The organism is Rossellomorea aquimaris, assembly GCF_000935355.1.
In the GTDB taxonomy this organism is placed as follows: Bacteria; Bacillota; Bacilli; order Bacillales; family Bacillaceae_B; genus Rossellomorea; species Rossellomorea aquimaris_B.
Window position 1 is genome coordinate 1 of the sequence record NZ_JXZC01000002.1, and the last position, 57,671, is coordinate 57,671.

The following is a 57,671-nucleotide window of genomic DNA, read 5'->3' on the forward strand; positions in this document are numbered from 1 at the left end:
TTTGTTCAGTTTTCAAGGTTCAAGGCTTGTCCACTTCGTTCTGAAGCGACTTTATAAATATAACATATCTTTCGTTCTCGCGTCAACAACTTTTTACATTTACTTTTCTAAAATGTTGTTTGCTGTATCAGCGACGTTTATTAATATAACATGCTGTTAATGCTATTGCAATATATTTTTAAAGAAAACTTTAAAAACCTAATCAATCATTCTGTTGTTCTGTTTAACAATAAACCTCCATATATATTATTACTACGCATTCCTGAAAGGAGATTTAAAAATGATGCTTTCAAACGTCGCATTATCTCTATCATTCATCATGGCTGTATATCTGTTTGCGTATTCGTATGTACAAGCTCTTAAGATAAGCGAAAGTACTACACCTGTAAAAGGAATGACCTTCATCTTTTCAGTCGTCATGGCGTTTGTGTTTTCTGGTTTTACATACGTATTTTCTTAAGTGAAAATATCTTCACTAAAGGAGTAAAGGAGCGAAGTGAACGCTCCTTTACTCCTTTTTAATGCAACTTCAGCAGCAAGCCTTCTTCCTGGTGCGACTCACCACCAAGAGTTAACACCTCTTCCTTTATAAGTTCAGGTTTATACGTATAATAGAAATGTTTCGACGGGTTATCTTTCAACACCCAGATCCACATGGAGTTGTATCCTTGTTTTTTAAGACCTATGGCGGCAATTCCGAAGAGCTCCTTCCCTATGCCTTTACCTTGATATTCTTCTAGAAGATAAATGGCATACAATTCCCCTTCGTACTCTCCTGAACGCTCCTTCCCAAATGAAACAAAGCCGACGATTTCTCCATTGTCTTGTTCACATACATAGGTATGATGAGATCCGGAAAGGATTTGTACCCACTTTTGTTCTCTTTCTTCTATTGATAAAGACTGGAGGTATTCTCCCGAAACGATTCCTTCGTACGTTGTTCTCCAGCTATGGACATGGACATGCGCTAATCCTGGAGCGTCTTTTAGGTCTGCCTTTCTAAAGCGGAAGTCCTTCATTCTTTTTCACCTCGTTGACTTGTTGGATCACCCTTTTTAATTTCCTTTCTTCTATTAAGAAGTAGGTAATGCCGATCATAATGACAAAACCTCCAATCACTTGAGTGATCATCACTTTTTCGGCTAAGAGCCAATAAGCAAGGATAGATGCGCCGATAGGTTCAAAGAGAATTGCCATTGAGATGGTCGAGGTGCTTAACCATTTTAGAGACCAATTGAATAATGAATGGCCTAACAGGGTGGGGATAATAGCAAGCAATAGGAAGTAAATCCAATCCTCTTTCGGATAAGGGCCCAGGCTTTCCGACCGTATAAGTGCATATAAAAATAGAACGACTGAGCTTATGGCATATACCAAGTACGTATATGTAATGAGGGAAAGCCGCTTCCTAATCGTCTCCCCGAATAATAGATATCCTGTTACAAGAGCGCATGCCGCCAAAGCAAGAACGTCTCCCCATAGAGCACTCCCACTGATCCTAAAATCACCCCAGCTTATAATGATGCTTCCACTAACGGCCAAGAATGCTGAAATAATGGCTTTTCCTGTTAATTTTTCCTGAAAGAAAAGATATGCCCCGATAAAAGCGAATAATGGCTGCAGTGTGACGAGTACCGTGGAGCTTGCCACGGACGTATAGTTTAAGGATTCAAACCAGAGTATGAAATGAAAGGCCAGAAATACCCCGGCTAAAATCGAAAACATCCAATCTCTTAGAGTAATAACTTTCAGTTCCCTCACATACTTTAAGAAAAATACAGGGGACATTAAAAGCACTGTGAAAAACAATCGATAAAATGCTAAAACGCCTGCTGGTGCACTTGATACCTTCACTAATATTGCAGATGTAGAAACGGAGATTACCCCGATTGCTAATAAGAGATACGGATTAACCTTTGTTTCTGACATAACACACCCCCTGATAGATCACTGCTCTTATTTTATAATCAGTCAGGGTAAATTACTACTCGAATTTATAACTGTGCAGGTGGAACTGGGGGGAGCTAAATGGAACTATTAGACACGACCTTCATGATAAAGCTGGGTGTATCTGCGGTACTAGGGTTAATCATAGGGCTTGAGAGAGAATTAAAGCGAAAGCCTGTAGGTTTAAAGACCTCTCTCGTTATATGTATCGTAAGCTGTTTATTAACGATTGTCTCTATTGAGTCTGCTTATATTTCAGAGGGTTCGGATAAAGTAAATATCACGATGGACCCTTTACGGCTGGCGGCTCAGATTGTTTCAGGGATTGGTTTCTTAGGGGCAGGTGTCATTTTACGAAGAGGGAATGACAGCATTTCCGGATTAACGACAGCCGCTATGATTTGGGGAGCAGCCGGGATCGGAATTGCTGTCGGCGCCGGCTTCTACATGGAAGCTACAGCAGGTGTGATTCTTTTGATTGTATCCGTTGAAGTGGTGCCGATCATTATTACGTATTTAGGTCCGAAACGACTGCGGGAAAAAGAACTGTCCCTGCGAGCGACGATTTTGGAGAAACAAGAGATCAAATCGATTATTGAACGAATCAAAGCTGAAGAAATCTCAATCGAAAATATTCGGATCAAAGACTTGAAGAACCAGCAGCACCTTTTGGAATTGAAAATCATTGTGGACTTCAGAAAAAAGACGGTCGATATTTACTATACGATTTCAGAGATCCAAGGGATAAAAGATGTAGAAATCGAAAGCTTATAGAGTATGGAGGAATGAGGATGCGGGGACACCCTCGTTCCTTTTTTATTTTTTGTGAAGCTGGAACTTTTTCACACACTCTAAATCTTGGACAACTTCCAGTACTTCATTAAATTGCAGCGCACTTGGCGTTAATATAAGGAGGGAATATTTAAAGACATCCATTCCCTCCATTTCATCTCCTTCTTCAATCTGGTACTGAGTGATCTCGATTCCATGATCATGAAGGGCATCATTTATAGACGTGAGGTTCCCCTTTCCCTTTTGCACGACCAGACTAAGGAGCAGCAGCTTCTTATGCTTCACCTTCTCCTTGTAAAAGCTTTCCAGGTTGTTCAAAAATAATAATGTAATCACAATCACCAGGGTCGTAAAAATGGCCAGGTAGTACATGCCAATCCCTACTACCAGTCCCAATCCTGCAACAACCCAAATACTGGCGGCAGTGGTTAAACCTCTAACCGTCACGCCTCCATGAACCATGATCGTTCCTGCTCCGAGAAAGCCGATTCCGGAAATAACATAAGAGGGAATCCGGCTTGGATCAAACCCTACCAATTGGGGGTGTTCGTCTAAAAACGGTTGAAACCCATACAGGGAAACAAGCATCATCAAACAGGAACCGACACCTACGAGAATATGAGTGCGTAAACCAGCGGGGTGATTTTTAAATTCCCTCTCTATACCAATCAAGCCGCTCAGCAGAACGACTAACATAATACGAATAAGAGCAGTGTAAAACTCATCTGGAATCTCCAGCAAATCTATCATCTCCATAGCCTTTCCCCTCTCCATCATCTACCTATACTTTTTACCTGGAATGGGGCTTTTAAAACGCAAAATTCAAAAAAACCAGGTGGAGACCACCTGGTTCTTTCATGAATCATTTATTAGGCTTCTTCAATAAGCCCACCATTACAGCCGTAATAACAGAGCCAATCAGTACTGCTAACAGATATAAGAACGGATTCCCCTCTACTACCGGGAATACGAATAATCCACCGTGGGGGGCAGGTAAACCAATCCCAAAGAACATCGCTAACGCTCCTGCAACCGCAGAACCTGTCACTATTGAAGGGATGACCCGGAATGGATCGGCTGCAGCAAACGGAATCGCTCCTTCTGTAATAAAGGATGCTCCCATAAAGTAAGCCGCGATACCGGCTTTTCGTTCGTTATCATTGAACTTCTTCTTGAATAGTGTAGTTGCCAGTGCAAGCCCAAGTGGCGGCACCATACCTCCGGCCATGATGGCAGCATGGGGAGAAAGGTTCCCTCCTTCAATCATGGCAATCCCGAATGTAAAGGCCGCTTTGTTGATCGGCCCCCCCATATCGACGGCCATCATTCCACCAAGGACCAGTCCGAGTAAAATCAGGTTCCCTGTGCCTAGTCCATCCAACCAGTTTTGAATACCCGTGTTGACTGCACTTAGAGGCTCGACCAGGAACTGAAGCATGATAAATCCAGTAATGAAAATTCCCAGCAACGGATAGATCAATACCGGTTTGATCCCTTCCAATGATGGAGGGAAGTTGTTTGTTAAACGCTTGATTCCAAGAACCACATATCCCGCTAAGAAACCGGCAATAATTCCACCTAAGAAACCGCTTTGACCAGTTGCAGCGATCAATCCGCCTATCATACCAGGGGCAAAGCCAGGTCGGTCCGCGATACTCATGGCAATGAATCCCGCCAATACAGGAACCATTAAGTAGAAGGCATTATCTCCGCCGATTTTCATTAGCATCGCTGCAAACTCATTGTATTCAGGAGAATCAGGATTCGCTGACTGAATGCCGAATAAGAACGAGATTGCAATCAGGATCCCTCCCCCTACAACGAATGGAAGCATGTTGGAAACACCATTCATCAGATGCTTGTAAAAGCCTGTCTTTTGTTTTTTCTCAGGAACGGCCCCGGCCTCACCGGATCGCTCTCCACCTTTATAAAGAGGCGCATCTTGTTTCATAGCCTGATTCAATAATTCTTCAGGACGTCTAATCGCTTCTGCCACTGGAACCTCAATCACAGGCTTTCCTTTAAAACGATTCATTTCCACTTTCGTATCGGCAGCTACGATTATAGCTACAGCGTTTTCAATTTCTTCAGAAGTTAAGACGTTCTTTGCTCCACCGGAACCATTCGTCTCTACTTTTAAATTCACACCCATTTCTTTCGCTTTGGCTTTCAAAGCATCCGCTGCCATATACGTATGAGCAATCCCTGTAGGACATGCCGTTACAGCCAGGACCTTTCCGTGGTTAGTACCAGAAGTTTCAGCAGGAACCTCGTCCTCTTCCTCGTCCTCTTGATCATGAACATTAATAATCTCTAAAACTTCTTCTTTTGTAGTAGCATTCAGTAACGATTTACGGACATCTCCATCCATCAGCATAGAAGAAAGGCGGCTTAATGCTTCTAGATGAGTTTGATTGGCCCCTTCTGTTGCTGCAATCATGAAGAACAAATGAGCAGGAGCCCCATCGAGAGATTCATAGTCTACACCTTGTGCAGATTTGCCGAATGCAATGGCAGGTGCTTTGACTGCCGATGTTTTCGCGTGTGGAATGGCGATCCCTTCCCCGATACCCGTCGTACTTTGTGCTTCACGGTTAAGAATCGCTTGCTTGAATTCTTCAGGGTCCTCTAGCTTCCCACTTTTATCTAATACCGTTACCAATTCATCGATAACTCCGGTTTTTGATGTAGAAGTAATATTTATCTGAATCGTATCTTTCGTTAGTAATTCAGTAATTCTCATGTTTGTTCCCCCCTATTTTTTTGTAATCTGAATTTCTTCAAATAAGCTTTTCACTTTTTTCGATGAGCAAAGACCGATTGAATAAGCTGTGGCTGATCCAGCCGAGGTTCCCAAGCGGAAGGCATCTTCAATGCTCCATCCCCTTGATAGTCCCGCAAGGAATCCGGCAACGGTAGAATCTCCTGCACCGACCGAGCTTTGTAATTCTCCACTTGGTACGGACGAATACAATACCTCTTTACCGGTCAGTAAGAGGGCACCTTTTTCCGCCATTGAAACCATCACGTTTTCGACTCCGTAATCCTTCAACTTCTGTCCATAGTGAACCGCTTCATCTACTGACTCAATCTTTACATCAAACATCTCCCCCAGCTCATGATGATTTGGTTTAATCAGGAAGGGATTCAGGGAAAGAACCGGTTGAATCAAGTTCTTCTCGGCATCGATGATCACTTTCGTTCCTTGTTCCTTACACTGTGCAGCAATCTCCCGGTAAAATGATTTAGGCACTGATCCAGGTAGACTCCCCGCCAGAACGATCATGTCTTCTTCTGTTAATGAAGATATCTTTTGAAGTAACTGTTGTATATGTTCCTCGCGAATCAACGGTCCACTACCGTTGATTTCCGTTTCATCATCCGACTTAACCTTTACGTTAATACGGGAAGCTTCTTCTACTTCCACAAATTCAGTTTTTATCTTTTCTTTATTTAAAAATTGTTTAATGTACTCACCAGTAAACCCTCCTGCAAAACCGAGAGCAACACTTTCTACATTCAGTACATGTAATACACGGGAGACATTGATTCCTTTGCCCCCAGGGAATGCACTTTCTTTCTCACTTCGATTCAGACCGCCTTTTTGGAAGGATTCCAGTTCCATAATGTAATCGACAGAAGGGTTCAGTGTTAGAGTATATATCATGGTGTCACAACCTTTATCGTAGTTTGATTCATCATTGCCGTGTCATGTTCGTCATCAAGAGCGTTGGTAATAATCATGGCTTTATCAAGGTCCACAATTTTGCTGAAAGCAATCTCTCCAAACTTGGAGTCATCTGTTAAGAACATGGCTTCCCTCGATAATTCAATGGCCATGCGCTTTACCTGGGCCTCCTCAGGATCAGGGGTCGTGAATCCATATTGAGCATGAACCCCGTTCGCCCCCATAAATGCTTTATCGAATCGGTACTGGCGTAGGGATTCCACCGCTCCACTTCCGACCATCGCTCTTGTCACCGGCTTTACGTATCCACCGATCATGTATGTTTTAAATCCTTTTTGAATGAGTGCATCCACATGGGTCAATCCATTCGTCACCACCACAATATCCATTTGCGGTAGATGATCAATGAGACTCAAGGTCGTCGTACCTGCGTCCAAAAAGATGCAATCGCCCTCTTCTACTAGGGAAGCAGCATATTGACCGATTGACTGCTTTTCATGAAAGCTTTTGGATGATTTTTCAGAAACGCTCAGTTCCTTCAACTTCCCTTGAAGCCTTGCAGCTCCACCGTGGATACGTTTCAGAAACTTCTCTTGCTCGAGCTGTGTTAAATCCCGGCGAATCGTTGACTCAGAAGCGTTCGTAACATCTACAATCTCTTGTATTTTTATCGCATCTTTCTCCTTCAATAAATCTAAGATGATTCGATGTCGTTCCTCCGTTAACATAGCACTCTCCTACTTTCTCCGTTTCTTGATACTTTCATTATAATGAGAACGGTTTCATAAATCAATCATTTTTAATCAAAAATAATCATTTTCTATCATAAATCAATCAAAATCAACCACAGGTTTACCTGTTAAGTTTCCCGGTTTATTCTCCTGTTGAATATCACTAGCTATTCAACTGTTGAATTCCAACAATTATTTACCAGTTACATTCACCCCGATATTTGCCTGTTATATTTCAACGGTTATTTACCTGTTAAATTCAGTCCGAAATTCGCCTGGCAACTTCAGGCCCAATTTTGCCTGTTGAATTCTAACGATTATTCAACAGGCAAACCAAATTCCCAAGGAGAATCCAAAGACCCATACAACAAAAAACAAGCTCCATCCCACAAAATTCGGTGGATGGAGCTTGCTTAGATTTACTTATTTTATTCGTGATTTTCTTCATGTGAAGCTTCAGGATCTTCTGAGCTTTTTGGATTTGGATTATTATACTGATAATCTGAACGATCTATCGGTTTGTATCCTTCCGGTTTATAGAAGCGCAGTAAATCTTCATAAACCACTTTATCGGAAAGCTCTAAGCGTTTGTTTGCTTCCTTACTTGCTTCTTCACATGCCTTGTTTCCTTCTTCTACAGGTTGACCTGTTTCGTTATCGTAGCAGACTCCTTTAATTTCAGAGTACTTTTCTGTAATGACATCTCCATTACGGAAAGGTACGATTTGCTTGCGCTCTTCCGAAAGCAGGTCCTGACCAAAGCTTAGATAATCTTTTGTCTCTACTCCCAACAGGTGCATGATTGTAGGGCGAAGATCAATCTGACCGCCATACGTATGGTTAACTCCACCTTCTGCACCGGAGTTAAGAATCAATAATGGTACACGTTGCAGCTGAGCACTTTCAAAGTTACCCACTTCTTTGCCCAATACGTCGGACATCGCTTTATTATGGTTATCAGAAATACCATAGTGATCACCATAAAGAACGATCATTGTATCTTCATATAAACCTTTTTCTTTTAAATCATTCACAAAGTCTTCCAATACTTGGTCCATGTAATGGGACGTTTGGAAATATCGATCGACCACACCGTTACCTGTTTCACCCTGAGGAAAATTAGCATCTTCCTCATGGCGGTCAAACGGGAAGTGATTTGATAACGTAATGAACTTCGTGTAAAACGGCTGTTTTAAGCTTTCCAGCATAGGAATTGATTCTTCAAAGAACGGCTTATCTTTCAATCCATATGGAAGCTGTTCCTCAGGCTTGCTCATATCATAATACGTTGCATCGAAGAACTCGTCATATCCCATTGAACGATACATCTCAGAGCGGTTCCAGAATGTTTTGTAGTTACCGTGGAATACCGCTGAAGTATATCCTTCTCCCTTTAGAATCGAAGGAGCTGATTGATACGTGTTGTTCGCATGTGTCATGAATACAGCACCTTGAGGAAGCGGGAATAATGAGTTTTCAATAATGAACTCAGAATCAGATGTTTTCCCCTGACCTGTTTGATGGAAAAAGTTATCAAAGTACATCGCTTCTTTACTATCCACTAAAGAGTTCAAGAATGGTGTGACTTCCTCTCCATTTAACTCTCTGCCAATCATAAATGTTTGCAGGGATTCCATGGAGATGTAGATAACGTTTTTCCCTTTTGCTTTACCAAAGTATTCAGGATTCGGGTCGACTTTATTTGCTTTTACATAATTTTCAACTTCTGAAACTTCATTACTGTCAGCCAAAGCACGTTTAGCAGACGTTTTGGAGTTTTGAACAATATCATAGATCGTAAAGTTGTGAGTTCCAAGATACTTCACCAGATAGTTACGGTCAAAACTGCGAGTCAATAATTCAGGACGATCAATGTTTGCTAACCCTAAGTTCAATAAGAACACAAGGACTGCAGATGTCATGACCGCGAATACTGAACGGAAACGCAATTTTTCCTGAGGTTTCACTTTCTTAAGAGCCATCAATCCAATGATAATGAATAAATCCAGGAAATACAGAATATCTAATGGACTGATTAATTCAAGTGCACTGCCACCAAGACCGTTATTCGTTTTTGCCTGTAAAATAACAGGTACTGTAATAAAGTCATTAAAGAATCGGTAGTACACGACGTTCGCGTATAGAACGAAGGACATTAACAAATTAATAACGATAAACGCAATATATCTCCCTTTGCCTTTCCAGAATAATGCGAAAGCAAAGAATAATAGGGCAGAACTTAATGGGTTAAAAAATAAAAGAAAATGCTGAAGCGCATTTTGTATTCCCAGGTTAAATTCAGCTAAATATACGGCATAAGTCTTAATCCAAAATAGTATAACGACTGTAAAGAAGAACGATAACTTCCCAGTACGCATATCATCAAACTGTCTTTTTAAGAAGTTCATGCTTCATCACCTTTTTATTAGTATTTATTTAAAACATGTATGAAAAAGTTTATTAAGAATTTGTTTAGCAAATGTAAATCCATTTGAATCAACAACGAGTATTATAACAAAAAATAATTTCATGTGTATAACATTTTGTTGTGAATCGTAACAAAAATATTTCATGAAAATTCGACATTCCGTAACAAATGAGATAGGAAAGCTTGAGCTGTCAATGCTTTGTCCATTTTGAACGATTCGTGAACGCCCCATACTTTCCCAATCTTGTGGATATATATACTAGAAATGTTAAAAGAGTCTTAAGATTGTTTACTCAGTGTAAACTAATTCCCCTGAATCCATTTGATCAAACACAAAAAATCGATGAAATTTTTACCATATCAATCATTTTGCTTCCTTCACTATTATGCTCAAATCTTTTTACATTTTTACCTTTTGAAACTCATCCTGTCGCGGTTGATTTGGTTCTTTATTTAATGGACGATAAGCTGATTTGAATTTCTTCCTATAGAAGGAATGCCCGCTAGTGGCTTGGACATATCCTTCGATCATCAACGAGACCGATAACATCGTTGCCGAGAAGAAAAGAATCGGTGTCAGTGGAACCCACGGTGCTCCTTGAAGGTACCTGAAAGAGTCCCCGATCAGTCCCGACCATTCATAGGTGATGGATCTTGGAGGGTCTTTGATCATTTGATAGTCTACATCGGTACCACCAAGGAACAGGGTTAGTAATCCTAAATGAATAAAAATGATCAGGGTTTGCATGAATTGCTGACCCAACAAAATCACAAGCTTCTCTTTCATCCCGGGCAAAATGTGTTTAAAAATGATTCGCCACTTTCCTGCCCCCAGTGTTTTCGCACTCATGATAAATTCTTGTTTATAAAGCAAAGAGACTTCATTGCCAATCAGAACTGACAATATGGGCACAATAAGTAAGGTCAAGATCAGTATCTCAATGATGAAACGTTCCACAATCGAATTAGGAAAACCTTCAAACGGCTCCCAAAGAATCGGTTCCAACAAAAAATACGCGAGGATCGTCAAGGGGATGTAATGGAAGGAATCAATCCAGCCATTAATGTATTTCTTATACTTCACAAGAAATGTCCCTAGGACCAACCCGAGTGGGATTGCTAAAAACACACGTAAAGAGGCGATCACTAATGCCGTTAGAATCGTATACTTGGCACCAATAATGATTTTCCCGAGCATGTCAAGCCCCAGGGGGTCCGTTCCAAATGGGAAAGACCATTTTGGTGAAATCGGAGAAGATTCCACTACAACACCATCAACAGTAATAAAATACAATGTCCGCACTTCATTTCCCCACATAAATGAATAAACAAAACTGGAGGCAAGCATGAAGGCGATAAATGTAAATCCAATAAGAAAGAGCGGGTTCTTCCAAACATTTTTCTTCATATTATATTTCCTCCCCCTTATTGGCTTTTTTAGAAAGGACCATTTCTCCCAACGTGTAAAAGACAAACAGAGGAATGAAAATAGAAAGAATGGCTATTGTAAACATTTTCGGCTGCAGCGTCGACATTAAGAAACGAGTTATCCCCGTTATATTAAATAGGAGCTCCAACACAAATAAATTGGAGAGCATAAACCAAACGGTCTTCTTTGATTGAAAGAACACGGAAATGACAGCGTTTCTTAAAATATGAAACGTCAATATCACCAGTTTCCCCAGTCCAATGGATCGAGCCAGGGTCACATAGTCTTTTCTTTCTTCAATTTCAAATGAAAGAATTGAAATCCTGAACAGCTGAACTGTAGGTAAAATCGCCAATACAAGCACAGGAAGTAGAAATGCGCGTTCAGTGGCGACTGATGCAATTTCAAAAAACAGGATGCCAGTTTGCTTATACAGGGAGAGTACTAATAACTGCGAAAGCAAAATAACCAGAACATCCGGCATCGATTCGAACAAATAAAAGGTGAACTTGATTCGGTCTCTGTTTTTTTGAGAAAACAACATGGTGAGGATCGTGAGGAGAATACTTAAGAAGCCTGCCAGAAGAAAAGCAGAAAGCAAAACGAGTAACGAATAGGTGATCGGGTCCCATATATAAGGAAATAAATCGCGTTCCTGCTGCCCCCCGATAATGATATAGGTTAAATCCCCCGGATGAAACAAGGCATAAACGATTTCTTTAACGGATTGCAAATATTCCTGTAACCTCAATTCACGATGACCTAATCCTGAAAGGAGCACGGGCAGTCCGCCTATAAAAATAATGCCTATGATTGATAAGAAGAATTTGAGTAAAATACCACCGATCACTCTCAATGGATTGTCCTCCTGTAAGATTGATTAGTTTTAATAGTATCATAGGATGGTGATTATTATACATTATTTTCCTGTTTTTTTCGCATGGCCTACACTTCTCAAAAAAATGACCGAAATCCCCTAAAAGGACTTCGGTCATTCCTCTCCTTTATACTCTCGAAAGTTCATTTAACACAAATTTTTCAACAACTTCCGCTACTCCGTCCTCCATATTAGAGGCTGCAACGTAGTCCGCTTTTTCTTTTATATCTTGAGGAGCGTTGCCCATGGCGACACCCAGCCCGGCAAATTCGATCATGGCAAGGTCGTTATAGCTATCTCCGATGGCAATGACCTCTTTTGCCTTAATGCCCATCGGCTTGATCAGATAATCGAGGCTTGCGCCTTTAGTCACGCCAAGCTGTGTAAACTCCAGAAAGAACGGTTTGGAGCGCATCACACTCAGTTCACCTTCCAGTTCGGTTTGAAGTTTTTTCTCGACTTCCACCAATCGATCGGCTTCTTTTAACATAAGTGCCTTCACAACAGGCTCCTTAATCGTTTCTTTAAAGTTCGGCACGACCTTTACAGGAAGCCCTGTCAGTTCACTTTCAATAGAAGCATATTCACTCGTTTCTTCTACAATAATCGCATCTTCAGCATACGTCAGAATCCCAACGTCTTCCCGTTTACTCAAATCATATAAGCGATGAGCCGTTTCAGCTGATAGTGTTCGACTGTATTTCTCTTCGTTTGTCTTGCAATCTATTATTTTCGATCCATTGAAAGAAAGAATATAGCTTCCGTATTGGTCCAGCTTCAGTTCTTTTGCAACCCATCTCATTCCAAACGTTGGGCGGCCGGATGCGAGAACAACTTTCACTCCTGCTTCCTGTGCTTGAAGTAATGCATCTTTTGTACGCTCTGAAATCGTTTGGTCATCTCGTAATAATGTATCATCTAAATCAAGTACAATCATTTTATAAGTCATCATGAAAAATCCTTTCAGGAAATCCGATTTATATTATCTTACTATAACATCTATCTTTTATTTAGAAAAAGAAAATAGACCGCCGAATCGGCAGTCTATTTCAAGTTTACATGGTCCAGGTCCCATTTTCTAATGGTAAAACTAGCCTGATTTGAAGCTCCGAATCCCACTGTATCGTTGTTTGGTGATGGATAGAATCGGGATGTAAAGGTTTCTTCTCCTTCATTTATAAATACTTCAATGGAAGAAGTGTCGACGTACACTCTTAGTGAATTCAATTTCTCCACTTTACATTGCCGCTTCTCTACCACTCCATTTACATAGCTTTTGCGCTCAAGAGTCACCATCTGTTCCCCGATAGAATAAACGAGTCTGCCTCCGTCTCCAATGGAAAGATCAAACCACCCTTCAGATAAGGACAAATCCTCGATCTCCAATTCAAACGCTTTTCCGTTTACACCATTGAGCACGCGGCTTTCTTTATCCAATTCAACCTTGTGTTCTATCGCTTCTCCGGCCCTTAAATCCCTCAATTCTTCAAGAGGAACCTGTCTCACCTTACCGTTCACAAGCTTCAGCTCACGTGGCAGGGTCATCGTATGAAGCCATTTATGTTCAATGGTGGGATGATCCTGTTCATTTTGATCCGGTACACTCATCCATGCAAAAAGGATACGGCGGCCCTTATCGTCGACTGTCGTTTGCGGTGCATAGAAATCGAATCCCCGGTCCAATTCTTCGAAGGCTCCATGTTCAAACGTTCCTGTAGCTGAATCAAATTGTCCGGCGACATAGCCTGCCTGATACACATTCTGATACTTCATTCCAGAAGCTTCAATTCCTTGGGGAGAGAAAACAAGGATGTCTTGATCTCCCAGCTTAAATAGGTCAGGACATTCAAACATATAACCGAAGTCAGCAAGCTTTCCCACGCCTCCACCTGCAAGGACTCCCTGATACTCCCAATCCATTAGATCTTCTGATCGCATCAAAGCGACTGCGCCTTTTAACTCTGTCGTCTGTGCACCGACTACCATGAAAAACGCTCCATCCTGTTTCCATACCTTTGGATCGCGGAAATGAGCGGTAAATCCTTCCGGTAAGTGAACGACGGGACCTTTTTTGTCAAAGTGAAGGCTGTCTTCAGAAAGAGCCAAGCACTGATAGGATTCCCGATTGCCTTCCTCGTCCTTCACATTCCCAGTATAGTATGCATAGATTTTTCCGTCATGCTCGATGGCACTTCCGGAATAACAGCCGTTTTTCTCATACCATTCTGCAGGCGTGAGGGCGATGTCTTCATGCGTCCAGTTCACTAGGTCCCTTGACGAATAATGCCCCCAAAACTTCGCACCATGACCTGTTTTAAAAGGCATCCACTGGTAATATAAATGATAGACCCCTTTGAATTGGATAAATCCGTTCGGGTCGTTCAACAGCCCAACAGGTGGCATTAGGTGATAATGAAGACGGTATGGATCCTGATCAACAATACCCTTATGCTTATCGATTTCTTCATAGGCTTCTTTTCGCAGTTGTTCATCTCTCGTCATCGCTCATTCCCCCTGTTCAAATGAAGGTTTACTTCTTCCAGGGAAGGGAGAGCCGTCATAGCTCCTTTAGTTGAGGCAGCAAGTGCACCGGATACGGCTGCAAATCGGGCCATGCGGGCTGCTTCCTCGATTGATAAGGATTGAATATTTCCTTTGTATTCATGGATGGAATGAAGGATCCCGGAAACGAACGCATCCCCGGCCCCCGTTGTGTCCACTGCTTTCACCTTCATGGCAGGTACATACTGACGAGCATCGCCAACGTACACATAGCTTCCTTCTGACCCCATCGTGATAATCAAGAAAGGAATAGAGTATGATTTCAGTTTCGCTACCCCTGCTTCAATCTCTTTTTCACCAGTGATAAATTCAAGTTCTTCCTCAGAGATTTTCAAAACATCCGCTTCAGAAAGCATGCTCTTTATCGTTTCCCGGGCATTTTCCTCAGAATTCCATAACCCTAATCGTAAATTGGGATCATAGGAAACCAATAAACCATTCTCTTTCGCTACTTTCACAGCATGAAGCGTCGCTTCCTTCGCCGGAGAGCTGATCATGGAGATGGAACCAAAGTGAAGGATTTTATGGGAAACGAAATCCTCTTCATCAATATCATCCATTTGGAGGAATCGGTCGGCGCTCGGATCGATATAAAAGTCAAAGCTGCGCTCTCCGTCTTCTCCGTTGGTTACAAATACCACACCGGTGCGGACATCAGGAGTCAATAGCATTTGATTTATTCTTACACCATAATCTTTAAGGGTATCCTGAAGGAATCTGCCTAATACATCCTCTCCCACCTTCCCTAAAAAGGTAGACCTCGCGCCTAATCTGGCCAGTCCAACAGCCACATTGGCAGGAGCTCCTCCTGGACTTTTTTGATAGGTAGTATTTTGTTCATCTAAAGGGATGAAGTCTATCAGTGCTTCACCCAGTGAGATAATCCCCTGTTTCATATTGAGTTCCTCCTCGTTACATTCGGTTCTACTTTAAATATAGCAAATCCTTACCAGCCAGGTGACTAGTAAGGATAATAATTCTATTTTGCTTCTTCTTTCCATCCCAATAATAAGGTTGCTGCAAATGCGCCTGCTACGGCGATGACAAATCCGATCCCATAATTTAGCGGATCTTGAGCGATCGCAAACATCGGGATACCCGTCAATCCAATTCCGTTGGCCATCACTTGTGTGAATACCACGTATGCTCCTCCAAGAGCTCCACCGATGGCTGCTCCGATAAATGGGCGGCGATGCTTTAAGTTAACCCCGAAGATCGCCGGTTCTGTGATTCCGAGGAAAGCAGAGAAAGCTGCCGGCACAGCGATTTCCTTCGTTTTCTTGTTTTTCGTTTTAAAGAAGACGGCGAGTGTTGCCCCACCTTGCGCGACGTTTGCCATTGCCCAAATTGGCAGCAAATAGTTTCCTCCGATGTTTGATAAAAGCTCAGCCTCGATGGCATGGAAGCTGTGGTGAACACCGGTTAAAACGATCGTTGAATACAATCCACCGAAGATCAATCCAGCAATAGGTCCGGCGGTGTTGTAGACAACATCCAGAACCGTTGTGATTCCGTTACCGAGGACTCTTCCAAGTGGTCCAACGATAAGCAGGGCGGTAAACCCTGTGAAGATGACCGTCAAGAACGGTGTCACCAGTAAATCAATGGCGTTCGGGACAATTTTGCGTAAGCCTTTTTCAATCTTTGCCATTAAATAAACGGTTAACAGTACTGGAATAACCGTTCCTTGGTAACCAAGCATTTCAACGCCAAATCCGAAGAAATCGAGAGTTTCCGGCTGGGCATCGGCAAGACCCCATGGATTCAGTAATGCGGGGTGGGTCATGATCCCTCCGATGACAGCACCTAAGTATCCATTTGCTCCAAATTCCTTCGCTGCACTCATCCCGATCAAAATCGGTAAAATGATAAAGGCAGCAGAAGAGAACATGTCCAGCATCACGAATAGACCGCTATCTGGATCGACCCAATTATAGGTCTTCATCAAGCCAAGCAGCCCCATCAACATCCCTGCCGCTACGATTGCCGGAATGATCGGTACAAAGATATTTGAGAGTGTACGTGCAAAACGGGCAAACGGGTTCATCTTCCGTTTTGCTGCATCACTGTGAGACTCACCTGTTGGGGACTTCTCTTCCATAGACGCGCCAACAAGAGGGCCGAAATGTTCAAATACTTTATTTACATTCCCTGTCCCAAAAATGATCTGGAACTGACCGGAGCTTGAGAATGCCCCTTTCACACCATCCAATTCCTCGATGGCGCTCTTATCTACCTGACTTTCGTCCTCAATCACGAGACGCAGACGCGTCGCACAATGTGTTGCACTTACAACATTATTCTTGCCGCCCAATAACGGGACAAGCTGTTCTGCTACTTCACGATGGTTCATCATGAATCCCTCCTGTTTCTCTTTAAAATCAATAAAAAAAGACCTAGTACCCTTAAGAGGATAGAGGTAGGTCAAAGAGTGACGCTTACCATTATCGTCTTAAAGATTCTAGGTCTTGCCTGCATAAATCAGTAACAATCCTACTGTATGAAATTGATGAGTTCATTCTACAATATGAAAACGGTACCGTCAACCCATTTACTTTAAGAGGCGCGCTATATGCAGGGCAATATACGCAACCTCTGAAGGCGGGAATCGGATGCTGTATTCTTCCTGCAGATATTTTGTGATTTCCTTTGAGCACTCGTAAGCCCTTTTGTATTTCATCTGGATGAGTTCGAGCATGTCTTCATCAATGGGATCAAACTGGTCACCCTGCTCAATCCGATTCAACGCAAACCGGAGATGGGTGATCAATCGTTGATAGTTGATGCTCGACTCTTCTACTTCTATGGAAAGAATCGACTCCACCTGCTCGACGAAATCCCTCAGGATCGTTGCATGCTTCAAGGATTGGCTCATAGAAGGGGCATCCATCTTCGCCGTATGAATATGAAGGGCAATATGAGCCGCCTCATCATCAGGGATTTCGATCCCGAGTTTCTGCCTGATCTCTTCTTTTGCCCACACCCCGACCTCATATTCCTTTTTGTAAAGTAGCTTGATTTCATTTAAGAGCTTATTTTGGATGGGGATCCCTTGCTGCAGTCTTTCAAGGGCAAAGGAAAGATGATCCGTAAGTGCGATATGAATATGGTCGCTGAGAGGGGCATTTAAATGTCCCTCTGCATAACTGATGATGTTCTCAGCGATTTCAATATGTTCCTCCGGCAAGGTAGCCAGCAGCTGCTGGAATTTCTCGGAGGATTGCTCATGAAGGACAAAAATCTTTTCAATTTTGTTCTTAGGGACGATATCATTCCGCTTCTTTTGAAAAGCGATCCCGCTCCCCATAACAATTTTTTCCTGCGGCCCGTCCACCACTACAACAGCATTGTTGTTTAAAATTCTAAAAATACGCATAGATGTCCTCCGTACAGTTCATTACTCCTTATGTTACCACGATTCAGCGTAAAGATAACATGTAAAGTGTGTAGACCAAAGATTTTCATGAGAAATATGATATGCTGAAAGAAAAAATGAAAGCGGGAAAATAATGATTTCTACATATTTTGAAAAAATACAGGAAAAGTTACATATTGTTCAATCCAATGAAGCTGACAAAATGACTGTGCTTGCTGGGAAGATTTCTTCTGCCATTCAACAAGATGGCATCATCCATCTCTTCGGATGCGGTCACTCTCATATCCTCTCTGAAGAGGTATTTTACAGAGCAGGTGGACTGGTTCCGATCAATCCGATTTTGATCGAACCACTCATGCTTCATGAAGGAGCCGTACGATCTTCGCAATTAGAAAGAGCGGAAGGGTATGCAGTTGATTTTATGAATGCCCAGGATATTCAGTCCCATGATGTGGTGATTGTCCTCTCCACTTCGGGAAAAAATCCCGTTCCCATCGATGTTGCTCTTCTCGCGAAGGAAAAGGGTGCATTTGTTGTATCCATCAGTGCCTTTGACTACGTAGAGAAAGAAACATCCAGACACCCCAGCGGAAAGTTTCTTAGTGAAGTAGTGGATCTTGCCATTAACAATCACTCTGTCGTAGGGGATGCAGTCTTGGCGGATGAACGAGTGGCAGTCCCATTCTCTCCTTCTTCGACCGTCATCGGGTCTGCGATTTTGAATGGAGTCATGGCTGGTGCCATTCAAAATATGCTGGAAGAAGGATTTGAGCCGCCTATCTTCATCAGCGGAAACGTGGACGGTGCAGATGATCATAACGTAGGGTTGATTGAGAAGTATCGCAAGCGGATTCCCCTGTTAACGAAAGGACTATAGATAAAAAGAGTAGGAGCCCGTTAAGGCACCTACTCTTTTTTTTACAGTCTGTCCAAGTTGATTTTAAACTTATATTTATCAGCTCGATAAATGGATCGCACCAATTCAAACGGGGTACCGTCTTCCAGAAATGAATCCCGTTGGATGAGCAGCACCGGCTCCCCGCTCTTCACCTTAAGATGCTTCGTATCCGCTTCGGTCACAATCGCCGCTTCCACTGATTGAGTGGCATGACTGATGTGAAGGTTCAGCTCGCTTTCAATATAATGATACAGCGATTTCTCCAGTATTTCCTGATTCAATCCAGGAAGCAGCCTGACTGGGATATAACTTGTTTCCAGTGCCATCGGTTCACCGTTCGCTAGACGGATTCGCTTCATAGTATACACAAGCTCTTCTTCCTCTAAAGAAAGGAGTTCCTGAATATCCTCTCTTGCCGGAGAAATTTCGAAATGCAATAATTTGTTCCCAGGCTCGAGTCCCCGACTCTTCATGTCTTCGCTGAAGCTAGTCAATCCCTGAAGGCTTTGTTCAATCTTCCGATGGGAGACGAATGTCCCCCGTCCTTTTTCTCTATATAAAACATTCTTATTCACAAGATTGGTAATCGCCTGTCTCACGGTCATCCTGCTGATTTTAAACGATTCTGCAAGCTCCCTTTCAGACGGCAGGGCATCCCCTGGTTTTAGCTCTTCAGACTGTATTAAATGTTTAAGGTGTTCTTCTAACTGATAATACAAAGGAAGAGGAGAATTTTTATTAACCACGAACTGTTCTCCTTTCGATATAGCGGTTCTATGTTCTATTTTATTACATACACCATGTTTATAACAGACAATTATCCGTCTATAGAAAAGAGCAGACGGGACTTTAGCCACATTCGACAAGCCAGACTGCCCTCTCCTTTTATTTTAACTTTTTCAGCTCGTCCGCGACAAACTCTACATCCGTTCCTACAATGACTTGAAGGTTTTTATTATTCACCTTCATCACACCCTTCGCCCCATGAGCTTTCAACGCTTTTTCGTCTACTAGTGTGACATCATTGATTTCGAGACGTAATCGTGTGGCGCAGTTATCCACAACAACCAGGTTTTCTTTTCCACCCAGATCTTGCAGAAAATGCGAGGCCATTATTTCATATTTACTATTTCCTCCTGAGTTTTCATCTGCTACGACCACATCTTCATCATCTTCACGCCAAGGAGTCTTCAAATTGAACTTCTTGATCAAGAAAGTGAATACGAGGAAGTAGATGATTCCGTAAAGAATGCCTACCCCCAATAATAACCAAGGCTTTTGACCGATATTGAAATTTAAGATGTAATCAAAGGCACCTGCTGAGAAACCGAAGCCATGATGAATGCCCAGTACGTATGTGATGACCATTGAACTGGCCGTTAATACTGCATGAATTCCATAAAGAACAGGAGATAAGAACATGAAACTGAATTCAATCGGCTCTGTGATCCCCGTTAAGAATGAAGTAACGGCTAATCCGATTAACATTCCCGATACATTTGCACGCAGAGGTTTTTTGGCCGTCACAATCATTGCCAGACAAGCTGCCGGAAGACCGAACATCATGATAGGGAAGAAACCGGTTTGGAACGTCCCGGCTGTTGGATCCTTCGCAAAGAATCGTGGTATATCCCCCTTCACGATTTCTCCTGCAGCATCTTTAAATGTTCCAAATTCAAACCATACGAGTGTATTCAATACGTGATGCAATCCAACCGGGATCAAGAGTCGATTCAACAGGCCAAACACACCGACCCCCGTTGCTCCGGCACCGATGATCCATTCGCCGATGGAATTGATCCCGCTTTGTATTGGCGGCCAGACAATTCCAAATATCCCTGCGAGTGCAACCATGGACGCAGCGGTTATGATTGGAACGAAACGTCTGCCTCCGAAGAATCCCAGCCAAGCCGGAAGTTTAATATCATTGAAACGGTTATATAATAACCCTGCCACGACCCCGGAGATGATCCCTCCGAAAATCGCCATATTGGAATCCGGATCAAGGGCTTTTAACCCGCCCGTTAATACCAGATAACCAATGGCACCCGCCAGACCAGCTGTACCATTTCCATCTTTCGAAAATCCGATTGCTACCCCGATGGCAAAGATTAGAGCTAAATTTTTAAATATGGCATCTCCTGCTTCAGACATGAACGCGATCCCTAATAGATCATCCTGACCCAAGCGCAGCAATAGTGCAGCTGCAGGTAGGACCGCGATTGGAAGCATGAGCGATTTACCGATTCGTTGTAAGAAACCTAACATACTATTCTCTCCTTTTGTTTCAAGTGAAAGCGTTTAAGCAAAACACATCATATCATTAAAAAGGAATAGATGTCTATACCAATTTAAAGAATAAGTTTAGCAATATAATACGCTTATAAAGTTCCATAAAAATCTGAATTGATAAATATCTATCTTCATCCCCTAACTGGTATAGACAACTATACTTTCTGGTGGTATTGTAGAATTGTAAAGTACTCAAGGAGTGATTTCAGTGACCTCAAATACAGAAAAACTACTTATTATGGATGGCAACATCTATGCAGAAGATACAATTTATGAAAAAGGGTTTATCAAAATAGAGAATGGTGTGATCACCGGAATGGGTGATCGCTCCCAGTTAACCGATTCAGAAGAGTATAAAGTGATTACTCTTCCCCACGGGTATAGTGTTGTCCCAGGAATGATAGATATTCATATTCATGGAGTAAATGGCGCAGACACAATGGATGCAAAGCGAGAAGCCCTTGATACGATGACCGGGACACTCCCGAAAGAAGGAACCACGAGCTTCCTTGCAACAACCATGACAGAAGGGTCCGATGCAATTGAAAAAGCACTGAAGGCAACCGCAGACTATATGTCAAAGCATCAAAGAGATGGTCAGGCAGAAATTCTCGGCATCCATTTAGAAGGACCGTTCATCAATCCGGACAAAGCAGGGGCCCAGCCTCTCAATCGAATCCAAAAGCCAAGTGTCGACACATTTAAACACTGGCAGGCCCTATCTCAAAACCATATAAAATTAGTCACTCTCGCTCCAGAGCTTGACGATGACTACGAATTGATCCGTTACTTAAAAGAAAATGGGATTGTTGCTTCAGTGGGCCATTCCGGTGCAACCTTCGATCAGGTAGGGGAAGCCATCGATGCCGGCTTATCCCATGTGACTCACTTGTTTAATCAAATGTCTGGCCTTCATCATCGTGAGCCCGGGATTGTCGGTGCCTCCTTCTTACGACAGGAATTAATGGTGGAATTGATTTCAGACGGAATTCACGTTCGACCAGAAGTGATTCAATTAGCATTCAATCAGATTACAGATGAGCGCTTAATCCTCATCACTGATTCCATGAGAGCCAAATGCTTGAAGAATGGTCAATATGACCTTGGCGGACAGATGGTGACAGTTAAGGACGGCAAGGCTTTATTGGATGAGGACACATTGGCGGGAAGCGTCCTGAAAATGAAAGATGCTTTTACAAACATTCAAACATTCACAACAAGTGATATGAGAAGTGCTGTTAAAATGACTGCTGAAAATCCGGCAAAACAATTAAATGTGTTTGATCGAAAAGGAAGCCTCGCTCCCCTGAAAGATGCAGACATCGTCATATTAGACGAAAACAACGACGTATACACAACCATATGTAAAGGGAAAATAGCCTATATTCGAGAGGATGATACTCATGAAACTAATTGAAGTGAAAGACTACCAGGAAATGAGTCAAGTGGCTGCAGACTATCTATTATCCAAGGTAAAAAAAACTAAAAACGTCACACTGGGTTTAGCCACAGGCGGAACACCACAAGGGCTTTACAAGGTATTGATTCATGATCATCAACAAAACGGAACGTCTTATCAACATGTATCTTCCTTCAACCTTGACGAATACATCGGACTTTCCGGTAAACACCCTAACAGCTACTACCATTACATGAATGAAAACCTTTTTAAACACATTGATATAGATTCAGATAACACCCATATCCCTTCAGGAAAAGCAGCCGACCCCGAAAAAGAATGCGAAGCGTATGATGAAAAAATCCGCGCCCACGGGGGGATCGACCTTCAAATACTGGGGATCGGAAGCAACGGACATATCGGGTTTAACGAACCAGGGACATCGTTTGAATCCAACACTCATATTGTCGAGCTTACCGAGTCTACACGTGAGGCTAATGCCCGTTACTTTGATTCAATCGATGACGTTCCCACACACGCCATTACCATGGGTATCTCATCGATCATGAAGAGTAAAGAAATTCTTTTACTAGTTTCAGGCGAGGCCAAACAAGAGGCGATGATAAAGTTAGTAGAAGGGAAAATCTCAGAGGACTTTCCTGCTTCTATTCTGAATCACCATGACCATGTAACGGTGATCGCCGATGAAGAAGCCCTGGCACTGGTGAAAGGGTTAGAGTTGTCGAATAGATGAAAGGATGAAGATATGGAGTGATTAAGTTTGGTCCATGTCTCAAGAGCGGCGAACAATGGTTCGTCGCTTTTATTATTATTGGGATATTTCTAAAATAAAACGAAGAATATTATAAAAAAATGATTGACTAACAGTATGAATATTTCTTATAATAAATCTTGACCGATCACGGGGCATTAGCTCAGCTGGGAGAGCGTTTGGCTGGCAGCCAAAAGGTCAGCGGTTCGATCCCGCTATGCTCCATACACCCGAAACCCTTATACATCTAGGGTTTCTTTTTTTTTTTTTATTTTCTTTCTAGTTATCTATATTTATGATATTGCACAATAGTTGCACAAGTTTTCAATTCATTCTCTCTCTCCAAAGAAGGTTTTTTCAAGACGAAGGGCTGCGGAATTCTGTATATCTGGTGTAACGTGAGAATAAGTATCTAATGTGATTCCCACATCATTATGCCCTAGTCTTTCCGACACTACTTTAGGATTTTCTCCGTTTTTAAGTAGCATTGTGGCGTGTAAATGTCTTAAATCGTGTATCGTAATCTTGGGGATCGAGGCATTTCTAGTGATACGCTTAAATTCACGGAGTACATTATTAGGATCTTTATTATTTCCTGTAGATGAAATAAGAACCATTCCCTTGGTATTTAACTTTCCCATTCTTGTGATCTTATCTTTATGTTCTTGTAATTTTGAAATGACGAAAGGAGAAATTGAAATTTGTCTACGAGATTTTCTAGTTTTAACATCTCTTAAAACTAACCCCCTTTCTTTCACACGAACTAATCCCCTGGAAACGTAAATCTTCCCTTGAATAAAGTCTATGTCATCCCACATCAGACCTAATATCTCACCTCTTCTCATTCCAGTGAAAATTGCAAGTATATAAAACACTTCATTTTCTGTCCCTTCGACTACTTTCAAGAACTTCTCAGTTTGTTCTTTAGTCCATAGGGAATGCTCCTTATGTTGTAGCTTTGGAGGAGTAGCTTCACTCACAGGGTTTTGTTGCAATACCCCCCATTTCACCCCTTGACCAAATGCCCGATTGAGAAGATTATGTATTTCTCTCACGGTTTTGGGCGACAGACCTTGATCCTGCTTTTTCGCATAAAATTCATCTATCATCAGGGTCGTAATTTCATCAAAAAATATTGAAGTGAAATACGGTAGTATATGATTTTTAATTAATGACCAACTTGAATACGCTGTTGTCTCAGCCACACTACGGGTATAAGAAGTTTGAAACCATCTCTCTACGTAGTCGTTAAACATTTCTTTTGTTTTATTTATCTCTCTGTTATCGGGTGGGGTTAAATACTCTATTTTTTTTTGAGCGAAATGAGCTATCGCTTCACTTTGTTTAGCAAAACCACTAAAATACTTTTGAAACTTATCTCCTTTATAATCACTGAATCTAGCTCGATAGCAATATCCGCTCTTTATTTTTCTCAATCTTGGTCCTGCCATATTTCATCCTCCATTCTCTGTGCGGGGTAAGGAGGTGGTTATTTTTAGTATAACCACCATTGAAGATTACTCAATAAACTAATTGAATAAAATTAAAACAATAAGAGTTATGATACATTAGATTGTAATTTTGAAAGCCAATCAAAGAATTCCGCTTTAAATACACGTTTGCATCGGCCAAACTTTATTAATGGAAAATCACTTTGATTCATTAATTCATAAGCTGTTGGTTTTGAAACACTCAAAATTTCTGCAATGTCGCTTGCTTTCAAAATCATTGGATAATCTTCTATTTTTTTATTCATTTAAACCTCTCCTCTTCAATACATATTTATTATTCTGATTGATTATATTTTTAGTGTTTTGGGTTTTCCAATGGAAGAAATGAAAAAGTTTAATTTTTTTTAGGAAATTCTAAAGATGTGAAATAGAACATTACTTAAAACTGTACAATGCAAATGTTTGAAACTAATCAAAAAAAGATCAAGGCTTGTTGTACCAGTAGCCTTGATCTTTTTTTGTTCTAAGTCAGGGAATATTGACAATTGTCTTTAAAAATCGCTTGGCCATTTCTATGTCAATAACCTTAATATAAATTATTAGACTTTGTTCTCTCACTGTATTTTCATCTTCTCCTAAAGATATTACAGTCTCAAATGCAGTTCTATTTATTTCACCTTCTATATATGTTCCTTCATCAGAAAAGAACTTTAATACCGTTCTGCATTCCTTCATATGAAAGAATTGATTGATATCTTTAAACTCTTGCTGGTGAAACAAGATAGGAAATCCCTCTATACAAAATTGAACTAACATTCCGCCACTTCCTTTTTACTAATTTAGTACCAAGCGTATATAACATTTAAATATCTTATCAACAAATACCTTACTTTCTCACCTTTATCTATCTGTTACTATTATCTTCGTTTTTATCCAAAAACATATACTGAGAATATGTCCGGCACCTAATTTAGTAATATTCTTAGCTATATGTAATTCTTATAGGACTCCGGTTGAGATATTCATCTTTCCAGCGTTCGAGAATCGCTCTTCAAAAAATAAAGAAAAGTGAACCATTCATATTTTTTAGTTCCAAGGTTCCGGATTATTAGATAAAAAATAATTATTTTTTTATTTTTATCTTTTTTAATAAACCTTAATCTTAAATTAAATTAGAACCTTGGAACCTAGACTAAATAAATGAACAATAATTACTAATTACCTATTTCAACAAGGGTTCCACTTTAGTTCCGATTCCATTAATTAGTTCTAACTCATAATTTTTTTCGTGATTTTTTGCTCAAAGATCTAACTACCTAATATTTAAAGTTATTCCTTGCTTGGAACTAGAAACTATTTAGGAATAAGTTTGGAACCTTTTTATACAAATGTAGCGATAATGATTGGAAAAGCCCTCCGAGTGTTTTTATGATGGTATTATTTTACTGTTTTATTGTGGTAAAATAAATATATGTTACCTAAATATACTATTTTAGTAAGTTCTAATTATAGAACTTTTGTTTTTAGGAATTTTAATATATAAGGAGGTTTTATAGGATGAGCCTATGGAAAAAAATCCTTGGTCAAACTGATTTAAGTCCGGAAGAGTTGGCCAAAAGAGAGAAAGAACAGGCTGAAAAGAAAAAAAGGAAAGAGGAAGAAGCTAAACGTTTCCAAGAAGAACAGGATAGGAAAAGGGAAGCGAGGCGTATTGAAAAGGAAAGAAGAAAAGCAGAAGAGTTAAAATCTATGGAGCGATTCTTTGGGCCATCTCCTGGTATGGGGAAGAAAATCACTTACTCGGCTCATAAAGAGGTGTTTCAGTATGTTGAACGTCATTTATTACGAGAAGATGAACAGGTCTTAGGAGTTATTCAAGCTGAGTATGACAAGACAAAGAAAAGGGAAATCAAAGGACTCTTGTTTGCTGCTGAAGAAAAAATGATCTTCGCATTTGTACGGGGGAATAACCAATACATCGAAGAATTTGAGTATTCCAAGATGAAGGGGATTTCGCTCGCAAGGGACGGCTTTGCTTCAAAAGAGCTTTTTATTGATTATGGGCGCGGAAGAAAGAAGTTTGATGACATTATCGACGATGATACTTTTAAATCATTCTTGAGTGCCGTCAACGGTAAAATCGCAGAATACAGAATCAAACCAGTTCAGAAAGCAAAAACAAAGCCATCTGCGAAGGCTGCTTCGAGTGAGCAGGGTGAAGATAAATATAAACAACTTGAACGGATTGCTGAACTTAAAGAAAAAGGGATTTTAACTGAAGAAGAATTCCAGGCTGAGAAAAAGAAAATATTAAATTAATGAGGTGTAAAGGATGAAAGTATTGCGTTGGATTTTAGCTATTGTGGCTATTCTATTTACTTTGCTAATGGCGGCCTCCACTCCTCTGGCGTGGTTGGCGCTTGTTGTATTGACTTTTGGGTTGTATCAAAGTGCTCAAAAAAGAAAAGGGAAAATGACTTTTTCGAAACCAGGATGGTTTATAGCTATTGGGTTGTTGTTACCGATTGTTGGTGTGATCGTAGCCCCATCTGAGACTTATGAAACAAATATGAAAGTAGCGAGTGAGCAGACAGAGAAGGAAGAGAAGGAAGAGAAAGAAAAGGAAAAGGCTGAAGCTGAAGCAAAAGCTAAAGCAGAGGAAAAAGAAAAGGCTGAAAAGAAAGCAGAGGAAGAGAAAAAGTTAGCTGAAGAGAAGGCTAAAAAGCAAGAAGAAGAACAGGCTAAAAAAGAAGCTGCTGAAAAGAAAAGGCAAAATCTAGTCGGACAATTTGGTTTAGAGGAAGTAATGGTTGCTCGTGCAGTTGATGGCGACACTCTTGAATTAGAAGATGGGAGAAAAATCAGGCTCGTAGGAGTGAACACGCCGGAATCAACAACGAGAACTGAAGAGTATGGGAAAGAGGCTAGTCAGTATACAGCCACTGAATTGGAAGGCAAAAAGGTTTGGGTTCAGAAGGATGTATCTGATATAGACCGTTACGATCGATACTTACGAATAGTATGGTTAGACGTTCCTCAAGATGATATGGATGAAGAAGAAATCCGCACTAAAATGTTTAATGCTCAGTTGGTGTTGAATGGTTATGCCGAACCTTCTACCTACTCACCTGACGTTAAATACAGTGATTTTTTTGTGAAATTTGCTCGTGAGGCAAGGGAAGATAATACAGGGCTTTGGGCGTTTGGTGAAAACGGAACAACCAAAGGGGATTTGGATCCTAAAGAGGAAAAGAAAACCACAACAGCTTCCACCAATAGTTCGAGCTCAAGTTCAACTACGCCTGCTGAGCCAGAAGCAGCACCTGCTGCAACCGCTCAACCGGAGTACTTCCAAAACTGTACAGAACTTAGAAAGAAATATCCAAACGGGGTAGCATCTGATCACCCAGCATATGCTTCTAAGCACGACCGAGATAAAGATAACTACGCGTGTGAAAGGTAACATTAAGAGACCCTTTCTCAATATTTCTAAGGGGTTCCGTTCAGGGAGAGAAAATAGCAAATAGCATTATGAATAGCAGGCTAATTTAAGAAATTAAATAGAAAGCTCTGAGTCTAGAAAAGGACTCAGAGCTTTCTATATTCAAAACATTAAGTTCATTTTGCTATTCCCTCGCTAAAAACGAACCAGAAATTTTTAACCTGCATTTTTCTATCTTATATTTACCGGTACTACTTTCTGGGCTACTACCCTTCCTCCTTCATACACTTTGCAAGTCATCGTATGATTCCCTCTATATTTGGTGTGTTCAACTACTGTTCGACCTTCTTTTTTATGGTAGAGATCACCTTCCGCTTCATCCCCATAATTGTGAACAATCCACTCCACTTTAGTATAAGGAACGAGCGGGTCTACCTGGAAGTATATACTACAACCCTTTGGCAACCTACCTTCAAACTCCTCTAAAGAATAAGAATCACCTGTTCCCATATTCACCAATGCAGTTAATCGTAATAATTCCTCATTTCTGGCTTCCAACATAGCATTTTCAGAAAATGATTTTTGAATATCCTCTCCCCAGAATTTATGATTAAAGAAGTTCTTCCAGGCATTCATTGCATCATCTTCAGTGCAAATATCATCAAATAAAACTGCTAGTTTTTCAATACCATTGCTAAGCCGTGTACAAAGATTTTTGACCTTCTGCTCATCTTTCTTGTTATAAAGAATTGATTGGCCGGTTACAGGGTTGAGAATTTCTTTGTTATAATCCAATCTTTCTTTTATTGACTTGATTGTTTCATAGAACATTTCATCAAGCCGGTCCCTAATTTGAATTCGCTCTGCCACCAATATTGATTGCACTAGGCCTCCAGGCATTAGCCATCCGGGATTTGATTTGCAGAACATTTTCAGCAACCTAACTACTCTTCTAATATTTTTATCTGAAGCATCATTAACCTCTTTGAACCAATTATTGATGGCCTTGGGATCCCTGCTTCTCCATTCGCTACCACAATGCTCATACTCAAAATTTCTATCATAAAAATTCATTGTTCTTCTGTAAATGGCAAAGTCTATATGATAACCAGAAGCATATTCTAAAGTGACAGCATTCGTTTTTGCTTTAGGAGATGCCTTAAATTGCTTACACTTCCTTTGTAATGCGTCTTCTATGATAGATTTAACTTTCTTGGTGTCATCTGGAATATTACTTGAATTAAACACCACGGCCACATCAATGTCATACTCCTTCTTATCGTGCTGTGTTACGGTCCTCATCGCAACGCTGCCCTGCTCGATAACATCCATTATCTTATACTCTGTATCATTTTCATCGTTATATTCCGACAGACCCTCTTTCAGCCGGTCAATGTTTTTTCTTTTTTTCTCTCTAAGCGAATTGATTTCTTGATCAGACAATTTTACGCAGTCGGTGTAAAATGAAGTAAATTTCTTTTCTAAATCAAACATTGTCAGTAAGCTCATTTTCTATCCCCCCATTAAAACACTGGATATATCTAGTCCCTTGGTTATTAAAAGAAATTCCCCAGTTGTAGCAAGGGCCTGTAGAAACTGAATTATTAACATAGTTGTAATTTATGATTTCAACCATATAGGTATCTGTTGTCAGGATCTTCCCGATTTCAAAAACCAAACTACTTTGACACGACAACAACAAATGAATCTTTTTTATGCTCGAATAACCGCTCAGCTCTACGAATAAATCAAAGATGAGTTTTTTATAATCGTGCAGCTGGTCTTCATACATAATCGAGTTCTGTTTAGGGGTTTCAATCGATACATCAATAAAAGGAGCATTAAATTGCTGAACTTGCTCCTCCTGAATCTGAATTGTCGTACTAACACCCACTACTACTTCTTCTGCATCTTCAAGATTCAAAGTACCCAAAGGATGGCTTAGTTGTAAGTCCGGATATGTCCTTTTCGATGAAAAAAAGTTTTTCTTCGATTTATCCAACTTCATATATTTCCTGTCAAGTTTGTGATACTCAAAGAATTCAACAGTTGGAGCACCTTGATCACAGTACCCCGCAAACATTGTGAGTGGGATAGGTGCAGTTCCGGTGTATCCCTTTTTCACATCCTTATTTTCCGAATAAAATGACTTCATTTTTATTTCTATCATATTAGTTGCCTCTTCATATCGCTCTAAGTTCATTTTTCTTGCATATATACCTAAATCCACTTCCCTCTCCTTGAACTCAAAACGATTTAAACCAACATCTTTCCTGTGTTCTTCTATCCTTCTTTCTTTCATTCCAAGTAAATTAAGAATGCTAAGTTTATTCTTGGTGTACATCCACATCCAGATGCCAATTCCAATAATGATAAATCCAGTTACCAACTGTACGATATTATTTGTTGCTTCATCGCCTGATAACAAAGCAAAAGCTTTATCTGAAAAAGTCCCGAAGGACTCTGTTACCAGTGCTAATCCCGTTGTTACAAAATTTACTGAAAAACCAGTTTCTATCTGTTTGTTTATAGTTTTAACAACAAGAAATATGAATCCTATGATACCTATTATTATTGATAGAAGTAACCAGCTCATTTTTCTTCAACCTTTCAAATATAGTATTCTATTGCAAAACCATTGGAAAAATTACAATATGATTATATATTCTACCATATAGTTTATAGCAGTTCACCCATATACTTCCATATGAGCGATGTTGATGCCGGCAAGCTTCTTCCCCTCTTGGTTTCTTTGATCGGTTTTAGGGAAGAACTTAACTCTCGAAAAACAAATGGAACCATATCCTTGTTAAAAACAACAATCTTTGTGAAAACAGCCTATAGTTAGGAGGTGTATATTCTGCGAAATGATTTTCACTTCAAATCCTTACTTTAGGTGCTATTGGAATATTGATGGCGGTAATAGAATTATAAGCTCTTCTGCAAATTGGACCCCAGCAAACAACATTTACATCACATTTTTTATTGAAACAGTATCTTCCATTAGCGGGAGCTTTAATGGAACAAGAAGATAATATAGACATAAAAAACCAGAGTCTGTAGCTCTGGGTTTTTTACTGATAAATATGGTGTTATTTACGTTACTTTTTCTGCTGCTAATTTGGGTGTGATTTAAGATTTTCCCTCCGTTAACGGAACCCCTTACAATATTTCAGAAAGGGTCTCTTTTCATTTTGGATAGGATGCGGAGCTGCTGTTTGAAGTACAATTCCTAATCTTAACCGTGCATTTAGGGGAATGGACAGGTAGATATATCCGTTTTCAATGTTGATCGGAAGTCTTGTTATAGATAGATTTATTTTCTTGAGGGGAGCGAATTACAAAATACCGCGAGGCTTATGAAAGTTTGATATAAATTTAAACAGATAATAAAAGCTTCAAATACTGACTAATATTTCAACCTTACCCCAAAGATTGCTTGAAAACTGGTTCCATCCGTAAGCTTTTTTTTCTTTTTATAATACCCTTTGTTTGAAAGCTCTTTATAAAATTTTATCTTAGAGATTTTATCAATCTTTGAATTTGATCGATAGTTATTAAAATAATAAAATAAATCATCTCCTTTAGTGTATAAACTGTTATTTTCTAAATCACATTCGCATTTTTCAATCAAAAATTGTTGTATAATATCGCTCTCCTCAAACCAATTATTTACGGCGCTTTCCATTTGAGATGTTGTGCTAAACCATTTGTTTTTATTTAAACGTTTTATACCTTCTATGGCTCTATTAAATAGACCTGATATTTCCTCTTTATTATTTAAATCATTTATAATATCCGCTTTTTGCTTTTCTAATTTTATCTTATTTGTAATAGGTAATATTAATGTTCTCCGTTTCATTCCATCTGATGTATCTGTTAAAGTTGGTAAACTATTCATAGAGAATGTGATTTTCGCATAATTTTTAAAAGTTATGGGATTTAGATATTTTCTATTAGCTGTTACTAAGTCATCGCCAGTCAGATTCTTTAGTAGTCCTGGTTTGTCCATATATTTCGGATCAATATCAGCGCATAAATTTGACGATTTTGTATGCAATTCTGCTATTGAAAACTTATCATTCATTAATGTTTCTAAAGAAACACTAGAAACATTATCCCCTCCCACGAAAATAGTTAATAATTCAATAAGTTTGGATTTACCGGCACCCCCTACCCCATTTATTAGTAAAAAGCATTGAGGCCAATAGGCTCTTACTAGTTGAAAACCAAACCATTCATATATAAAATCCAGGTGCTCCTTTCCTACTACTTGCATAAGAAACTTCTCTATTTGCGGGCATTCTGAATTAGGGTCAAACACTATATTAATGTGCTTTGTTTGAATATAATCATTAGAATTGTAAGAAGGGGTAAAATTATTTGTTTGAAGGTTATAAGTTCCGTTTTGAATTGCTATAAGGAAGGGATTAGAGTTTTCAAAAGGGTCAAAATGTTCATTATTATGATATTTATTTTCTAAATGGAAAAGAACCTCTTTAACTATGGACTTATTTGAATACTTACCTAGTTTATTTACAATATAAGTTTGAAGATACTGATGGGCGTTATCTCTCCATATACCTAAATTACTATCAAAGTATTTATAGTGTTTGTTATTTTTAAATAATTTTACTTCACTGGCTATTTCCTCCGCCAATATTACGTGTTTGATCTTAGGTCTTCCATTATCCGAAAAGGATAACCAGCTACTATTTTTACTTATTTCCAATGTGTTCCCTCACTTTATATCAGTATTTAGTTAAAAGAATGTTAAAAGAATCTTTAAAATATATACTAATTAACACCTCTTCTCTGATATATTTCTTAAAAACTTTTAATTCCCTTGTTTAATACTACAAACTTTCATCTTAATTCTACTTTTTCAAATACTCTTGTACTTCTTTAAAAGAAGTGTAATAAGATAATATAACATCATTTCTGAAATGACCTAGATCGATAGATGTAAAAAATATTGCATACTCCTCCCTATTTAGATCTCGTTTTCTGTTTCGATTCTTATTAATCCGAAATCGCAAACTATCCAATTTTTCTTTTATTTTGTTGTTTTCAGCGATTTTTGCTCGTACATAGTTATCTATACTTTGTTTAGTTGAAAACCTTTCATAATATTCACCAGCCCTTGTTAACGCAAATGATTTTCTAAACGAATGAGGGGTAAACTTTCTATTAACTAAAATTTCTTTATAATTTCCTTCATTATTTTTCACCCTCACCAGTTCAGATCGATCCAAATGCTTAGCTGCATTTCTAATTAACTTTTCTATTTCTTTTGCTGTCTGTCGCATTGACTTAAAAGTACCATCCCTTTTTTTACTTACAAATAACCTTTCTTCATCCTTCTTTCCTTCTGTAATATTTTTGAGGTACTCTTTTGTTTCATCAGATATTTCTATTGTTCTTGATAGTCCTCCTTTATCTTTCCAAAAGGTCAACTTATTGTCGTCTATTGAAATGTTTTTTTTCTTCAGCCTTAACACACTATTAATTCTACCTCCAGTCCTATACATAACTTCAGCAACTGTTAATGTCATTTCTCTATTAATTGTTTGATGTCCAATAGTTTTCAGTTCACTTAGTACAGATTTACATTCTTCTGGAGTCGCTCTAAGAGTTTGTGAAGTTTTGGAAATTCTTTTTATATTCTGTTCTTTTACTATATCCCTAAATTTCGAGGGATCTCCCAATGAAAATTTTCTTTTAAATACATTAGTTTGTTCAATTCCGTGATTTAAAGCTACAAGTGCTGAAATTGACTTTTTTAAGGAGTAAGCAGAATATCTTTGCTTATGTACAGAATTAATTTTTTCATAAAAAATCGACTCTATCATATAGCCTTTAATTTTAGTTACGTCACTAACTCCATATTCACTATATACCTTTCGTAATATTGAATATACTTCATCCCTATAAGTATCGAGTGTAGTTTCACTCCAGGAACCTTTGTCCCTACTTTTTAAGGTAATCTTATTTCGATACATTTTTTGAAATACATTATCAACTTTTTTTAAAGATGCTTCTAGTTTCCTACTCAAACTCACCACCCCCATCGGCAATATATACTAAACGTGAATTGTAGTCTTACTAAGGTTCTGGTCCGCCTATTCCCCATTCAGAATCCCTGGGGAATGCGGCGACCCAGAACCTAAGTAAGACTATATTTTGAGTCAACTTGCGTTGGACTCAAAAAACACCAGTTTTCAACAACTGGTTATGTCTCAATTTTCCACAAAAATTTGAAACATAACCGTTGTTCTCCCTGTCCCCATCTTGAGTACATAGTTAAAAGGTGTACTAATCCTTCCTAAGGAAAGCTGATCTATCTTCGTTCCCTCTTGTTGGAGTTGTTCTCTTTATAAATTTGATTAAGAGATACTGTGTTTCTTAATTCTCGATTTTGGATGGGGTCCAAGGTTCGAGAGTGCCAGCTTGGACACCATATACCTTAATTCTAATACGAATTCAATTTTTTTTACTAATCAACTTTATTTAAACGGTTTCTACATTAGCAGAACTCCTTTCATATATTAGGCATTAACTTTCTTTACAAGGCTTTACCTTGACTCCATTTAAAGAGATTTTGTTTTCACTGAAATTATATACCCAAAACTGAAAAGTATAAGAAAAAATTCTTATTTACAAAACAAGTAAAGGAATCGATTTTTTTATTGTGGGAACAAAGGTAATTTTTAGAATTACTTTTTATTTTTTTTCGTTCTTTTTTTTCTTGGCTATTTTCCGAATTTAAATTCACACTGTTGTATAAAAGTTTTTGTTTCCCTTTTTATATTTTTTATATTTTTTTTTTTAGAAACTATAAATATAAAAGCAAAAAAGTTTTATATTTAAGCAATTTACAACATCTATTTTGAACTATATAATCCAAATTATCAGGGGATATTCTTAAAAATATATTAGAACTATCAAAAGTACCTTTGTATATTAATTCATCGTTTGGAAATCTCATTAAATAAGGAGCTGGAAAAGTAATGACACTAATCAAAGAAGAACTTCACTCTTATACTTTAGAGGCTGTATCTGTTAATGAAACAGTTGTCGATAATCGAAAAGTCGTTTTTATGGTTGTAAATACTAAGTCCTTCTTGAAAACAAAACTCCCCAATAATGCTAATACTAGAAAATTTACCGGAAAGAAAAATAAAGCAGTTAATGCAATGATTCAGACATTAAGAAAAGAACCTGAAAATTTTCGTTTAAAGAATTTAGGTATACGTGTTGTAGCCTCCGAAATTATAAGAAACGGCAATTTAGTAACTCTATTATGCACTGAAGAAGAAGGAAATTTTAATGGAGGGCACACCAACGAAGTATTAAGTATATACGGAAACGAAAATGCTTATGTATATGTTACTGTTGATGTTAATTTACCTAGAGAACAACTAGTTGATATTTCTGTAGCTTTAAATATGTCAAAAAGAGTAGAAGAGTATTCAATAGGGGAAAAGATTGGTGCTCACGAATGGATTAAAAAAGTGCTTCCCTCTGAATCAATAGCCTGGCAAGAAGGGGATGAAGGGGATCATCACGTAACAGATGTATTGAAGGTGGCAAATTTATTTAGAGTTGAAAAAAATAAAAAATATAATGATAGTTCACTTCGTCAATCTTTGACAAGAAAGAAAGAGGTTGTTAAAAAAAATAATGAAAATCAACCCCTAACATATACAGGATATCTTTTACCTGATCTTTGGTATTTGTATAAAGAACTTACTGAAAACACAATTATTCAAAGTAATTTACCAAATAGATTTACCTCTGATAATAAGTTATTACAAGGTATCGTTCTTGCTTTTATTTACGGAATTCAATGTATGACAGAAATAAATAAAAATAATATACCGATGTGGAAAAAAGAATATTCAGTAATGACAGCCTTAAATACTTGTGAAAAAGTTTCAAAAAAAATCGGAAAAACTATTAATAAACAACCGTTTAAAAGGATGACTGCAGAAATGATTTATAAAGATTCAATGTTCCAAGAAAAAATCAAACGTGTATTTGCAGAGGAATTATTATAGCTAAATGTTGTCTTATTAGCCTCAATTCCCACAATTCATACAGGTTTAAAGTAATTATAATGTATTATTACTTTATTTATTTAAAGCTTTCTTCACTTCATAAACCAAGTAGTATTTAATATTTATATAATTAGGTTTCATCCCTTTACAAATAAGAAGAGAGGACCAAATCAATGTGATTCGGTCCTCCTTTTTTATAATCAAATTATTTATTGATACTTTTTAAGTAACCACCCAGCCCCACATTCCTATTGCACAGGAATTGCACAGAATTATTTTATTTATTTTTTTCATCTTCAAAACTTAGTAATATTCATATAAATATATTACTCTTTTGATCTATTTTTTTTATTTTATTTTAGACCTGTCTCTGGCAGCCAAAAGGTCAGCGGTTCGATCCCGCTATGCTCCATACCAAAAAAAGATGGGGAAATCCTATATACAGGATTTCCCCATCTTTTTTAGTAATAGCTTTGATCTCAAACTTACTATACCATTAGGTAGCAAATGGTATAAACTCAAACTTGGTTATCACGATTTCCGCTTCCTTTTGATTCAACGGAGCCTTTCCCCCAAACAACCATAAGTTGATATCTACTTTTTCGTTTTTAGTATTGGGGATATCTCCCCCTCTATATGTCTATTCCTTGATTCGATACCATTCTATTGGACTTGGTAGTTTTGAATAGTGTCCATGCAGGGAAAGAAATTTAATGGATGATGGAGTCCATAAAAAACTATGGGTCGAATAGTTTCCACTTAGGGACGTTTGAAATTGAATCATATTTCCCGCCTTTGTATAGGGCTGAACCACGTATTGTGAATTTGGTCCTTTTGGATATCCCCATTTTGCAAATTCAATGTCAATTTCCCGATAATTATTGGCAGCAGCATCCGCAGAAGTACCATCATATGTGAATAATCCCAGCGTTATATTTGGATCCAATAAATCCGGTCGGCCATCCACAAAAAAACGGTACGTTCCATAACCGAGGGTCTTCGTGTTATATACTTCAGCACAGTACCACTTATTGTTTCGTTTTGTTATTTTTAAATGCAATCTTCCTCTACTGTCTACCCATACATTTTCGCTGCTACCTGAAAAAAAATTCGGTCCCGGACCCCATTTGTTAGTAGAAGAATCTTTCACATTCCAAGTATATCCACTCCATTTGATTGTTCTATTATTCAATACTATTCCTCCGATATATTAATATTTTTAATATATCGTATGTACTAGCTTTCACAATGACTGTCAGTTTGTCCATATAATAGAGTAAACTTTGTAATGCGCCTCTACTAGCTATTCATTCATCATTGCCCTACCAAAAAAACCCTTCTTCAATTCCTCATCTTCTACAAACAAATGCACCGCCAAAAATTGTTCTATAATCCCGTTGGAGGAGTCCAATATCGTCTCAAAGGAAGTCTTAATAATACGTGCTTCCATAAAACAAGAACCCTCATGTTCAGTTGAAAATTTCATAATGGTCCCTGCCTCCTTCATCAACAGGAGGGGAGAAATATCATCAAATTTTTGTTTATGAAACACGTACGGTAGTCCTTCTACACAAAAATGTACGTCCATCTGTCTATCCCCTTATACATTTTAATAACCATCTTTTACCCACTATAAATATGTGCAAAACCTCACAAAAATGCTGACTCCCCCTAACGAAATCAGCAAATCATGAAGAAATGTAGAAGTGACTATGAAACGTCACTCAACCGGACACTTCAATGTTATACTTTCATGTACAAAGGGGTTGAAAATAATGGAAAAATATCCAGTATTAGAAACAGAAACATTAACACTAAGGCAACTCACAATGAAAGATGTTGATTTTCTTTATGAGCTATACACGTCTGAGGATGTTCTCCGCTATTTCGGCATGAGTCCGATCGAATCGAAAGAAGTGGCTGTCAGTATGGTGGAAAACTACGAAAAGCACCTTGAAACAGGCGGACCAATGCGCTGGGCGATTGTGGAGAAGACCACTGAAAACATAATCGGTACATGCGGATTCCACGCCATTTCCAAAGCCTATAAACGCTGCGAAATAGGCTATGATTTGAGTCCCGGACATTGGGGTAAGGGCATCATGGTTGAGGCACTCTTCCCGTTACTCAGCTACCTGTTTAAAGATAAAGGAATGAATCGTGTCGGGGCAGTGATCGTCCCTTACAATAAAGCTTCTTCAAGAGTGGTTGAAAAGCTTGGTTTCAAGCAAGAAGGGTTACTCAGAGAGTATATTCTTCAAGATGACCATAGATATGATGCGCATATGTACAGTTTGTTGAAGAAAGAATGGCTTTCTGAGTTTTAGAAGAACCTGAATAGGCAATAATGGTCAGTGCAGATGAAAAGGAGCTGGTAGAATGGTACAGCAGATGTTTCAGGGGTTTTTGCGCTGGCCTTTAGTTGTTAGGATATTTATGATTGCGATTACGCTCATGCTCTCGTTTGGAACGATCATTCATTTCATAGAGCCCGATACCTTCCCTTCCTTATTCGACGGGATCTGGTGGGCGATTATTACGACTTCCACTGTGGGGTATGGGGATTTTGTTCCCTCATCGTTTGAAGGCAGACTGATTGGGATCATTCTTATCTTGGTAGGTGCGGGTTTTCTTTCTACTTATTTTGTCATGCTCGCAGCAGAAACGGTCATGACACAAAATGCTTATTTGGAAGGCAGAGCAACGTTCAAGGGGAAAGATCATGTTGTGATCGTAGGGTGGAATGAGCGGACGCGGGAAGTGATCAACCAATTAACTTCCCTGCAGTCCCGATGCGATATCATTCTGGTCGATGAAACCCTCCAAAAGAATCCATATAATAATAACCACATCCATTTTGTGAGGGGAACCCCATTTAGAGATGCCATTTTGAAAAAAGTAAATCTTCATGAAGCATCAATCGCCATCATCACCGCCGATCAAAATAAAGATGAGATAACGGCGGACATGAATTCTGTCTTGACTCTTCTTGCCATTAAAGGGAATCACCCTGATTTATATACAGTAGTGGAAATCCTTCAGAAGGATCAAGTAGCGAATGCCAAGCGGGCAGGGGCCGATGAAGTGATTCAAACGAATATGCAGACAAGCTATGTGATGATGAACAGTATCATTTCTCAAGGGATGTCCAAGACCATCTTAAAATTATTGAATCATTTAAAAGGAAACAATCTAAAGCTGATACCTGTTTCAGAAGAACACATCAATGAAAGCTTCCATTCTTTAAGTGCAAATCTTTTAAAGGGCAATGTCATCCTTTTAGGCATAAAAAAAGGAGAAATCACGACTGTGAATCCTCCTTTGACGACTATGATTGAAGAAACGGATGAACTTCTTGTGATCTCTAACTAGAGAAAAGAACGTTCTCCAGCTCTTTTACAAGTTCTTTTCCGACTTCAATGTATTCTTCCGGGAAGCTTGCATCAGGATCTTGTGGTTCTGAAAATTGATTGACAGAGCCTGAAAAGGTTCCTGTGGATGCGTAGTCGTCCAAGCCACGCTGGTATTTATGAGAAAGAAGAAACGGTTTCCCGAATTCAACCGTGGCCCCCCTTGAATCCAATTGCCCGTCAACAGACGTAAATGGTACTCTCAAATACTGGTAGCCCACTTCGTCATCAATTTTATAATCGAAATAGCCGTGATCATAATCCCAATTTCCGCCTATTGAATACCCAAGCGGCTTTAATAGCTGTTCAAGCTTATACAGTTGGTAATGCTGTCCTTCAATGCTAGATGAAAGCTCAATCACATCGATCCATCCCCTTTCTTTTAGGGATAGTTTCTCCTAAAGCGAAAGAAAAATGTAAAAAGAGCACTGAGATTTCCCTCAGTGCTCTTTTCCTTATTTAAGACGTTTTTCAAGTTCGGCTTTCTTCTCTTCAAAGCCTGGTTTTCCAAGAAGGGCAAACATATTCACTTTGTATGCTTCCACGCCCGGCTGGTCGAATGGATTCACACCAAGCAGGTATCCACTCATCGCACATGCTTTCTCGAAGAAGTACACCAGGTAACCGAATGTGTAAGCATCCATCGCAGGAATTTCCACGATCAGGTTTGGCACTCCCCCATCTGTATGTGCAAGCAATGTCCCTTCAAACGCTTTGTTGTTTACAAAGTCCACTGTTTCACCGGCTAAGTAATTCAAGCCGTCCAGATCACTGTCAGCTTTCTCGATTTTAAGCTCATGACGAGGCTCTGAAACCTTGATGACTGTTTCAAAAATGTCACGTCGTCCTTCCTGGACATATTGTCCAAGAGAGTGAAGGTCAGTCGAGAAGTTAGCTGAAGAAGGATAAATTCCTTTTTGGTCTTTCCCTTCACTTTCCCCAAACAGCTGCTTCCACCATTCAGCAAAGTACTGTAAACCAGGCTCATAGTTAATGAGCATTTCGATGGTTTTTCCTTTATTGTAAAGTGCGTTACGAACCGCAGCATATTGATAAGCAGGGTTCTCTGTCAGCTCGGATTTACTGAAATCTTCACGGGCCTGTGCAGCACCGTTCATCATCGTCTCGATTTCCACTCCGCTTACAGCAATCGGAAGCAGTCCAACAGCTGTCAGGACAGAGTAACGTCCACCGATATCATCTGGCACGACGAATGTTTCATAACCTTCGTCTGTCGCCAGCGTCTTCAGTGCACCTTTCGATTTATCCGTAGTGGCATAAATACGTTTACGTGCTTCTTCCACTCCGTACTTTTCTTCAAGCATATTGCGGAAGATACGGAAGGCTAGGGCGGGTTCAGTCGTCGTACCGGACTTTGAAATTACATTGATGGAGAAGTCCTTTCCATCAAGAAGATCCATTAAGTCTCTCATGTATGTGGAACTGATGTTTTGTCCAACGAATAACACTTGAGGTGTGGAACGCTTGTCTTTCGGAAGAGCGTTATAAAAGCTGTGGTTCAGCATTTCAATCGCTGCACGTGCTCCCAAGTACGATCCACCAATTCCGATTACTAACAGGACATCGGAATCATTTTTAATTTTCTCAGCTGATTTCTGAATGCGGGAAAATTCTTCTTTGTCGTAATCTACAGGAAGGTCGATCCATCCAAGGAAGTCGTTTCCTGCACCTGTTTGTTCATGTAGTGAATGATGAGCGACCTTCACGGCATCACTTAAGTATGTAAGTTCGTGTTCTCCAAAAAACGATAACGCTTTTGAATAATCAAAACGAATGTGTGTCATAACCATCCTCCGATTAAAATATTTTCTTCTATCTCACTTTATCGAAAGCTGACCCGAGAATCAAGAAAGCTCCCTTTATGTAAGCGTGTGCATAGCAAACTTTTTTCAACAACTATTCTCACCAGCTTATAATTCCCTAATTATGGTTCAGTAACCCCATAAAAAAGAGGGACGGACCTTCAAAAGGTCCGTCCCTTCCCATTTAAGCGAGGGTAATCAAAGGTGTTTCCTTACCTGAATGGATGATCATGATCAGGGACGCTACGTTTGGGCAAAAAAGTATCGATTATGGGGGTGAAAATAGCCAGTTGGAAAGTGAATGCTATAAAAAAGAAAGGATTTATTTGGGGAAGTATGGTAAATCCGTCCCAAACCGAATGGAATCCGGCCGTTTTGTGGAAAAATCCAGCCGAAATGATTCAGAATCCAGCCGTTTCATTACAGAATTCAGCCGAAATCACAAAAAAACCAGCCGTTTTACTATATTTACCAATTTCGACCAAAAAAGAGGGACGGACCTTCGTAAGGTCCGTCCCTCCCAGGATCGATTAAAGAGAGGCTCTCAGAATCGCAAGAACGTCGTCTTTGTTCAGTTTATTGAAGTTACCGAATTCCCCGTTGACCATGGCTTTGTCTGCCATCAGGTCTAGCTGACTGTCGTCGATATCATAGTCTGCCAATCGGGACGGAGCACCGATGCTCGTCCAGAATTCACGAAGCTTTTCGATTCCTTCCAGTGCCACTTCCTCCTCTGACTTTCCGGAAGGGTCGACATTGAATACTCGTTCTGCCAGTTGAGCAAACCGCGCAGGATTCACCTTCAGGTTATGCTTCATCCAGTTCGGAAATAGAATCGCGAGTCCACCTGCATGCGGGATGTCGTATACGGCTGACACGGCATGTTCAATGTTATGGCTTGCCCAGTCACCGTTGTAACCCATTTGCAGCATGCCATTCAGGGCGATTGTCCCGGAGTACAGAATCGTCTCACGAAGCTCGTAGTTTTCAAGATCATTGATTAACTTCGGAGCTGTTTCAATAACCGTAGTCAGAACCGACTCACACATACGGTCTTGAAGTGGTGTGTTTGTTGCGTTATTGAAATACTGTTCAAACACGTGACTCATCATATCCACCATACCGTAGATTGTATGGTCTTTCGGTACTGTGAACGTATTTTCCGGATCCAGTATAGAGAATTGCGGGAATGTCACAGGGCTGCCCCAGCCATATTTCTCATTCGTTTCCCAATTCGTGATAACTGACCCTGCATTCATTTCAGAACCTGTCGCTGCAAGAGTCAAGACTGTTCCGAATGGAAGAGCTTCTTTCGCAAAAGCTTTCTTCGTTACAAGATCCCATGCATCACCATCATATTTTGCACCTGCAGCGATTGCTTTGGTACAGTCGATGACACTTCCTCCACCAACAGCTAAAATAAACTCAATATCATTTTCTTTACTTATTTCTACCCCTCGTCTGACTGTGGAAAGACGTGGATTGGGTTCTACTCCGGAAAGCTCGAATACTTCACTGTCAATCTCTTTCAATACTGACATCACCTGATCGTATAAGCCATTACGCTTTATGCTTCCCCCACCAAATACTACAAGAACTTTTTTACCGTATTGAGGTACCAATTCTTTCAGTTGTTCAACTTGTCCTTTTCCAAAAATCAATTTGGTTGGATTGTAAAAAGTAAAGTCATTCATTTGTTGTTACCTCCTTGTATTCTTTAAGGGTCAAATCATTTCGTTACCCAAAATATTTTCAACACATTTCCTATTATCGAATATATCATCCCCAAAATGCAAAGAACTTGCACATGGAAATTTTGCTACGCTTGATTTGAATAGGAATTGGGGACATGGGAAACGTTATAAATGATTCATTCAATAAGGAGGAATACATCATGAGTGCAATTCAACGCATTGCTTTAGTTCTTACCATCATTGGTGCTGTGAACTGGGGACTTATCGGCTTCTTTCAATTCGATCTTGTTGCAGCAATCTTTGGTGGTCAAGATGCAGCTCTATCCCGTATCATTTACGGCTTAGTCGGTATTGCTGGTCTCATTAACCTTGGACTGTTATTCAAACCGACGGAAGAGCTTGAGAGAGAACCTCATACTGAGCCGACGCGCTAAAAACGGGATCTCCCGTACAATTTAAAAAAGGTGACCCATTCTCTGGGTCGCCTTTCTTATTTCAGTAACTTCTTAATAATCTGCATACCAAACCTTCCACTTGGATAACGGAAGCTTAGGTCAAATTTCGTCGTCTGCTTCAGGATGCTTTTATAATGTGAGAAGGTCGAGAAGCTTGATTCTCCGTGGTAATTTCCAATTCCACTCTCCCCTACTCCTCCGAAAGGAAGATATGGTGTAACGATGTGCATGAGTGTATCATTCACACAACCGCCACCGTAGGAAATCGATCCGTTAATTCGCTCTTCGGTGATCGGATTGCTCGTGAACAAATAAAGAGCCAGGGGTTTTGGTCGCTCAGTCACAAATTCAATGACATCGTCAAGATCCTCATATTCAATGACCGGGAAAATCGGTCCGAATATTTCGTCCTGCATCACCGGTACTGAAAAGTCTCTGGGCTCCATTAAGGTCGGTTCGATTTTTAAACTTGAGGGATCAGTGTTCCCCCCTAAGAGGATTTCACCATCTTCCAAATAGCTTGTTAAACGGTTGAAATGACGTTCGTTGACGACCCGCCCGAACTTATCACTTTTAAGCGGTTCGGTTCCATAAAATTCAATAACCGTTTTCTTAAATTCAGTGATAAATTCATCTTTCTTGCTTTTATGAATAAAAAGGTAATCAGGTGCAATACACGTTTGCCCGGCATTTGTCACTTTACCAAATGCGATACGTTTGGCAGCCAGAGGGATATCCGCCGTTTCATCCACTATACAAGGACTTTTCCCACCAAGTTCAAGAGTGACGGGTATCAATTGTTTTGCCGCTGCTTCCATCACCACTTTTCCAACCGGAACGCTTCCGGTAAAGAAAATATAATCAAATGGTTGTTTTAGGAGATGCTGCGTCGTTTCCACTCCACCTTCAATCACGAAAAGCTGTCTTGGGTCAAAATGAGTATTGATCATTTCCGCTAATAATGCCGATGTAGCAGGAGTTAATTCTGATGGTTTAATGATGGCTGTATTCCCTGCTGCTATCGCTCCAATGACAGGTGCCAGGGCAAGCTGAATCGGATAATTCCAAGGAGCAATGATCAATGTGACCCCATAGGGCTCCGGGACCGTGTAAGCTTTCGAGCCAATATGGGTCTTTGCTGTTTTCACTTTTTTGGGCTCTGCCCATTCGTCGATATGCTTTAGTACGAATCGGATTTCTTCAAGCAGGATGCCTATTTCCGTCGCATACGTTTCCATCTCGGATTTATTTAAATCCAATTTTAACGCATTTATGATTTCTGCTTCATGATTTTTAATGACGGCCGAGAATTTCTCTAACAAGTCTTTTCTATATTGAATTGGCCGGGTAACCCCTGACTTAAAAAATTGCTTATGCTGTTGAAGTGTTGATTCAACCTTTTCAAGAGAAGCTTCCTCTATCATCATTTCAGTTGACACATGAATCCCTCCGAATCATTAATGTTTAATAGTTTAAACATAAGAACGTTTTTATCGTACGACGATTTCTGTTGATTGTCAATTTCAATGATTTTACCCAGAATCGATGCTCTCTAATCATTTCGATACCAAAGAGAAATTTCCTTTCCAAACCTAAAAAGAACGTATCCCCAATAAATTGAGGATACGTTCTTTATTTTATGCGATCGTTACACCCAACCTCTGAATCTTGAGGCTTCAGCCATTTTGCGTGCGCCGACCATGTATGCGGCTAGTCGCATATTCACTCGACGATTCTGAGATGTTTCGTATACATTGTTGAAAGCTTCGACAAGTTTAGCATGAAGCTTCTCGTTTACTTCTTCTTCCGACCAATAATACCCTTGGTTATTCTGAACCCATTCGAAGTATGAAACCGTTACTCCACCCGCACTTGCAAGTACGTCGGGTACAAGCAGGATTCCTCTTTCAGAAAGAATCCGAGTTGCTTCAAAGGTTGTCGGACCGTTTGCAGCTTCTACCACAATGGATGCTTTAATATCATAGACATTCTCTTCAGTGATTTGGTTTGAAATCGCTGCGGGAACAAGGATGTCACACTCCAGCTCCAATAATTCCTTATTCGAAATCGTGTTTTCAAATAGAGTCGTTACTGTACCGAAGCTATCGCGACGATCCAATAGATAATCAATATCCAAACCTGCCGGATCATGGAGGGCACCATGGGCATCAGAAATGGCGATGACCTTTGCACCCGCATCGTGCATGAACTTCGCCAAGAAACTTCCGGCGTTTCCAAAACCTTGGATCACGACGCGTGCACCTTTGATGTCAATACCACGTTTCTTTGCAGCTTGGTCAATACAGATTGTAACACCTTGAGCTGTAGCCTTTTCACGACCTTGAGATCCGCCAAGAACAATCGGTTTCCCTGTGATGAATCCTGGTGAATCATTTTCACGAAGACGGCTGTATTCATCCATCATCCATGCCATGATCTGAGAGTTTGTGTACACATCAGGTGCCGGAATATCCTTTGTAGGGCCGACAATCTGACTGATGGCACGGACATAACCGCGGCTTAACTTTTCAAGTTCAGTGAAAGACATCGTTCTTGGATCACAGATGATTCCGCCTTTTCCTCCACCGTATGGTAAATCAACAATTCCGCATTTCAAGCTCATCCACATGGATAAAGCCTTTACTTCCTCTTCATCCACTTCAGGATGGAAACGTACCCCGCCCTTGGTAGGCCCGACTGCGTCGTTATGTTGTGCACGGTAGCCAGTGAATACTTTGATACTGCCATCGTCCATTCGGACCGGGATACGAACGGTCAACATACGAATCGGCTCTTTCAGAAGTTCATACATTTCTTCCGTATATCCTAGCTTAGATAAAGCATCATTGATGACATGCTGTGTAGAAGTAAACAGATTAAGGTTTTCTCCCATTGTAAACATTCGCCTCTTTATTATGTGATCTGAAACGTTGTAATTGTAACATATTACCGTATCTTAAACCATTGACTTGGAAAAGAAATAATTTTTATTTTCACGCCTTATTACGCTCAGTTCAAGAAAAAATCTTCTTGGTGAATCTTGAACCACCACGGGCATTATGATAATACTTTTTTGATTCTTTCGATTGCCCAATCCAGGTCTTCTTGTGAGATGACAAGTGGTGGGGCAAAACGAATGACAGTATCATGCGTTTCTTTACAAAGCAGTCCTTCTTCTTTCAGCTGTTCACAGTATTTACGGGCTGGTTCGTTAAGTTCAACTCCAATAAATAAACCACTACCACGAACTTCCTTAATCATAGGATTATCTATCTCGCGAAGTTTACTCATAAAGTATTCTCCCATTTGAAGAGAACGCTCTGCCAGATTCTCATCGATCAGTACATCCAGTGATGCAACGGAAACCGCACATGCCATTGGATTCCCTCCAAAAGTAGAACCATGGGATCCTGGGTTGAAAACACCTAATACTTCTTCATTCGCCACAACACATGAAATTGGGAATACCCCTCCTCCAAGTGCTTTTCCAAGGATGTACATATCAGGGTCAACATCTTCCCACTCGCAAGCAAACATTTTCCCGGAGCGGGCTAGACCTGCCTGAATTTCATCTGCAATGAATAGGACGTTGTTTTCTTTACATAATTCATATGCCGCTTTCATGAAGCCTTTAGGAGGGAATACGATCCCTGCTTCTCCTTGGATAGGTTCGATCAGGAAAGCTGCTGTATTTGGTGTAATGGCGGATTTCAATGCTTCCAAGTCACCGTAAGGAATCAAGTTGATTCCCGGAAGCATCGGACCGAAGCCACGCTTGTATTCTTCTTCTGAAGAAAGGGAAACAGCTGTCATCGTTCTTCCGTGGAAGTTACCGTTACATGCGATGATTTCTGCACTGTTTTCGGCTACACCCTTCACATCATAAGCCCAGCGGCGAGCTGTCTTGATCGCTGTCTCCACTGCTTCAGCACCAGTGTTCATTGGAAGCGCCATGTCCTTACCCGTCATCTTACAAATCTTCTCATACCAAGGAGCCAATTGATCGTTGTGGAATGCACGTGAAGTCAATGTCACACGATCCGCTTGATCTTTTAATGCCTGGATGATCTTTGGATGACGATGTCCCTGGTTTACAGCTGAATAGGCGCTTAGCATATCCATGTACTTATTCCCTTCAGGATCCTTTACCCATACACCCTCTGCTTCTGAAATAACGATTGGTAGGGGATGATAGTTTTTCGCACCATACTTTTCCGTTTGTTCAATAATCGAATGAGTACTTACTGTCATGAAAGTTCCTCCTTGCTTAAAAGCATTTTATTTTTAAAGCCATATGACAAGGCTAGTTAACAGATATGCAAAAAAAATTTGCATTTAGAAAACCCTTACACTTATAATAATGCAAAAGATAGTTGCATTTTTCAAGAGTTTTTTAAAATTTTTTATAATTCCGCTCTTTTTGCCGATTCAATTCCTTAAGAGTCTTAAATACAGCAACGGACGGATGGAATATTTTGCGCAAAATAATGATTTATTGACGATACGTTTTGCAGTAAACCTATTGGAAAAGAAGAGGAGAGAGACAGCATGCTGGAATCCGAAAAACGTTTGTATATGTACGAAAAAGTGGCTGAACATCTCGAATCAGGCGTTCATGTCATCGATTCTACGGGAAGAACCATCATCTACAATCGTAAAATGAGAGAAATAGAAGGGATGGAAATTGAAGACGTCCTTGATAAAAATTTGCTTGATGTTTTCCAATTTCATTCTGAAGAAGAAAGCACCCTTCTTAAAGTTTTGAACACAAAGGAACCAACCCTCAATGTGAAGCAAACTTATTTTAATATAAACGGAATCGAAATCACGACGATGAACGACACCTTCCCGATCTTTCACGATGGTGTCTTGATAGGGGCGATTGAAATTGCCCGTGACATAACGAAGCTTGAAAAGGTTATGAGAGATCATAAACAGAAGCGTCCGAGCAGTTTGATTACCTTTGACAGCATCATCGGTAAGCATCACCGCCTGCAGGACGCCGTGGAAACCGGGAAGCGGGCGACGAGGACGCCTTCCCCTGTGTTGATTTGTGGGGAAATCGGTACCGGGAAGGAGCTTTTTGCACAAAGCATCCACAACGACAGCGCCCGTGCCAATGGGCCTTTCATCACCCAGAATTGCTCATCATTACGTGATGATATGCTTGAAGAAATCCTATTTCACGATGAGGTAAAAGACAGCAATCCGGAAGACCACCGTCCCTCCCTCTTCCAACAAGCACAGGGAGGCACACTGCTACTGGACGAGATCAACTCATTAACCCCTTCCCTTCAAGAGAAACTGCTAAACTTCTTTTCACGAGGGACGGACCTTCCATACGATGTGCGGGTGATGGCGACTGTGAACGAGGATCCCATCGACGCCATCGCAGAAGGACGGTTATTAAAGGACCTCTATTACAGGCTGAGCATTGTTTCAATCTTCATCCCCTCTCTTCGTTCGAGGAAAGAAGATTTACCGGAGATTGTGAATTATTTCATTGATCGGTTCAACCACCATTTCGCCATGAGTATTAAGGGGGTTTCGAATGAAGTAAGTGAAATCTTCCAGCAGTATGACTGGCCTGGCAATGTGAGGGAGCTTGAGCATGTCATTGAGGGAGCCTTTAATCTTGTCGGCTTTGAAGAGGAGATTGGCTTCAACCACCTTCCATTCGGATTCAGGCAGAGGATTCATCATATGGCGACTGGAGAAGAAAGTCAGGATGAATCGGAGTTCCTCTACCAATCCGGAACCGAAATCAAGCCATTGGAAATTTTCATGGAAGAAGCGGAAACCTATTATATTCAAAAAGCGTTGAAATACCATGACTTTAATATCACTAAAACGGCGAAGTCCCTTGGGATGAGCAGGCAGAATCTGCAGTATCGGATACGGAAGTACGGGATTGAGCGGAATGCATTTTGATGTTGGTTCAGGGCCACTTTCTTTTTTGGGGAGTGGCTTTTTTGGTGGGGTGTAGATGTGATGAGGGGGCGGTTGGTGTGTTGCGAAATTTGTCGTATTGCTTAATTCTCCCCAACTATAGAAAAAGAGCACCAGCCCCTTCATCAGCACAACTTCACTGATAAAAAGTCCAGTACTCACCCCTTTTTATTTCACATGCTGCAAATAAGGTGTCAGATCCACCCCGATACTCTTCGCCAATTCCTTTCCAAGCCCTTCATCCGCCCGGAAGAAATTACACACTGCTCGCAGGGCAATTCTTTCGTTGATTCCTGATAATTCACTTGAAATATTTTTCACGACTTGCTTCTTCACTTCTTCGGGGTAGCTTCTGAAAATACGACCGGCCTGACCAAAATCGTCCGTTTTCTGGATTTTCTGCCTTCCCCTTTCTCCTGTCACCGGCTGTTGAACCTCTGTATACCCCGCCACTTCTTTCGGCGTATCATCAAAGCTGTTGGGCTCATAATTTACAGGGCTCATTTGCTGCTTGAATGGCATATGTCCGTCCCTTTGGTTATTCGCCACTTGAGCAAATGGGCAGTTGATCGGGAGCTGCATGTAGTTGGCACCGATCCAGTAACGCTGTGTATCTGAATAGGAAAATAGTCTTCCTTGCAGTAACTTATCTTCGGATGGAAGCATTCCGTTCACCAGCACTCCTGGATTGAAGCCCACTGATTCCGTTTCCGCAAAGATATTTTCTGGGTTTTTATTTAAGATCATCGTACCCACAAAATGAGATGGGATGTCATCCTCCGACCAGTCCTTCGTAGCATCAAGCGGATCGAAATCAAAGGAATCCATATCCATTGGGTCGAGAACCTGAACATACAGATCCCATTCCGGAAAATCTCCTTTTTCAATTGATTCATATAGGTCACGACTTGCATGGTTAAAATCTTCCCCTTGAATCTTAGCCGCATTTTCAACTGTTAGATTCTGGGTGCCTTGTTTAGGCTTCCAACGAAGCTTTACATACACTGTATTGCCAGCTGCATTCACCCATTTATACGCATGAACACTGGATCCGCGCATTTGCCTATAGTTCGCAGGAATCCCTTCATCTGTGTAGAGATGGAGCAGCATATTCGTTGATTCCGGGGTCAGGGACATAAAATCCCAATATCTCTCAGGTTCTTGGATATTCGTTTGGGGATTCGGCTTTAAAGAATGAACCATATCAGGGAATTTCATGGCATCACGGATAAAGAAGACAGGAAGGTTATTCCCCACAAAATCCCAGTTCCCTTCTTCTGTATAAAATTTCACGGCAAATCCACGGGGATCACGCAGTGTCTCCGGTGAATGCTGGCCATGGACGACGGTGGAAAATCGGGCAAATACAGGTGTTTCTTTTCCAGCTTCTTGAAAAAGTGCGGCTTTTGTATATTTTTTCATGCTGTTTTTTGTAATGAAAACACCATGCGCTCCCGCTCCTCTGGCGTGAACGACTCTTTCAGGAACTCGTTCACGATCGAAATGAGCAAGTTTCTCAATTAGTTGATAATCTTCAAGCAGCGCAGGTCCTCTTTCTCCAGCTGTAATTGAGTTCTGGTTATCGCCGATCGGGGCACCTTGATTCGTTGTTAGTTTTCTTTTATCCACTTCCGACACTCCTTTAGATTATAATAATTATTAAGTAATTATAGTTTTATTTTAACTATTTGAGAATGAAAGTCAATTACAAATTATAATTATTTTAAATTAGTAATCATTAAAATTAGTGAGTTGAGCCTCCGATAGTCACTCAATCAATCGTTCTCAAGGTAATAAAAAAATGCTCTTTTCGCCAAGTTTGTTGCTATTGTAGAGAAGAAAGTACTAGTTGATTTCCGCTCCAGGATGCTCGCTTTCCGCGGGGCTGGCGGTGAGCCTCCTCGGCTGCGCCTCCGGGGTCTCACCTGTCCAGCTATTCCCGCAGGAGTCGAGCATCCTTCCGCTCCAATCAACTTTCTGAGCATGAATCCTTAATTGAAAACAATTAAAGCAAGCTTTCTAGCAAACAATCTCATTTAAGCTAAGTAAAGATTGCTTGGCTCAAGTAAAAAGAATTATTTTTTTCTAGTTATTTTGTTTTCTGGTCCACCTTGAAGCTCTGTCACAAAATCCCGTTAGAGATGGTGAGGGGGAACTGCGCAGACTCCTGCGAAAGTACGGGCGTGCCGAACGCTAGCTGCAAGCGGAGCAGTTCCCCTCACCATCCAGCACACCCTAATCGACAGAGCCTTGCAGAACGTATGTCAAGAACAACAATCTTTGCGAAAAGAGCGTAAAAAAAGAGACAACCTATAAAAAAGTTGTCTCTAAAAATTATTATTGCGAGTAGAAGGGTAGAACCATAAAATGTACATTTATGCCTTGATCAGTTTGGAATCCGTGATAAAGCGGACGCCTTCCGTTGATTCCAAAGAGAACACTCCTCCCCTTCCTTCCCTTACATCCAATATGATCCGGAAGTGTTTCCAGTACTCATATTGCTGTTCGTTCATATAAAAAGGACAGTCGGCTACAGTACCTACCAATACATCACTGTCACCGATGATCAGGTCATCTTGACTTAAACACATAGGAGAACTGCCATCACAACATCCTCCAGACTGATGAAAGAGAAGAGCCCCATGCTTGCTCTTTAAGGTTTCAATCAGCTGGAGGGCTTGTTCAGTTGCCTCTAGTCGCTGTTCCATTTTAGAAGAATCCTAACGCTTTAGGACTATAGCTGACTAGTAAATTCTTCGTTTGTTGGTAGTGTGATAGCATCATTTTATGATTCTCACGACCGATACCGGACATTTTGTATCCACCGAATGCCGCATGAGCCGGGTATTGGTGATAACAGTTCGTCCATACGCGTCCTGCTTGAACCTCTCTGCCGAAACGGTAAGCCGTGTTCATGTCACGTGTCCATACACCTGCTCCAAGTCCATAAAGAGTATCATTGGCGATTTCAAGGGCTTCTTCTTTCGTTTTGAACGTTGTAACGGAAACGACTGGCCCAAAGATCTCTTCCTGGAAAATACGCATTTTGTTGTTGCCTTTGAAGACTGTAGGTTTCACATAGAAACCTGCTTCCTGATCTCCATCCAGCGTATTTTGCTCACCACCGATGAGTAATTCCGCTCCTTCTTCTTTCCCAATTTCAATATAAGATAGAATCTTATCCAATTGTTCTTGTGAGGCTTGGGCACCCAGCATTGTATCTGAATCCAACGGGTTCCCCTGTTTGATTTGTTTCACGCGTTCAATCGCACGCTCCATGAACTTATCGTAAATCGATTCCTGGATTAGGGCTCTTGAAGGACATGTACACACTTCTCCTTGATTCAGTGCAAACATGACAAAACCTTCGACTGCTTTATCAAGGAAATCATCATCCTGATCCATTACATCTTCAAAAAAGATATTAGGTGATTTACCACCAAGCTCCAACGTGACAGGGATAATGTTCTGAGAAGCATATTGCATGATCAGTCGGCCAGTTGTCGTTTCACCAGTGAAGGCTACCTTACCGACACGCTTGCTCTGTGCAAGAGGTTTTCCTGCTTCCACTCCAAATCCTTGAACCACATTCAGTACACCTTTAGGCAGCAAATCTTCAATCAGTTCAATCAAAACCATGATCGAGGCAGGTGTCTGCTCAGCAGGTTTCAAGACTACACAATTACCCGCAGCAAGTGCAGGGGCAATCTTCCATACACCCATCAGAATCGGGAAGTTCCAAGGAATGATCTGGGCAACCACCCCGATCGGCTCATGGAAATGATATGAGACCGTATCATTATCGATCTCACCAAGAGATCCTTCCTGTCCTCTGATACACCCGGCGAAATAACGGAAGTGGTCAATCGCCAGTGGTAGGTCAGCAGCTAATGTTTCACGAACCGGCTTACCATTATCCCACGTTTCGGCTACAGCAAGCATTTCTAAGTTTTCTTCCATTCGATCAGCGATTTTATTTAAGATAATGGATCTTTCCGTAGCAGAGGTTTTACCCCATGCGTCTTTCGCTGCATGTGCTGCATCCAATGCCTTTTCTACATCCTCTTTGTTTGAACGGGCAATTTTCGTGAAAACCTTCCCCGTGACAGGTGATACATTTTCAAAGTATTCTCCACTTGCCGGGGGCACATATTCTCCACCAATAAAGTTTTCATACTGGTCTTTAAATTGTACCAATGAACCTTCAGTATTCGGATTATTATAAAGCATCTAAGATCCTCCTGTATTTATGTATTTTTAAATTAAAGCGCTTTCATTTTCATTATATGCCATCAAGGAGGTACGGACAAGTATATTGTAAAAAGATTCTTTATTTTTCGTTAATTTAAGATGATTTATCCCACGGATTGTCAAACTTCGTCATAAAAAAAGATGATCCTCCTTATGGGGATCATCGCTATATTCACTGACTAATTGGCTTACTGTATACTTTCGAGGATAGTATATTTTCATCCGACATGAGATGTCCATGATTCTTCTTTAGGGCATCTTCCAGGTGATCCGGCATTTTCACTGAATCGTACGCACAGACGACAGTCAGGTTATGCTCATGAACCACCCGGTCTGTTTCTGTCTCGAACCAATCGATGATGGAGCACGGATCTTCTAATGTACCCCATTCGACATTTGTCCACGATCGAAAAGAGGCTTTTTTTTCTAAGTAAGGAGTAATTGTCTTCATTAAATTTTCATAAATGGCTGGAGGGTGATAACTTCCACTTGATTGATAAAAGTCAAAATTACTTATAGAGTGGACCTTTTCCAACTCATCACTTGTTAAATGGCTGTTTAGCTGTTTTTGCAGGACATTCATATTCCTCTCGTTCTCAATTAAAATGACGGTTTCCCCCATTTCAATCCCTTCGAGAATATACGTTAGGGCATTTTTTAAATATTTCTCTCTATCCTGATAGGCATAAAGAACATGCGTGCATTCATTGTCTGCCAAAAGATCGCTTATCTTCTCTTTCAAGTCGTGCCACCTCCCCATTTCACTTTCTTTAGTACTTATTCAATACTATATTGGTAAAATCCTCTTTTATATGAGGAATTCATTAGAATGCAAGGAGTTTGTAATAAAACAAAAGAGACTGCACATCAGATGAGCAGTCTCTTTATTATAGTATTATTTTTTGATTAGATCTTCACGTTCTGATTGCTCGATCCACTCTTCAAGTTTGTCTTTAAGAGTGTTAAAGCCAGCTGGTGTTGTTTCTTCGTTTGCTTGCTTTACACTTCCTTGACCTTGACGGCGAGGTTTTTTCGCTGCTGCAGGTTTTGCTTGTGGTGCTGCAGGAGCTTCTTCTGTAGCACGGATAGAAAGGCTGATTTTACCAGCTGCTTCGTCCACTGATAATACTTTAACCTTTACTTCGTCGCCTACTGAAAGGTGCTCGCTTACGTCTTTAACAAAGCCGTGAGTGATTTCAGAGATATGAACTAATCCTTGAGTTTCTTCGTCAAGTGCAACGAATGCACCGTATGGTTGAATGCCTGTAACTTTACCTGTTACAACAGTTCCTGTTTCGAATTTTGTAGTCATGGTAACACTCCTAGTATATATATTATTTTTCGTCTTTACACGCAATTGTAGATTATATCATAGAATCCGTGATTCGGCAAAGGTTTATTCTATCGGACCTCTGCAACCAAATCCATTTCCTTCGATTTCCCACCTATAATTGCTTTCTCACTAGTTATGCTTCCCAATTATTGAAATTATTAAAACAGTGTAAAACTTAGCTCTCTTTATATAGTTCTTCGGTCTCTGAAGACAAAATGACCGGTGTCGAATGAACCCAACGATCTGGCTTAACGAAATTTAAACGTTTCAACTCCTCATATACTTCTTTCAGATGAAGAGACGTTGTGTAATCTGGGTACTCTTTCAGAATATAACGGTAGGTTTTTTCTACATTTGATTTCATTTTATCATTTTCGTCGAAGATGGGTTGATACACATTTCCATCAGTAAAGTATTGATAGAGGGTATCGTACTCATGCTTCACCTCTACCCTGAATCTCGAGTTATCCGGTAATTCCTTTAAAATCTTTTCATAGTCCATCAAGCGATCAGCTGCTTCTTTCCATGTTCCTGTCAATTCACCTGCTTTAATCACTGGGTCAAACCGGGTAATCATATATAATTCATACCCTTCCGGTAAGGCTTTATGATTTGTGATCATCCTGAAGTACTCCACATCCAATGTCGTTTCAAGCCGGTCCGTCTCATTGTTATACGATAGCTTGACAGCATTATTGAATATTCCATCCCGTAACAACCATAGTTTTGGGGGATAGTCGTTTTTCATATGGTTGAACTCCTTCATATTGAGCTCTCCATTCTCAACATGAGTCATCCAATAGTCCCTATACTCATTCAACTCATCCTCGTATAGGGGGAGGATATCCTGTTCCTTATTAATAAAATCATCAACCCATACTTCTGCTTCTTCCTTTGTTAAAGGAGCTTTCAGATTTTTCATCATTACCTCAGGAGTAGCCAGGATTTGATCCAACTCCTCCCTCGCTCTCTGAACCCACTCCACTTTTCTTTCATTTGAAAAGTCCCTCATTGGAATGGACTCGATATATGTGAGGTGCCTCCCTGCATCCCGGGCGATCACTGTCGAATTAAATATGCCTTCTGTAAACCCCAGCCGCTCCATTGCCTGAGTTTTCCTGACATCATATTGGGCCTTCGCATCTTCTATTTCCCTTTGAAGTCCTTGTTCTGACTCACCGGCAAAATCAGTTTGATTCCCATTCTTTCTTCCCGGTTCATCCATCGTAAGCTGCAGGATGAGAACCGCACTGATCAGAAGGACACCAATGAAACTTGCGACGTATGGCCAATGAATAAGTGCTCGTTTCTTTTGGGATTTCCCTTCTTGTTTTATGGCTTGTATGATGTCTGAGGGATTGGTCTGATCTGGAATTTTCTTATACGATTGATTCAATAATTCCATGCGTTTTTCAAGCATCTTGTCATCCATTCAATCTCCCCTCCCTTTTTTCAGCTTCTTCCAGTTCTTTTTTCAAGAGGTTTTTTCCTCTTAAAAGTCTTGTTTTGACAGTAGATAAATTGATTGACAGGATTTCAGCCATTTCTTCATACTTCTTTTCATGAAAATAATAGAGGATGATTGGTAGTTGATATTTACCATCCAGCCTTTGAATGCATTCGTGGAGCATCCGATCCTCTTCCTGCCTCAGGATACGGTCTTGAGGAGTAGTGACGTTTTCTGAAGGTTCGCTCCCGATTTTTTTCACTCGATTGGTATGCTGATTTTCTTTTCGTTTAAAGTCCCTCGACACATTTAAAGTGATTTTATAAAGCCAGGTTGTAAATTTCGCATAAGAGAACCCATCCAGAAATCGGTATACACGAATGAACACTTCCTGTGTGATATCTGGTATATCGGCGATGGAATTCCCCATCTGATAGGCAAACCGTTCAACAATGGGAGAATAATATGTGATTAAAAGGCTATATGCCTGCAAGTCTCCTTTTTTTGCACGCTCGATCAAGTGCTCATTTTCCAATGCTTTTCCCCCTTTTCCTTTGATGCTTTCATTAATGTAACGATTGCGAAGTGGATTTTGTTTCATTTAATTACAAATGGATCCATTCTTTTAAAATTGACCAAAAAAAAAGCCTGACCCGATGAACATCGGATCAAACTATAGATTTTTGATGGTGATGGCTTTTTTCTTTTTCTGCTTTTGAATAAATGGCAGGGCATAAAGCATGAAGGCTGCAATATGGGCGAATGCAAGATTGGCCACAAACAGGCTCCAAAGCGTCACATGTCCCCATCCTCCAAGTTCCGGAACCGCTACGTAATAAATAAACACTGCCCATAAGGCTATAACAAATGGGATATGAAGAACCGCCCATTTACGATGTTCAATCCAAAGAAATAGCGGAGTAGCCGTTGCGATAAATAGATACACAAGAAATACATCCATAGTAAATTCCTCCAATCATATAGTAAACGCTTTCAATTATGGCGAAAAAAAGAATAATTTGTGAACGTTTTGTTACAATTAGTATACTACATCTCGGAGAAATTTCCAGCCCATTCAGCATGTTTTTGACTACTTTTCTAGAAATTAGGTTAAATGTAATGATTTCAAACGTTTTCACACATAATAAATGGAAATGAATGTGTT

Annotated in this window: 52 protein-coding genes and 1 tRNA gene; 14 read left to right on the forward strand and 39 right to left on the reverse strand. The window is 40.2% G+C overall.

The window, feature by feature from the left end; all coding sequences use genetic code 11:
- Window positions 1-280 precede the first annotated feature (280 nt).
- Complete coding sequence (locus TV75_RS07160) at window positions 281-460, forward strand: hypothetical protein (protein ID WP_044338065.1); 180 nt, start codon at window positions 281-283, stop codon at window positions 458-460.
- A 58-nt stretch (window positions 461-518) separates the two neighbouring features.
- Here TV75_RS07160 and TV75_RS07165 read toward each other — a convergent pair whose 3' ends face one another.
- Both TV75_RS07165 and TV75_RS07170 read right to left on the reverse strand, forming a co-directional pair.
- Complete coding sequence (locus tag TV75_RS07165; RefSeq protein WP_044338066.1) at window positions 519-1,019, reverse strand: GNAT family N-acetyltransferase; 501 nt, start codon at window positions 1,017-1,019, stop codon at window positions 519-521.
- A complete protein-coding gene (locus TV75_RS07170; RefSeq protein WP_044338067.1) occupies window positions 1,000-1,929 on the reverse strand; it encodes a DMT family transporter in 930 nt (309 codons plus the stop codon). The genes TV75_RS07165 and TV75_RS07170 overlap by 20 nt, the downstream gene beginning before the upstream one ends.
- A gap of 99 nt (window positions 1,930-2,028) precedes the next feature.
- On the opposite strand from TV75_RS07170, the gene TV75_RS07175 reads away from it, so the two are divergent.
- Window positions 2,029-2,721 (forward strand): MgtC/SapB family protein, encoded by a 693-nt coding sequence (locus TV75_RS07175; RefSeq protein WP_044338068.1) that lies wholly within the window; start codon window positions 2,029-2,031, stop codon window positions 2,719-2,721.
- A 42-nt stretch (window positions 2,722-2,763) separates the two neighbouring features.
- Here TV75_RS07175 and TV75_RS07180 read toward each other — a convergent pair whose 3' ends face one another.
- The 12 genes from TV75_RS07180 to TV75_RS07235 all read right to left on the reverse strand — a co-directional run bounded on the left by TV75_RS07180 (window position 2,764) and on the right by TV75_RS07235 (window position 17,830).
- The gene (locus TV75_RS07180; protein ID WP_044338468.1) at window positions 2,764-3,489 is read right to left on the reverse strand and encodes an MgtC/SapB family protein; all 726 of its coding nucleotides are present in this window, start codon (window positions 3,487-3,489) and stop codon (window positions 2,764-2,766) included.
- A 112-nt stretch (window positions 3,490-3,601) separates the two neighbouring features.
- The gene (locus TV75_RS07185; RefSeq protein WP_044338069.1) at window positions 3,602-5,482 is read right to left on the reverse strand and encodes a PTS fructose transporter subunit IIABC; all 1,881 of its coding nucleotides are present in this window, start codon (window positions 5,480-5,482) and stop codon (window positions 3,602-3,604) included.
- 12 nt (window positions 5,483-5,494) lie between these two features.
- Window positions 5,495-6,406: a 1-phosphofructokinase gene (gene pfkB / locus TV75_RS07190; RefSeq protein WP_044338070.1), complete on the reverse strand. Its 912-nt coding sequence runs from the start codon at window positions 6,404-6,406 to the stop codon at window positions 5,495-5,497.
- Window positions 6,403-7,155, reverse strand: a complete 753-nt coding sequence (locus TV75_RS07195; RefSeq protein WP_044338071.1) for a DeoR/GlpR family DNA-binding transcription regulator — start codon at window positions 7,153-7,155, stop codon at window positions 6,403-6,405. The genes pfkB and TV75_RS07195 overlap by 4 nt, the downstream gene beginning before the upstream one ends.
- 431 nt (window positions 7,156-7,586) lie before the next feature.
- Window positions 7,587-9,566, reverse strand: coding sequence for an LTA synthase family protein (locus TV75_RS07200; protein ID WP_044338072.1), 1,980 nt, complete (start codon window positions 9,564-9,566; stop codon window positions 7,587-7,589).
- Between the two features lie 420 nt (window positions 9,567-9,986).
- Complete coding sequence (locus TV75_RS07205; protein WP_044338073.1) at window positions 9,987-10,994, reverse strand: ABC transporter permease subunit; 1,008 nt, start codon at window positions 10,992-10,994, stop codon at window positions 9,987-9,989.
- Window position 10,995: 1 nt separating this feature from the next.
- Window positions 10,996-11,865 (reverse strand): ABC transporter permease subunit, encoded by an 870-nt coding sequence (locus TV75_RS07210; RefSeq protein WP_253275504.1) that lies wholly within the window; start codon window positions 11,863-11,865, stop codon window positions 10,996-10,998.
- 154 nt (window positions 11,866-12,019) lie between these two features.
- Entirely contained in the window at window positions 12,020-12,841 is an 822-nt protein-coding gene (locus TV75_RS07215) for a Cof-type HAD-IIB family hydrolase (RefSeq protein ID WP_044338075.1), read from the reverse strand.
- A gap of 95 nt (window positions 12,842-12,936) precedes the next feature.
- The gene (locus tag TV75_RS07220; protein WP_044338076.1) at window positions 12,937-14,394 is read right to left on the reverse strand and encodes a glycoside hydrolase family 32 protein; all 1,458 of its coding nucleotides are present in this window, start codon (window positions 14,392-14,394) and stop codon (window positions 12,937-12,939) included.
- Complete coding sequence (locus TV75_RS07225) at window positions 14,391-15,350, reverse strand: aminoimidazole riboside kinase (RefSeq protein WP_044338077.1); 960 nt, start codon at window positions 15,348-15,350, stop codon at window positions 14,391-14,393. The genes TV75_RS07220 and TV75_RS07225 overlap by 4 nt, the downstream gene beginning before the upstream one ends.
- Before the next feature lie 83 nt (window positions 15,351-15,433).
- Window positions 15,434-16,807 carry a sucrose-specific PTS transporter subunit IIBC gene (locus tag TV75_RS07230; RefSeq protein ID WP_044338078.1) on the reverse strand — a complete coding sequence of 458 codons (1,374 nt, stop codon included), beginning with the start codon at window positions 16,805-16,807 and terminating at the stop codon, window positions 15,434-15,436.
- A gap of 198 nt (window positions 16,808-17,005) precedes the next feature.
- Window positions 17,006-17,830: a PRD domain-containing protein gene (locus TV75_RS07235; protein WP_044338079.1), complete on the reverse strand. Its 825-nt coding sequence runs from the start codon at window positions 17,828-17,830 to the stop codon at window positions 17,006-17,008.
- Between the two features lie 133 nt (window positions 17,831-17,963).
- Between TV75_RS07235 and TV75_RS07240 the strand changes: the two genes are divergently transcribed.
- Window positions 17,964-18,707, forward strand: a complete 744-nt coding sequence (locus TV75_RS07240) for an SIS domain-containing protein (RefSeq protein WP_044338080.1) — start codon at window positions 17,964-17,966, stop codon at window positions 18,705-18,707.
- Window positions 18,708-18,748: 41 nt separating this feature from the next.
- Here TV75_RS07240 and TV75_RS07245 read toward each other — a convergent pair whose 3' ends face one another.
- Window positions 18,749-19,474 (reverse strand): GntR family transcriptional regulator, encoded by a 726-nt coding sequence (locus TV75_RS07245; protein ID WP_044338081.1) that lies wholly within the window; start codon window positions 19,472-19,474, stop codon window positions 18,749-18,751.
- Between the two features lie 139 nt (window positions 19,475-19,613).
- Complete coding sequence (nagE, locus tag TV75_RS07250; protein ID WP_044338082.1) at window positions 19,614-20,996, reverse strand: N-acetylglucosamine-specific PTS transporter subunit IIBC; 1,383 nt, start codon at window positions 20,994-20,996, stop codon at window positions 19,614-19,616.
- Window positions 20,997-21,228: 232 nt separating this feature from the next.
- Between nagE and nagA the strand changes: the two genes are divergently transcribed.
- From nagA to TV75_RS07265, 3 genes are all read left to right on the forward strand, one after another.
- Window positions 21,229-22,437 (forward strand): N-acetylglucosamine-6-phosphate deacetylase, encoded by a 1,209-nt coding sequence (gene nagA, locus TV75_RS07255; RefSeq protein WP_301280419.1) that lies wholly within the window; start codon window positions 21,229-21,231, stop codon window positions 22,435-22,437.
- Window positions 22,424-23,173 carry a glucosamine-6-phosphate deaminase gene (gene nagB / locus TV75_RS07260; protein WP_044338083.1) on the forward strand — a complete coding sequence of 250 codons (750 nt, stop codon included), beginning with the start codon at window positions 22,424-22,426 and terminating at the stop codon, window positions 23,171-23,173. Before nagA ends, nagB begins: the two co-directional genes overlap by 14 nt.
- 170 nt (window positions 23,174-23,343) lie before the next feature.
- Window positions 23,344-23,416: transfer RNA gene (locus tag TV75_RS07265), tRNA-Ala, on the forward strand.
- Window positions 23,417-23,520: 104 nt separating this feature from the next.
- Here the strand turns inward: TV75_RS07265 and TV75_RS07270 are convergent.
- The 3 genes from TV75_RS07270 to TV75_RS07280 all read right to left on the reverse strand — a co-directional run bounded on the left by TV75_RS07270 (window position 23,521) and on the right by TV75_RS07280 (window position 25,458).
- A complete protein-coding gene (locus TV75_RS07270) occupies window positions 23,521-24,642 on the reverse strand; it encodes a tyrosine-type recombinase/integrase (RefSeq protein ID WP_052504458.1) in 1,122 nt (373 codons plus the stop codon).
- Between the two features lie 107 nt (window positions 24,643-24,749).
- The gene (locus TV75_RS07275; RefSeq protein ID WP_044338084.1) at window positions 24,750-24,947 is read right to left on the reverse strand and encodes a helix-turn-helix domain-containing protein; all 198 of its coding nucleotides are present in this window, start codon (window positions 24,945-24,947) and stop codon (window positions 24,750-24,752) included.
- Window positions 24,948-25,170: 223 nt separating this feature from the next.
- Entirely contained in the window at window positions 25,171-25,458 is a 288-nt protein-coding gene (locus tag TV75_RS07280; protein ID WP_044338085.1) for a hypothetical protein, read from the reverse strand.
- A 741-nt stretch (window positions 25,459-26,199) separates the two neighbouring features.
- Here TV75_RS07280 and TV75_RS07285 point away from each other — a divergent pair.
- Window positions 26,200-26,961: an SHOCT domain-containing protein gene (locus TV75_RS07285; protein WP_044338086.1), complete on the forward strand. Its 762-nt coding sequence runs from the start codon at window positions 26,200-26,202 to the stop codon at window positions 26,959-26,961.
- 13 nt (window positions 26,962-26,974) lie between these two features.
- The gene (locus TV75_RS07290; RefSeq protein ID WP_044338087.1) at window positions 26,975-28,105 is read left to right on the forward strand and encodes a thermonuclease family protein; all 1,131 of its coding nucleotides are present in this window, start codon (window positions 26,975-26,977) and stop codon (window positions 28,103-28,105) included.
- 210 nt (window positions 28,106-28,315) lie between these two features.
- On the opposite strand, the gene TV75_RS07295 is transcribed toward TV75_RS07290, so the two are convergent.
- The 4 genes from TV75_RS07295 to TV75_RS07310 form a co-directional block, all read right to left on the reverse strand.
- On the reverse strand, window positions 28,316-29,593 hold the full coding sequence (locus TV75_RS07295; RefSeq protein ID WP_253275490.1) for a nucleotidyltransferase: 1,278 nt from the start codon (window positions 29,591-29,593) through the stop codon (window positions 28,316-28,318).
- A complete protein-coding gene (locus TV75_RS07300) occupies window positions 29,571-30,680 on the reverse strand; it encodes an SAVED domain-containing protein (RefSeq protein WP_044338088.1) in 1,110 nt (369 codons plus the stop codon). Before TV75_RS07300 ends, TV75_RS07295 begins: the two co-directional genes overlap by 23 nt.
- An 813-nt stretch (window positions 30,681-31,493) precedes the next feature.
- Window positions 31,494-32,816 carry a DNA primase family protein gene (locus TV75_RS07305; RefSeq protein WP_044338089.1) on the reverse strand — a complete coding sequence of 441 codons (1,323 nt, stop codon included), beginning with the start codon at window positions 32,814-32,816 and terminating at the stop codon, window positions 31,494-31,496.
- 145 nt (window positions 32,817-32,961) lie between these two features.
- Complete coding sequence (locus TV75_RS07310; RefSeq protein WP_044338090.1) at window positions 32,962-34,140, reverse strand: site-specific integrase; 1,179 nt, start codon at window positions 34,138-34,140, stop codon at window positions 32,962-32,964.
- A 954-nt stretch (window positions 34,141-35,094) separates the two neighbouring features.
- On the opposite strand from TV75_RS07310, the gene TV75_RS07315 reads away from it, so the two are divergent.
- Window positions 35,095-36,144 carry an AIPR family protein gene (locus TV75_RS07315; protein WP_044338091.1) on the forward strand — a complete coding sequence of 350 codons (1,050 nt, stop codon included), beginning with the start codon at window positions 35,095-35,097 and terminating at the stop codon, window positions 36,142-36,144.
- A gap of 640 nt (window positions 36,145-36,784) precedes the next feature.
- Here TV75_RS07315 and TV75_RS07320 read toward each other — a convergent pair.
- Entirely contained in the window at window positions 36,785-37,336 is a 552-nt protein-coding gene (locus TV75_RS07320) for a hypothetical protein (RefSeq protein ID WP_052504459.1), read from the reverse strand.
- 111 nt (window positions 37,337-37,447) lie between these two features.
- A complete protein-coding gene (locus TV75_RS07325; RefSeq protein ID WP_044338092.1) occupies window positions 37,448-37,732 on the reverse strand; it encodes a hypothetical protein in 285 nt (94 codons plus the stop codon).
- Between the two features lie 187 nt (window positions 37,733-37,919).
- Between TV75_RS07325 and TV75_RS07330 the strand changes: the two genes are divergently transcribed.
- Window positions 37,920-38,471, forward strand: a complete 552-nt coding sequence (locus TV75_RS07330) for a GNAT family N-acetyltransferase (RefSeq protein WP_044338093.1) — start codon at window positions 37,920-37,922, stop codon at window positions 38,469-38,471.
- A 52-nt stretch (window positions 38,472-38,523) separates the two neighbouring features.
- Window positions 38,524-39,516: a potassium channel family protein gene (locus TV75_RS07335; protein ID WP_044338094.1), complete on the forward strand. Its 993-nt coding sequence runs from the start codon at window positions 38,524-38,526 to the stop codon at window positions 39,514-39,516.
- On the opposite strand, the gene TV75_RS07340 is transcribed toward TV75_RS07335, so the two are convergent.
- Together TV75_RS07340 and TV75_RS07345 are read right to left on the reverse strand one after the other, a co-directional pair.
- On the reverse strand, window positions 39,509-39,916 hold the full coding sequence (locus tag TV75_RS07340; protein WP_044338095.1) for a YugN-like family protein: 408 nt from the start codon (window positions 39,914-39,916) through the stop codon (window positions 39,509-39,511). The genes TV75_RS07335 and TV75_RS07340 overlap by 8 nt on opposite strands.
- Window positions 39,917-40,009: 93 nt before the next feature.
- Complete coding sequence (locus TV75_RS07345; protein ID WP_044338096.1) at window positions 40,010-41,359, reverse strand: glucose-6-phosphate isomerase; 1,350 nt, start codon at window positions 41,357-41,359, stop codon at window positions 40,010-40,012.
- A 267-nt stretch (window positions 41,360-41,626) separates the two neighbouring features.
- Here TV75_RS07345 and TV75_RS07350 point away from each other — a divergent pair, with 267 nt between their 5' ends.
- Window positions 41,627-41,911, forward strand: a complete 285-nt coding sequence (locus TV75_RS07350) for a hypothetical protein (RefSeq protein ID WP_044338097.1) — start codon at window positions 41,627-41,629, stop codon at window positions 41,909-41,911.
- Here TV75_RS07350 and TV75_RS07355 read toward each other — a convergent pair.
- The gene (locus TV75_RS07355) at window positions 41,908-43,071 is read right to left on the reverse strand and encodes an iron-containing alcohol dehydrogenase (RefSeq protein ID WP_044338098.1); all 1,164 of its coding nucleotides are present in this window, start codon (window positions 43,069-43,071) and stop codon (window positions 41,908-41,910) included. The two genes, TV75_RS07350 and TV75_RS07355, sit on opposite strands and share 4 nt — an antisense overlap.
- 200 nt (window positions 43,072-43,271) lie before the next feature.
- Here TV75_RS07355 and TV75_RS07360 point away from each other — a divergent pair, with 200 nt between their 5' ends.
- The gene (locus TV75_RS07360) at window positions 43,272-43,505 is read left to right on the forward strand and encodes a DUF378 domain-containing protein (protein ID WP_044338099.1); all 234 of its coding nucleotides are present in this window, start codon (window positions 43,272-43,274) and stop codon (window positions 43,503-43,505) included.
- A 56-nt stretch (window positions 43,506-43,561) separates the two neighbouring features.
- On the opposite strand, the gene TV75_RS07365 is transcribed toward TV75_RS07360, so the two are convergent.
- The 3 genes from TV75_RS07365 to TV75_RS07375 all read right to left on the reverse strand — a co-directional run bounded on the left by TV75_RS07365 (window position 43,562) and on the right by TV75_RS07375 (window position 47,777).
- Window positions 43,562-44,950 carry an aldehyde dehydrogenase gene (locus TV75_RS07365; protein WP_044338472.1) on the reverse strand — a complete coding sequence of 463 codons (1,389 nt, stop codon included), beginning with the start codon at window positions 44,948-44,950 and terminating at the stop codon, window positions 43,562-43,564.
- Window positions 44,951-45,174: 224 nt separating this feature from the next.
- Window positions 45,175-46,419: a Glu/Leu/Phe/Val family dehydrogenase gene (locus TV75_RS07370; RefSeq protein ID WP_044338100.1), complete on the reverse strand. Its 1,245-nt coding sequence runs from the start codon at window positions 46,417-46,419 to the stop codon at window positions 45,175-45,177.
- Window positions 46,420-46,583: 164 nt separating this feature from the next.
- Window positions 46,584-47,777 (reverse strand): ornithine--oxo-acid transaminase, encoded by a 1,194-nt coding sequence (locus TV75_RS07375; RefSeq protein WP_044338101.1) that lies wholly within the window; start codon window positions 47,775-47,777, stop codon window positions 46,584-46,586.
- Window positions 47,778-48,074: 297 nt separating this feature from the next.
- Between TV75_RS07375 and TV75_RS07380 the strand changes: the two genes are divergently transcribed.
- Window positions 48,075-49,457 (forward strand): sigma-54 interaction domain-containing protein, encoded by a 1,383-nt coding sequence (locus TV75_RS07380; protein ID WP_044338102.1) that lies wholly within the window; start codon window positions 48,075-48,077, stop codon window positions 49,455-49,457.
- Window positions 49,458-49,643: 186 nt separating this feature from the next.
- On the opposite strand, the gene TV75_RS07385 is transcribed toward TV75_RS07380, so the two are convergent.
- The 8 genes from TV75_RS07385 to TV75_RS07420 all read right to left on the reverse strand — a co-directional run bounded on the left by TV75_RS07385 (window position 49,644) and on the right by TV75_RS07420 (window position 57,467).
- The gene (locus TV75_RS07385; protein ID WP_044338103.1) at window positions 49,644-51,104 is read right to left on the reverse strand and encodes a catalase; all 1,461 of its coding nucleotides are present in this window, start codon (window positions 51,102-51,104) and stop codon (window positions 49,644-49,646) included.
- A gap of 746 nt (window positions 51,105-51,850) precedes the next feature.
- The gene (locus tag TV75_RS07390; protein WP_044338104.1) at window positions 51,851-52,183 is read right to left on the reverse strand and encodes a DUF779 domain-containing protein; all 333 of its coding nucleotides are present in this window, start codon (window positions 52,181-52,183) and stop codon (window positions 51,851-51,853) included.
- 1 nt (window position 52,184) lies between these two features.
- Window positions 52,185-53,705, reverse strand: a complete 1,521-nt coding sequence (gene adh / locus TV75_RS07395) for an aldehyde dehydrogenase (protein ID WP_044338105.1) — start codon at window positions 53,703-53,705, stop codon at window positions 52,185-52,187.
- Window positions 53,706-53,898: 193 nt separating this feature from the next.
- Window positions 53,899-54,468, reverse strand: coding sequence for an MEDS domain-containing protein (locus TV75_RS07400; RefSeq protein WP_044338106.1), 570 nt, complete (start codon window positions 54,466-54,468; stop codon window positions 53,899-53,901).
- A 153-nt stretch (window positions 54,469-54,621) separates the two neighbouring features.
- Window positions 54,622-55,038: a S1 domain-containing post-transcriptional regulator GSP13 gene (gene yugI, locus TV75_RS07405; protein WP_044338107.1), complete on the reverse strand. Its 417-nt coding sequence runs from the start codon at window positions 55,036-55,038 to the stop codon at window positions 54,622-54,624.
- Between the two features lie 196 nt (window positions 55,039-55,234).
- On the reverse strand, window positions 55,235-56,491 hold the full coding sequence (locus TV75_RS07410; protein WP_044338108.1) for a hypothetical protein: 1,257 nt from the start codon (window positions 56,489-56,491) through the stop codon (window positions 55,235-55,237).
- Window positions 56,484-57,041, reverse strand: a complete 558-nt coding sequence (locus tag TV75_RS07415) for an RNA polymerase sigma factor (protein ID WP_044338109.1) — start codon at window positions 57,039-57,041, stop codon at window positions 56,484-56,486. Before TV75_RS07415 ends, TV75_RS07410 begins: the two co-directional genes overlap by 8 nt.
- 138 nt (window positions 57,042-57,179) lie before the next feature.
- Window positions 57,180-57,467, reverse strand: coding sequence for a spore morphogenesis/germination protein YwcE (locus TV75_RS07420; protein WP_044338110.1), 288 nt, complete (start codon window positions 57,465-57,467; stop codon window positions 57,180-57,182).
- Window positions 57,468-57,671 lie beyond the last annotated feature (204 nt).

What these genes read in the sequence shown, in the direction of transcription:
- TV75_RS07275 (WP_044338084.1), bottom strand. Translation starts at nt 24,947, where the DNA reads ATGAATAAAAAAATAGAAGATTATCCAATGATTTTGAAAGCAAGCGAC.
- TV75_RS07335 (WP_044338094.1), top strand. Translation starts at nt 38,524, where the DNA reads ATGGTACAGCAGATGTTTCAGGGGTTTTTGCGCTGGCCTTTAGTTGTT.
- yugI (WP_044338107.1), bottom strand. Translation starts at nt 55,038, where the DNA reads ATGACTACAAAATTCGAAACAGGAACTGTTGTAACAGGTAAAGTTACA.
- TV75_RS07205 (WP_044338073.1), bottom strand. Translation starts at nt 10,994, where the DNA reads ATGAAGAAAAATGTTTGGAAGAACCCGCTCTTTCTTATTGGATTTACA.
- TV75_RS07180 (WP_044338468.1), bottom strand. Translation starts at nt 3,489, where the DNA reads ATGATAGATTTGCTGGAGATTCCAGATGAGTTTTACACTGCTCTTATT.
- TV75_RS07295 (WP_253275490.1), bottom strand. Translation starts at nt 29,593, where the DNA reads ATGAGCTTACTGACAATGTTTGATTTAGAAAAGAAATTTACTTCATTT.
- TV75_RS07370 (WP_044338100.1), bottom strand. Translation starts at nt 46,419, where the DNA reads ATGGGAGAAAACCTTAATCTGTTTACTTCTACACAGCATGTCATCAAT.
- TV75_RS07380 (WP_044338102.1), top strand. Translation starts at nt 48,075, where the DNA reads ATGCTGGAATCCGAAAAACGTTTGTATATGTACGAAAAAGTGGCTGAA.
- TV75_RS07225 (WP_044338077.1), bottom strand. Translation starts at nt 15,350, where the DNA reads ATGAAACAGGGGATTATCTCACTGGGTGAAGCACTGATAGACTTCATC.
- TV75_RS07300 (WP_044338088.1), bottom strand. Translation starts at nt 30,680, where the DNA reads ATGAGCTGGTTACTTCTATCAATAATAATAGGTATCATAGGATTCATA.
- TV75_RS07290 (WP_044338087.1), top strand. Translation starts at nt 26,975, where the DNA reads ATGAAAGTATTGCGTTGGATTTTAGCTATTGTGGCTATTCTATTTACT.
- TV75_RS07375 (WP_044338101.1), bottom strand. Translation starts at nt 47,777, where the DNA reads ATGACAGTAAGTACTCATTCGATTATTGAACAAACGGAAAAGTATGGT.
- nagE (WP_044338082.1), bottom strand. Translation starts at nt 20,996, where the DNA reads ATGTTAGGTTTCTTACAACGAATCGGTAAATCGCTCATGCTTCCAATC.
- TV75_RS07240 (WP_044338080.1), top strand. Translation starts at nt 17,964, where the DNA reads ATGATTTCTACATATTTTGAAAAAATACAGGAAAAGTTACATATTGTT.
- TV75_RS07280 (WP_044338085.1), bottom strand. Translation starts at nt 25,458, where the DNA reads ATGTTAGTTCAATTTTGTATAGAGGGATTTCCTATCTTGTTTCACCAG.
- TV75_RS07230 (WP_044338078.1), bottom strand. Translation starts at nt 16,807, where the DNA reads ATGAACCATCGTGAAGTAGCAGAACAGCTTGTCCCGTTATTGGGCGGC.
- TV75_RS07270 (WP_052504458.1), bottom strand. Translation starts at nt 24,642, where the DNA reads ATGGCAGGACCAAGATTGAGAAAAATAAAGAGCGGATATTGCTATCGA.
- TV75_RS07200 (WP_044338072.1), bottom strand. Translation starts at nt 9,566, where the DNA reads ATGAACTTCTTAAAAAGACAGTTTGATGATATGCGTACTGGGAAGTTA.
- TV75_RS07215 (WP_044338075.1), bottom strand. Translation starts at nt 12,841, where the DNA reads ATGACTTATAAAATGATTGTACTTGATTTAGATGATACATTATTACGA.
- TV75_RS07345 (WP_044338096.1), bottom strand. Translation starts at nt 41,359, where the DNA reads ATGACACACATTCGTTTTGATTATTCAAAAGCGTTATCGTTTTTTGGA.
- TV75_RS07355 (WP_044338098.1), bottom strand. Translation starts at nt 43,071, where the DNA reads ATGAATGACTTTACTTTTTACAATCCAACCAAATTGATTTTTGGAAAA.
- TV75_RS07390 (WP_044338104.1), bottom strand. Translation starts at nt 52,183, where the DNA reads ATGGAACAGCGACTAGAGGCAACTGAACAAGCCCTCCAGCTGATTGAA.
- TV75_RS07195 (WP_044338071.1), bottom strand. Translation starts at nt 7,155, where the DNA reads ATGTTAACGGAGGAACGACATCGAATCATCTTAGATTTATTGAAGGAG.
- TV75_RS07160 (WP_044338065.1), top strand. Translation starts at nt 281, where the DNA reads ATGATGCTTTCAAACGTCGCATTATCTCTATCATTCATCATGGCTGTA.
- TV75_RS07175 (WP_044338068.1), top strand. Translation starts at nt 2,029, where the DNA reads ATGGAACTATTAGACACGACCTTCATGATAAAGCTGGGTGTATCTGCG.
- nagB (WP_044338083.1), top strand. Translation starts at nt 22,424, where the DNA reads ATGAAACTAATTGAAGTGAAAGACTACCAGGAAATGAGTCAAGTGGCT.
- TV75_RS07360 (WP_044338099.1), top strand. Translation starts at nt 43,272, where the DNA reads ATGAGTGCAATTCAACGCATTGCTTTAGTTCTTACCATCATTGGTGCT.
- TV75_RS07170 (WP_044338067.1), bottom strand. Translation starts at nt 1,929, where the DNA reads ATGTCAGAAACAAAGGTTAATCCGTATCTCTTATTAGCAATCGGGGTA.
- adh (WP_044338105.1), bottom strand. Translation starts at nt 53,705, where the DNA reads ATGCTTTATAATAATCCGAATACTGAAGGTTCATTGGTACAATTTAAA.
- TV75_RS07365 (WP_044338472.1), bottom strand. Translation starts at nt 44,950, where the DNA reads ATGATAGAGGAAGCTTCTCTTGAAAAGGTTGAATCAACACTTCAACAG.
- TV75_RS07410 (WP_044338108.1), bottom strand. Translation starts at nt 56,491, where the DNA reads ATGGATGACAAGATGCTTGAAAAACGCATGGAATTATTGAATCAATCG.
- TV75_RS07165 (WP_044338066.1), bottom strand. Translation starts at nt 1,019, where the DNA reads ATGAAGGACTTCCGCTTTAGAAAGGCAGACCTAAAAGACGCTCCAGGA.
- TV75_RS07330 (WP_044338093.1), top strand. Translation starts at nt 37,920, where the DNA reads ATGGAAAAATATCCAGTATTAGAAACAGAAACATTAACACTAAGGCAA.
- pfkB (WP_044338070.1), bottom strand. Translation starts at nt 6,406, where the DNA reads ATGATATATACTCTAACACTGAACCCTTCTGTCGATTACATTATGGAA.
- TV75_RS07285 (WP_044338086.1), top strand. Translation starts at nt 26,200, where the DNA reads ATGAGCCTATGGAAAAAAATCCTTGGTCAAACTGATTTAAGTCCGGAA.
- TV75_RS07325 (WP_044338092.1), bottom strand. Translation starts at nt 37,732, where the DNA reads ATGGACGTACATTTTTGTGTAGAAGGACTACCGTACGTGTTTCATAAA.
- TV75_RS07220 (WP_044338076.1), bottom strand. Translation starts at nt 14,394, where the DNA reads ATGACGAGAGATGAACAACTGCGAAAAGAAGCCTATGAAGAAATCGAT.
- TV75_RS07235 (WP_044338079.1), bottom strand. Translation starts at nt 17,830, where the DNA reads ATGCGTATTTTTAGAATTTTAAACAACAATGCTGTTGTAGTGGTGGAC.
- TV75_RS07185 (WP_044338069.1), bottom strand. Translation starts at nt 5,482, where the DNA reads ATGAGAATTACTGAATTACTAACGAAAGATACGATTCAGATAAATATT.
- TV75_RS07420 (WP_044338110.1), bottom strand. Translation starts at nt 57,467, where the DNA reads ATGGATGTATTTCTTGTGTATCTATTTATCGCAACGGCTACTCCGCTA.
- TV75_RS07315 (WP_044338091.1), top strand. Translation starts at nt 35,095, where the DNA reads ATGACACTAATCAAAGAAGAACTTCACTCTTATACTTTAGAGGCTGTA.